At 59.1% G+C, this 56159-nt stretch carries 55 protein-coding genes and 7 pseudogenes (2 of these 62 cut by a window edge); 18 read left to right on the forward strand and 44 right to left on the reverse strand.

Translation table 11 applies throughout. From position 1 onward, the window contains the following. On the reverse strand, nucleotides 1-1219 hold the 5' portion of the coding sequence (locus CCGE531_RS30330; RefSeq protein WP_004112704.1) for an ROK family transcriptional regulator. Its footprint begins 35 nt before the window's first position; only the first 1219 of its 1254 coding nucleotides appear in the window; the start codon lies at nucleotides 1217-1219; its stop codon lies off the left edge, out of view. Nucleotides 1220-1490: 271 nt separating this feature from the next. On the opposite strand from CCGE531_RS30330, the gene CCGE531_RS30335 reads away from it, so the two are divergent. From CCGE531_RS30335 to CCGE531_RS30360, 7 genes are all read left to right on the forward strand, one after another. After that, a complete protein-coding gene (locus CCGE531_RS30335) occupies nucleotides 1491-2957 on the forward strand; it encodes an extracellular solute-binding protein (RefSeq protein WP_004112705.1) in 1467 nt (488 codons plus the stop codon). A 73-nt stretch (nucleotides 2958-3030) separates the two neighbouring features. Next, nucleotides 3031-3960: a sugar ABC transporter permease gene (locus CCGE531_RS30340; RefSeq protein ID WP_065091861.1), complete on the forward strand. Its 930-nt coding sequence runs from the start codon at nucleotides 3031-3033 to the stop codon at nucleotides 3958-3960. Nucleotide 3961: 1 nt separating this feature from the next. Next, on the forward strand, nucleotides 3962-4792 hold the full coding sequence (locus CCGE531_RS30345; RefSeq protein ID WP_004112708.1) for a carbohydrate ABC transporter permease: 831 nt from the start codon (nucleotides 3962-3964) through the stop codon (nucleotides 4790-4792). A gap of 30 nt (nucleotides 4793-4822) precedes the next feature. Beyond that, nucleotides 4823-5848, forward strand: coding sequence for a Gfo/Idh/MocA family oxidoreductase (locus CCGE531_RS30350; protein WP_004112709.1), 1026 nt, complete (start codon nucleotides 4823-4825; stop codon nucleotides 5846-5848). Nucleotides 5849-5925: 77 nt separating this feature from the next. Next, nucleotides 5926-7092, forward strand: a complete 1167-nt coding sequence (gene ugpC / locus CCGE531_RS30355) for a sn-glycerol-3-phosphate ABC transporter ATP-binding protein UgpC (RefSeq protein ID WP_004112713.1) — start codon at nucleotides 5926-5928, stop codon at nucleotides 7090-7092. Nucleotides 7093-7264: 172 nt separating this feature from the next. Further along, nucleotides 7265-7774, forward strand: a complete 510-nt coding sequence (locus CCGE531_RS35020; protein ID WP_240535384.1) for a hypothetical protein — start codon at nucleotides 7265-7267, stop codon at nucleotides 7772-7774. Beyond that, nucleotides 7756-9183, forward strand: a complete 1428-nt coding sequence (locus tag CCGE531_RS30360; RefSeq protein ID WP_240535385.1) for a methyl-accepting chemotaxis protein — start codon at nucleotides 7756-7758, stop codon at nucleotides 9181-9183. Before CCGE531_RS35020 ends, CCGE531_RS30360 begins: the two co-directional genes overlap by 19 nt. Before the next feature lie 413 nt (nucleotides 9184-9596). On the opposite strand, the gene CCGE531_RS30370 is transcribed toward CCGE531_RS30360, so the two are convergent. The 7 genes from CCGE531_RS30370 to CCGE531_RS30395 are packed head-to-tail and all read right to left on the reverse strand — an operon-like array spanning nucleotide 9597 to nucleotide 15650. Next, a complete protein-coding gene (locus tag CCGE531_RS30370) occupies nucleotides 9597-10643 on the reverse strand; it encodes a HoxN/HupN/NixA family nickel/cobalt transporter (protein WP_120670735.1) in 1047 nt (348 codons plus the stop codon). Next, nucleotides 10636-11334: a nickel pincer cofactor biosynthesis protein LarB gene (larB, locus tag CCGE531_RS30375; protein WP_004112720.1), complete on the reverse strand. Its 699-nt coding sequence runs from the start codon at nucleotides 11332-11334 to the stop codon at nucleotides 10636-10638. The genes CCGE531_RS30370 and larB overlap by 8 nt, the downstream gene beginning before the upstream one ends. Next, complete coding sequence (locus tag CCGE531_RS35325) at nucleotides 11331-11696, reverse strand: hypothetical protein (RefSeq protein ID WP_004112722.1); 366 nt, start codon at nucleotides 11694-11696, stop codon at nucleotides 11331-11333. The genes larB and CCGE531_RS35325 overlap by 4 nt, the downstream gene beginning before the upstream one ends. 36 nt (nucleotides 11697-11732) lie before the next feature. Further along, nucleotides 11733-12137 carry a hypothetical protein gene (locus tag CCGE531_RS35330; RefSeq protein WP_004112724.1) on the reverse strand — a complete coding sequence of 135 codons (405 nt, stop codon included), beginning with the start codon at nucleotides 12135-12137 and terminating at the stop codon, nucleotides 11733-11735. Then, nucleotides 12134-13438 carry a LarC family nickel insertion protein gene (locus tag CCGE531_RS30385; protein ID WP_120671007.1) on the reverse strand — a complete coding sequence of 435 codons (1305 nt, stop codon included), beginning with the start codon at nucleotides 13436-13438 and terminating at the stop codon, nucleotides 12134-12136. Before CCGE531_RS30385 ends, CCGE531_RS35330 begins: the two co-directional genes overlap by 4 nt. 14 nt (nucleotides 13439-13452) lie before the next feature. Continuing rightward, entirely contained in the window at nucleotides 13453-13983 is a 531-nt protein-coding gene (larC, locus tag CCGE531_RS30390; RefSeq protein WP_120670737.1) for a nickel insertion protein, read from the reverse strand. Beyond that, complete coding sequence (locus CCGE531_RS30395; protein WP_245459599.1) at nucleotides 13983-15650, reverse strand: hypothetical protein; 1668 nt, start codon at nucleotides 15648-15650, stop codon at nucleotides 13983-13985. The genes larC and CCGE531_RS30395 overlap by 1 nt, the downstream gene beginning before the upstream one ends. Before the next feature lie 53 nt (nucleotides 15651-15703). On the opposite strand from CCGE531_RS30395, the gene CCGE531_RS34550 reads away from it, so the two are divergent. After that, on the forward strand, nucleotides 15704-15895 hold the full coding sequence (locus CCGE531_RS34550; RefSeq protein WP_162944118.1) for a hypothetical protein: 192 nt from the start codon (nucleotides 15704-15706) through the stop codon (nucleotides 15893-15895). A gap of 365 nt (nucleotides 15896-16260) precedes the next feature. Then, nucleotides 16261-16599: pseudogene (locus CCGE531_RS30400) on the forward strand (carboxymuconolactone decarboxylase family protein). 63 nt (nucleotides 16600-16662) lie between these two features. Here the strand turns inward: CCGE531_RS30400 and CCGE531_RS30405 are convergent. Continuing rightward, on the reverse strand, nucleotides 16663-16983 hold the full coding sequence (locus tag CCGE531_RS30405) for a DsbA family protein (RefSeq protein WP_120670739.1): 321 nt from the start codon (nucleotides 16981-16983) through the stop codon (nucleotides 16663-16665). On the opposite strand from CCGE531_RS30405, the gene CCGE531_RS30410 reads away from it, so the two are divergent. After that, nucleotides 16982-18127, forward strand: coding sequence for an ISAs1 family transposase (locus CCGE531_RS30410; RefSeq protein ID WP_004112765.1), 1146 nt, complete (start codon nucleotides 16982-16984; stop codon nucleotides 18125-18127). The two genes, CCGE531_RS30405 and CCGE531_RS30410, sit on opposite strands and share 2 nt — an antisense overlap. Here CCGE531_RS30410 and CCGE531_RS30415 read toward each other — a convergent pair. From CCGE531_RS30415 to CCGE531_RS30445, 7 genes and pseudogenes are all read right to left on the reverse strand, one after another. Continuing rightward, complete coding sequence (locus CCGE531_RS30415) at nucleotides 18114-18428, reverse strand: thioredoxin domain-containing protein (protein WP_081598422.1); 315 nt, start codon at nucleotides 18426-18428, stop codon at nucleotides 18114-18116. The genes CCGE531_RS30410 and CCGE531_RS30415 overlap by 14 nt on opposite strands. A gap of 283 nt (nucleotides 18429-18711) precedes the next feature. Then, the gene (locus CCGE531_RS30420) at nucleotides 18712-19503 is read right to left on the reverse strand and encodes an amino acid ABC transporter ATP-binding protein (RefSeq protein WP_004112771.1); all 792 of its coding nucleotides are present in this window, start codon (nucleotides 19501-19503) and stop codon (nucleotides 18712-18714) included. A 12-nt stretch (nucleotides 19504-19515) separates the two neighbouring features. After that, complete coding sequence (locus CCGE531_RS30425) at nucleotides 19516-20805, reverse strand: amino acid ABC transporter permease (protein ID WP_120670741.1); 1290 nt, start codon at nucleotides 20803-20805, stop codon at nucleotides 19516-19518. A 1-nt stretch (nucleotide 20806) separates the two neighbouring features. After that, a pseudogene (locus CCGE531_RS30430) lies at nucleotides 20807-22061 on the reverse strand (ABC transporter permease subunit). Nucleotides 22062-22155: 94 nt separating this feature from the next. Then, on the reverse strand, nucleotides 22156-23172 hold the full coding sequence (locus tag CCGE531_RS30435) for an amino acid ABC transporter substrate-binding protein (protein WP_004112780.1): 1017 nt from the start codon (nucleotides 23170-23172) through the stop codon (nucleotides 22156-22158). A gap of 114 nt (nucleotides 23173-23286) precedes the next feature. After that, nucleotides 23287-23754: a RidA family protein gene (locus CCGE531_RS30440; protein ID WP_004112782.1), complete on the reverse strand. Its 468-nt coding sequence runs from the start codon at nucleotides 23752-23754 to the stop codon at nucleotides 23287-23289. Nucleotides 23755-23763: 9 nt separating this feature from the next. Then, the gene (locus tag CCGE531_RS30445) at nucleotides 23764-24957 is read right to left on the reverse strand and encodes a MalY/PatB family protein (RefSeq protein WP_244441505.1); all 1194 of its coding nucleotides are present in this window, start codon (nucleotides 24955-24957) and stop codon (nucleotides 23764-23766) included. 164 nt (nucleotides 24958-25121) lie between these two features. Here CCGE531_RS30445 and CCGE531_RS30450 point away from each other — a divergent pair, with 164 nt between their 5' ends. Then, on the forward strand, nucleotides 25122-26021 hold the full coding sequence (locus CCGE531_RS30450; protein WP_004112786.1) for a LysR family transcriptional regulator: 900 nt from the start codon (nucleotides 25122-25124) through the stop codon (nucleotides 26019-26021). A gap of 226 nt (nucleotides 26022-26247) precedes the next feature. Here CCGE531_RS30450 and CCGE531_RS30455 read toward each other — a convergent pair whose 3' ends face one another. The 6 genes and pseudogenes from CCGE531_RS30455 to gcvA all read right to left on the reverse strand — a co-directional run bounded on the left by CCGE531_RS30455 (nucleotide 26248) and on the right by gcvA (nucleotide 31042). Continuing rightward, on the reverse strand, nucleotides 26248-27480 hold the full coding sequence (locus CCGE531_RS30455; RefSeq protein WP_015341989.1) for an MFS transporter: 1233 nt from the start codon (nucleotides 27478-27480) through the stop codon (nucleotides 26248-26250). 13 nt (nucleotides 27481-27493) lie between these two features. Continuing rightward, nucleotides 27494-28200: pseudogene (locus CCGE531_RS30460) on the reverse strand (cupin domain-containing protein). After that, a complete protein-coding gene (locus CCGE531_RS30465) occupies nucleotides 28187-29221 on the reverse strand; it encodes an alcohol dehydrogenase (RefSeq protein ID WP_120670743.1) in 1035 nt (344 codons plus the stop codon). The pseudogene CCGE531_RS30460 and the gene CCGE531_RS30465 overlap by 14 nt, the downstream one beginning before the upstream one ends. A gap of 81 nt (nucleotides 29222-29302) precedes the next feature. Beyond that, nucleotides 29303-29650, reverse strand: a complete 348-nt coding sequence (locus CCGE531_RS35335; RefSeq protein ID WP_120670745.1) for an FAD-dependent oxidoreductase — start codon at nucleotides 29648-29650, stop codon at nucleotides 29303-29305. 34 nt (nucleotides 29651-29684) lie between these two features. Next, nucleotides 29685-29967: pseudogene (locus CCGE531_RS30475) on the reverse strand (hypothetical protein). Between the two features lie 151 nt (nucleotides 29968-30118). Continuing rightward, nucleotides 30119-31042, reverse strand: coding sequence for a transcriptional regulator GcvA (gcvA, locus tag CCGE531_RS30480; protein ID WP_004112795.1), 924 nt, complete (start codon nucleotides 31040-31042; stop codon nucleotides 30119-30121). 406 nt (nucleotides 31043-31448) lie between these two features. On the opposite strand from gcvA, the gene CCGE531_RS30485 reads away from it, so the two are divergent. Continuing rightward, nucleotides 31449-31712, forward strand: coding sequence for a helix-turn-helix domain-containing protein (locus CCGE531_RS30485; protein ID WP_004112797.1), 264 nt, complete (start codon nucleotides 31449-31451; stop codon nucleotides 31710-31712). 12 nt (nucleotides 31713-31724) lie between these two features. On the opposite strand, the gene CCGE531_RS30490 is transcribed toward CCGE531_RS30485, so the two are convergent. Continuing rightward, nucleotides 31725-32465, reverse strand: a complete 741-nt coding sequence (locus tag CCGE531_RS30490) for an AraC family transcriptional regulator (RefSeq protein WP_240535389.1) — start codon at nucleotides 32463-32465, stop codon at nucleotides 31725-31727. A gap of 274 nt (nucleotides 32466-32739) precedes the next feature. On the opposite strand from CCGE531_RS30490, the gene CCGE531_RS35340 reads away from it, so the two are divergent. Next, nucleotides 32740-33198, forward strand: a complete 459-nt coding sequence (locus CCGE531_RS35340) for an aldo/keto reductase (protein ID WP_348633858.1) — start codon at nucleotides 32740-32742, stop codon at nucleotides 33196-33198. A gap of 40 nt (nucleotides 33199-33238) precedes the next feature. After that, nucleotides 33239-33685 (forward strand): aldo/keto reductase, encoded by a 447-nt coding sequence (locus CCGE531_RS35345; protein WP_348633859.1) that lies wholly within the window; start codon nucleotides 33239-33241, stop codon nucleotides 33683-33685. Between the two features lie 84 nt (nucleotides 33686-33769). Here the strand turns inward: CCGE531_RS35345 and CCGE531_RS35030 are convergent. From CCGE531_RS35030 to CCGE531_RS30520, 5 genes and pseudogenes are all read right to left on the reverse strand, one after another. Further along, nucleotides 33770-33889 (reverse strand): annotated as a pseudogene (locus CCGE531_RS35030) (ATP-dependent DNA ligase); the annotation flags it as partial. 10 nt (nucleotides 33890-33899) lie between these two features. Next, nucleotides 33900-34616 (reverse strand): GntR family transcriptional regulator, encoded by a 717-nt coding sequence (locus CCGE531_RS30505; protein WP_120670749.1) that lies wholly within the window; start codon nucleotides 34614-34616, stop codon nucleotides 33900-33902. Nucleotides 34617-34890: 274 nt separating this feature from the next. Continuing rightward, nucleotides 34891-35394 carry a GNAT family N-acetyltransferase gene (locus CCGE531_RS30510; protein WP_004112810.1) on the reverse strand — a complete coding sequence of 168 codons (504 nt, stop codon included), beginning with the start codon at nucleotides 35392-35394 and terminating at the stop codon, nucleotides 34891-34893. Between the two features lie 201 nt (nucleotides 35395-35595). Continuing rightward, nucleotides 35596-36264: an HAD-IA family hydrolase gene (locus tag CCGE531_RS30515; protein ID WP_004112813.1), complete on the reverse strand. Its 669-nt coding sequence runs from the start codon at nucleotides 36262-36264 to the stop codon at nucleotides 35596-35598. 69 nt (nucleotides 36265-36333) lie between these two features. Then, complete coding sequence (locus tag CCGE531_RS30520; RefSeq protein WP_120670751.1) at nucleotides 36334-37629, reverse strand: DegT/DnrJ/EryC1/StrS family aminotransferase; 1296 nt, start codon at nucleotides 37627-37629, stop codon at nucleotides 36334-36336. A gap of 544 nt (nucleotides 37630-38173) precedes the next feature. Between CCGE531_RS30520 and CCGE531_RS30525 the strand changes: the two genes are divergently transcribed. Beyond that, nucleotides 38174-39298: an ROK family protein gene (locus CCGE531_RS30525; RefSeq protein WP_240535390.1), complete on the forward strand. Its 1125-nt coding sequence runs from the start codon at nucleotides 38174-38176 to the stop codon at nucleotides 39296-39298. A gap of 235 nt (nucleotides 39299-39533) precedes the next feature. On the opposite strand, the pseudogene CCGE531_RS35035 reads toward CCGE531_RS30525, so the two are convergent. Then, nucleotides 39534-39829: pseudogene (locus CCGE531_RS35035) on the reverse strand (hypothetical protein). A 393-nt stretch (nucleotides 39830-40222) separates the two neighbouring features. Here CCGE531_RS35035 and CCGE531_RS30535 point away from each other — a divergent pair. The 3 genes from CCGE531_RS30535 to CCGE531_RS30545 all read left to right on the forward strand — a co-directional run bounded on the left by CCGE531_RS30535 (nucleotide 40223) and on the right by CCGE531_RS30545 (nucleotide 42009). After that, nucleotides 40223-40660, forward strand: a complete 438-nt coding sequence (locus CCGE531_RS30535) for a hypothetical protein (protein ID WP_004112820.1) — start codon at nucleotides 40223-40225, stop codon at nucleotides 40658-40660. Nucleotides 40661-40802: 142 nt separating this feature from the next. Next, complete coding sequence (locus tag CCGE531_RS30540; protein WP_120670753.1) at nucleotides 40803-41396, forward strand: hypothetical protein; 594 nt, start codon at nucleotides 40803-40805, stop codon at nucleotides 41394-41396. Beyond that, the gene (locus tag CCGE531_RS30545; protein WP_244441506.1) at nucleotides 41374-42009 is read left to right on the forward strand and encodes a hypothetical protein; all 636 of its coding nucleotides are present in this window, start codon (nucleotides 41374-41376) and stop codon (nucleotides 42007-42009) included. Before CCGE531_RS30540 ends, CCGE531_RS30545 begins: the two co-directional genes overlap by 23 nt. A gap of 146 nt (nucleotides 42010-42155) precedes the next feature. On the opposite strand, the gene hypE is transcribed toward CCGE531_RS30545, so the two are convergent. The 15 genes and pseudogenes from hypE to CCGE531_RS30615 all read right to left on the reverse strand — a co-directional run. After that, nucleotides 42156-43202 (reverse strand): hydrogenase expression/formation protein HypE, encoded by a 1047-nt coding sequence (gene hypE, locus CCGE531_RS30550; protein ID WP_120670755.1) that lies wholly within the window; start codon nucleotides 43200-43202, stop codon nucleotides 42156-42158. Beyond that, a complete protein-coding gene (gene hypD, locus CCGE531_RS30555) occupies nucleotides 43199-44356 on the reverse strand; it encodes a hydrogenase formation protein HypD (protein ID WP_004112837.1) in 1158 nt (385 codons plus the stop codon). The genes hypE and hypD overlap by 4 nt, the downstream gene beginning before the upstream one ends. Continuing rightward, nucleotides 44353-44580 (reverse strand): HypC/HybG/HupF family hydrogenase formation chaperone, encoded by a 228-nt coding sequence (locus CCGE531_RS30560; RefSeq protein ID WP_004112840.1) that lies wholly within the window; start codon nucleotides 44578-44580, stop codon nucleotides 44353-44355. The genes hypD and CCGE531_RS30560 overlap by 4 nt, the downstream gene beginning before the upstream one ends. Further along, nucleotides 44571-46844, reverse strand: a complete 2274-nt coding sequence (hypF, locus tag CCGE531_RS30565) for a carbamoyltransferase HypF (RefSeq protein WP_120670757.1) — start codon at nucleotides 46842-46844, stop codon at nucleotides 44571-44573. The genes CCGE531_RS30560 and hypF overlap by 10 nt, the downstream gene beginning before the upstream one ends. A 2-nt stretch (nucleotides 46845-46846) precedes the next feature. After that, nucleotides 46847-47715 (reverse strand): annotated as a pseudogene (hypB, locus tag CCGE531_RS30570) (hydrogenase nickel incorporation protein HypB). Next, nucleotides 47715-48056 carry a hydrogenase maturation nickel metallochaperone HypA gene (gene hypA / locus CCGE531_RS30575; RefSeq protein WP_004112848.1) on the reverse strand — a complete coding sequence of 114 codons (342 nt, stop codon included), beginning with the start codon at nucleotides 48054-48056 and terminating at the stop codon, nucleotides 47715-47717. The pseudogene hypB and the gene hypA overlap by 1 nt, the downstream one beginning before the upstream one ends. Beyond that, on the reverse strand, nucleotides 48049-49113 hold the full coding sequence (locus tag CCGE531_RS30580) for a hydrogenase assembly protein HupF (RefSeq protein ID WP_240535391.1): 1065 nt from the start codon (nucleotides 49111-49113) through the stop codon (nucleotides 48049-48051). Before CCGE531_RS30580 ends, hypA begins: the two co-directional genes overlap by 8 nt. A 41-nt stretch (nucleotides 49114-49154) precedes the next feature. Then, nucleotides 49155-49589 carry a hypothetical protein gene (locus CCGE531_RS34560; protein WP_028754846.1) on the reverse strand — a complete coding sequence of 145 codons (435 nt, stop codon included), beginning with the start codon at nucleotides 49587-49589 and terminating at the stop codon, nucleotides 49155-49157. Beyond that, nucleotides 49586-50281 carry a hydrogenase expression/formation protein gene (locus CCGE531_RS30585; protein ID WP_004112855.1) on the reverse strand — a complete coding sequence of 232 codons (696 nt, stop codon included), beginning with the start codon at nucleotides 50279-50281 and terminating at the stop codon, nucleotides 49586-49588. The genes CCGE531_RS34560 and CCGE531_RS30585 overlap by 4 nt, the downstream gene beginning before the upstream one ends. A gap of 326 nt (nucleotides 50282-50607) precedes the next feature. Next, nucleotides 50608-50922: a HypC/HybG/HupF family hydrogenase formation chaperone gene (gene hypC, locus CCGE531_RS30590; RefSeq protein WP_004112857.1), complete on the reverse strand. Its 315-nt coding sequence runs from the start codon at nucleotides 50920-50922 to the stop codon at nucleotides 50608-50610. Between the two features lie 141 nt (nucleotides 50923-51063). After that, nucleotides 51064-51645 carry a HyaD/HybD family hydrogenase maturation endopeptidase gene (locus CCGE531_RS30595; RefSeq protein ID WP_004112860.1) on the reverse strand — a complete coding sequence of 194 codons (582 nt, stop codon included), beginning with the start codon at nucleotides 51643-51645 and terminating at the stop codon, nucleotides 51064-51066. 1 nt (nucleotide 51646) lies between these two features. After that, a complete protein-coding gene (gene cybH / locus CCGE531_RS30600; protein ID WP_240535392.1) occupies nucleotides 51647-52360 on the reverse strand; it encodes a Ni/Fe-hydrogenase, b-type cytochrome subunit in 714 nt (237 codons plus the stop codon). Nucleotides 52361-52371: 11 nt separating this feature from the next. After that, entirely contained in the window at nucleotides 52372-54162 is a 1791-nt protein-coding gene (locus CCGE531_RS30605) for a nickel-dependent hydrogenase large subunit (protein WP_004112865.1), read from the reverse strand. Beyond that, a complete protein-coding gene (locus tag CCGE531_RS30610) occupies nucleotides 54159-55271 on the reverse strand; it encodes a hydrogenase small subunit (RefSeq protein ID WP_004112868.1) in 1113 nt (370 codons plus the stop codon). The genes CCGE531_RS30605 and CCGE531_RS30610 overlap by 4 nt, the downstream gene beginning before the upstream one ends. A gap of 94 nt (nucleotides 55272-55365) precedes the next feature. Then, nucleotides 55366-56159, reverse strand: partial view of an NAD(P)/FAD-dependent oxidoreductase gene (locus tag CCGE531_RS30615; RefSeq protein WP_004112870.1) — the 3' end only. The gene runs 1150 nt beyond the window's last position; only the last 794 of its 1944 coding nucleotides appear in the window; its start codon lies beyond the right edge, outside the window; the stop codon is at nucleotides 55366-55368.

Consider the following 56159-nt stretch of genomic DNA (forward strand, 5'->3'; position numbering starts at 1 on the left):
AGCCAGCGGCCCCTCGCAATGCCGTATGACCTTCTCCGATGCCATTCAGCGTGATCGAAATCTCCTGGTTCGGTCGCTTCTTGACCAACCGTTCGACATGTTGCCTGACGCGTTCGGCCGCGTCCGCGCCGCCGCCTGCAATGTCCCCATGCAGCACATAGGAGTTGAGTGACAGGGTCTGCTGCAGGTTGAGGATCCCGAAGGCGACGTTTCTGGTATAGCGGTCCAGCAGACCATTCGCAGCTTCGGCGCCTTCTGCTGCCTCTTTGACGAGGCGAGCACAGGTGACGCTTTCAGGGTTTGCGAAGCCAAGTCGGGCCGCTTCACGCCGCAGCCAGGGTAGGGCGGCGACTGTTTCCCAGCATCCGTGCTTGCCGCAATTGCAGAGTTCCCCATCGATTTGCACGACGGTATGGCCTAGTTCGCCGCCGGAGCCGGCAAGGCCCCGGTAGACCCGTCCGTCGATGTAGAAAGCGCCGCCCAATACCTCACCGGTATAGATCGCCGCGAAGTTTTGTTGGCCCCGTCCCGGCCCGAACCACCGGTCGCCAACGAGAAGCGCGCGCGGATGATGGTCGATGACAACAGGCAATGAGAAATGCGCCTGCAGGATATCGACCAAGTGGAGGCCAGTCAGAACGGGCGCAAGATTGACGGCGAGGATCACCCCGTTGTCGCTGTCGATCATGCCCCCCGAGGCGATGCCGATCCCGAACGGTGCCTGGTGGGCTTGGGAAAGCGTCGCGGACAAGGTGTCCTTGATGATCGCCAGGAACGCACCCCTATCGCCATGCGGATCGAATTGCGCTTTGGTGAGGGCTTTGATATCGCCGCTGAGCGTCACAAGGCATGTCTGGATCCTGCCGGGCAAGAGAAGCACGGCGCCTAGCATTGGTGCTTCAGGATTGAAATAGATCGGACGCGCCGGCTTACCGCCCTTGAAGTCTGAGGGCACTGCGTCGCCTTCGACGAGCAGGCCCTCCTCGATCATCGGCTGGACGATTCCCGTGATCGTCGTGCGATTGACGCCCGCCAGACGGGCAAGCTCGGCGCGGCTTTTCGGACCGTTGTCGTACAACGCCTGCAGCACCCGACCGCGATTGATCTCGCCGAGGGTCGACTGCGAAACGAGCCTTACATTGCCACTTTCGCCAGCAAGCGTGTCCTTGTTGGGACCGCGCTGCCCCAGCGAATAGGATGGCTGATTCTCGAACTTCAACTTGCATCTCCGATTTGCCAGCCCCGTCGTTCTAGCTTGAGAGCGCTTGCTCGACCAGATGGCGCTTGATGGCTTACCGCAACAGATGCGGAGGCTTTAGCCGCGGGAACGCCCGAACGCACCTTCTTGACAGTACCATAAGTTTGTGCGAAGTACAAACAAACTGTTGGCAATGGCAGATGAGGGGTAACAATCGAACTCGAGCTCGGCGCCGTGAAGGTTTCCCGTGGTCGGATGAGGTTGGATTTAAGAACAACTGAGGAGGCACCACATGACATTCGATATTGGAAATATGTCGCGCCGGAACATGCTGAAGTCGGCATCTGTCGCCGCTCTCTTGGCATCGAGCGCGGGCGCGCTTGTCGCGCCACGGCGTGCGTCTGCCCAAGACGCGAAGACCATACGCGTTCTGTCGGTCGAAGATCCATTCTTCTTCTCGATGAAAGCCATGATCCCGGAATTCGAAAAGGAAACGGGCATCAAGGTCGAGCTCGAAAGCCTCTCTTACGACGCGTTGCAGACCCGCCTTGTCTCGGCCTTCGTCGCCAAGACGTCGGACGCGGACGTCATCGCGGTCGACCAGATGTGGCTCGGGCAGTATCTCGACAACGGCTGGATCATCTCGCTCAACGACTACATCGCCAAGGATAGCGATATCGATCTCGCCGACTTCATTCCCGAGGTCCTCTATTCGTCGAACATGTGGCGCGGGCAGATCGCCACACTGCCGGTTGCGGCCTATGCGCAAGGGGTGATGTACCGCAAGGACATCTTCGACAGCTTCGGCATCGCCGCGCCACCGACAAAGGCCTCTGAAGACTGGACATGGACGAAGTACATCGAGACGCTGAAGTCGCTCGAAGGCAAGTCCTTCGGTGGCAAGCCGCTCTTCCCGACGGTGATCTGCGGATCGCAGCCGTCCCCGATCACCCATATGTTCACCCAGCTTTCCGCCAGTCACGGCGCGAACTGGTTCAAATCCTTCCCCGGCGCACCGTGGGACTTCTCGCCGCAGCTCACAGGTCCTGCCTGGTCAAAGTCGCTCGAGGTCTACCGGCAGCTTTACAAGCTCTCGCCGCCCGAGGCGATCAATTACGTCTGGTTCGATGCCGGCACCCGTTTCGCCAAGGGCGATATCGGCATGTTCTACTGGTGGACGCCGTATTTCTACCTGGTCAAGAACTCCGGCTACATGACCGGCAAGAAGTCCGATGTCATGGACAAGTATGCGACCGCAGCCCTGCCGAAGGCAGATGGCGTGGCGCAGACAGTCAGCCTCGGCGGCTGGAGCCTTGGCGTCCCGTCGAGTTCCGACCGGCAGGACAACGGTTACGCCTTCATAAAGTGGGCGACGTCAAAGGCGACCCAGAAGAAGATGGCTGAGTGGCCGGACCTCAATTTCCAGTTCTCGGATTTTGCCCGCAAGTCGCTCTACGAAGACGCGGACGTCAAGAAGATCTATTCATACCTCGATGTCCAGTACGACATGATGAAGCAGGGCAACGGCAAGATAACGCGTCCGCCGGTTCCGGGTTATACCGCGGTCGAAAGTGTGCTCGGCCTGACGCTCAACCAGCTTCTGACCGGCAGCGAAGATCCGAAGACCGCGCTGGAGCGCGCCAACAGCCTCTTCGAAAGCATCCTCAAGGGCAATCTGATGATCCCCTACCAGAAGGAAAGCTACGCTGACACGCTCGACGGCGCCAAGGCGCTGATCGGCAAGCTCGGCAAGGCGTAATGGAATTCTTCTCGGGCCGGCGCGGAAACGCTCGCGCCGGCGGTCATCCGCCAAGAAGAACTGGACTTCGACGATGCACACGACAGCCATTCGCTCCTTGCCAACGCTTACGCCCGTCCGGCGCGGCTTCGTCCGCCGCAACCTGCCTTACCTGTTGATCGCGCCTTCCGTGATTATGCTGTTGGCGCTGATCGCCTACCCGCTGCTCTTCGCTCTCAAATCCAGCTTTTACTTCTGGAACTTGCAGGTCGGGCCGCAGCCTTTGGCTTTCGTCGGCATCGACAATTACGTCCAGGCGCTCAATGCGTTCGATTTTCGCGCCGCACTTACCAACACGCTGATCCTTTCGGTGCTCGGCACGGCGATTGAGTTTTCGCTCGGCCTGGCGATCGCACTGGTGCTGCTCAAGGCGCTGCCCGGCATGAATGTCGTACGCGCGCTGCTGATCCTGCCAACCACGATCGCGCCGATCGTCGTCGGCTTCCTGTTTCGCTATCTTTATGATCCGGGCGGCGGTCTCGTGACCTGGGTGCTGCAGTCGCTCTGGCTACCGGTGCCGGCGGAGGGCATCCTCGGGTCACCGACGACTGCGCTTGCCGCCATACTCTTCGTCGACATCTGGCAGTGGACGCCGTTCTTCGCCATCGTCCTCTATGCGAGCCTGCTTTCCGTTCCCGACGAGATCATCGAGGCGGCGCGTCTCGATCGCGCATCGGCCTGGACGATCCTGATGCGCATCAAGCTGCCTCTCATCCGGCGCACCGCGACCATCATCGTCATGCTGCGCTTCATGCAGATCTTCAACACCTTCGACACGGTGCTGGTGCTGACCCGCGGCGGGCCGGGGACCTCGACACGCACACTCGGCTATTCGCTCTACGAACAGGGTCTGGTGAACTTCAATGTCGGGTTGGTGAGTGCCCAGACGTGGATCACGGTGCTGATCGTCAACGTCATCATCGCCCTCTACGTGTTCTTCGCCTTCCGCAATGAGGAGTGGTGACATGGCCAGCCGCAAGACCTTCTATACTGCGCTCACCTATGCCGCCGGCCTCTTGTTCCTGGCGGTCTTCATCGGCCCGATCCTCTGGTTTCTGGCGCTCGCTATCCGGCCGGCAGAAACAGCGTTCGCGATGCCCCCGCAAGTGACCTTCGAACCGACGCTGGATGCCTTCCGCCACATCCTCGTCGATCCTGGCACGAACGCGCCGCAACTCGTGAACTCGCTCATCGTGGCGATCGGCGCGGTGTTGCTTAATCTGCCGTTCTCGGTGCCTGCCGCTTACGCGCTCTCGCGCTTTAAGATGCGGGGCAAGAAGAACATCATGCTCTGGTATCTCGGCCTGTTGATGGCGCCGCCGATTGCCTTCCTGATTCCGTATTTCGTGTTGATCACGCGGGTCGGCCTGCAAGGTTCGTATTTGTCGATGGTGCTGGTGCTGCAGACGTTGACGATCCCGTTTTCGGTCTGGCTGATGAAGAGCTTTATCGACGAGGTGCCGGCGGAGCTGGAGGAGGCGGCCCGCGTCGACGGCGCCCGCTGGCACACGATCATGTGGCGCATCACGCTGCCGATCGTCCGCCCCGGGATCATTGTCACCTCGATGTTCGCTTTCGTCTTTGCCTGGAACAACGCGGCCTTCCCACTGGTGCTGAGCTCGCGTTCAACCGCCACCCTTCCGATCGGAACGCTCGGATATTTCGCCACCAGCGGCGTGACCTGGAACTACATCGCAGCCGCCGCCGTGCTCGCGATGATCCCGCCGATGATCATCTTCCTGGTCTTCGACCGTTACGTCGTGCGCGGTCTCACCTTCGGCTCGGTGAAGGGCTGATCTTTTACGGTTTGAATGGAGTCATATAAAATGAGCAAACTTCGCATCGGCGTCATCGGCGCCGGCCTTTGGGGCAATAACCACGCCCACACCTTCAACGTGCTGCCGGAGACCGAACTGGTTGGCGTCTGCGACCTCGACGAGGGCAGGGCGCTGAAGATGAAGGAGAGTTTTGGCGCAATCGAAGCGTTCACCGACTATCAGAAGCTCATCGCCAGCGACCGGATCGACGCGGTGTCCGTCGCCACACCCGACTTTACCCACACACCGATCATCCTTGCAGCGCTCAAGGCCGGCAAACATGTCTTGAGCGAAAAGCCCCTCGCGACCACCGTCAAGGAAGCAGAAGAGATCGCCGAGGCTGCCGCAAAGTCCAAGGGCAAGTTGATGATCGACTTCCACAATCGTGTGAACCCGATCCTGGCGCAGGTTCGCGACATGATCCAGGAGGGCCAAATCGGGCTTGCCAAGCACGGCACGGCGCGCCTTTCCAACACGACCTTCGTTCCCTTCGAAATGCTGAGCTGGGCCGCGAAATCCTCCGCACTCTGGTTCCTGGGCAGCCATCTGGTCGATGTATTGCGCTTCATCCTCGAAGACGAGGTGACCCGCGTCTACGCCGTGGCCCGTTCCGGGACGCTTGCCGCCGGCGGCGTCGACACCAAGGATTTCCATGCCTCGATCCTCGAATTTTCCAGAGGCACTGTCGTGACCATGGAAAACAGCTGGATCCTGTCGCGCGACAACCCTTCGCTTGTCGATTTCAAGGTGGAAGTCGTCGGCGAAAAGGGTCAGATCCAGGCTGATCCCACCCATAGCGGCGGCCTGCGCCGTATCGTCGATGGTGGCATGCGGTTCAACGACTACATCGGCATGACGCCGACGGGTGCAACCCGCATCGGCGGCTTCGTGCAGGAATCCATCGCGCGCTTCGTCGATAGCGTCGTGCGTGGCGTGCCCCTGCTTGCCGACGCCAATGATGGGCTTGCCAACACCAAGGTACTGGCTGCGATTGAGGAGTCCGTCGCCAGCGGCAAGCCCGTGACCATCGGCTGATGGCGTGACCAATCTTACGAGGCACGCCATCCGACCCGATGACTTGCCTCGCCACGTGATACTGGGAGAAGAACTATATGGCGTCCATGACCTTTGACGGGATTGGAAAAACCTATCCGGACGGGACCGTCGCCGTCGCCAATGTGAGCTTCACGGTCGGCGACGGTGAATTCGTCGTGCTGGTCGGACCGTCGGGCTGCGGCAAATCTACGCTTCTGCGGATGGCGGCCGGGCTCGAGCAGCTCAATAGCGGCCGGCTGCTTATGGACGATCAGGATGTCACCAACACCGAGCCGCAGGACCGCGACATCGCGATGGTATTCCAGAACTATGCGCTGTATCCGCACATGACGGTCTACGAGAACATGGCCTTCGGCCTGCAGCAGCGCAAAATGCCGAAGGACAAGATCGAGAAGCTTGTGCGCGACGCAGCCGAGATGCTCGACCTTACGAAATACCTGAACCGCAAGCCGGGCGCGCTCTCCGGCGGTCAGCGACAGCGCGTCGCGATGGGTCGGGCGATCGTCCGTCATCCGATGGCATTCCTGATGGACGAACCGCTGTCCAATCTCGACGCCAAGCTGCGCGTCCAGATGCGGGCCGAGCTCAAGCTTTTAAACCAGCGTCTTGGCGTTACTACGCTCTACGTCACCCATGACCAGGTCGAAGCGATGACGATGGGTGACAGGGTTGCTGTGCTGAAGCCTGTCGCTGATGCCGGCGAGAGCAACCTGCAGCAGATCGACACGCCGCAGCGGCTTTACGACCGGCCGGCGAATTTGTTCGTTGCCGGTTTTATCGGTTCGCCTGCGATGAATTTCGTCCGGGCCGACCTTGAGGCGGACGGGGCAAGCCTGCGCGCGACGATCGCGGGAACCGGGATTGCGTTTCCGGTTCCCGCGAGTGCCGCATTGTCTGCCTATGCCGGACGGCAGGTGATCGCCGGGATACGCCCGGAAATGTTTCTGGTGTGCAAAGAGCATGAAGCGCTGTTCAACGAGCCGATCCCGGTTGCCGAAGCGCTCGGCCCCGACACCTTCGTCTTTTTCGACATTGCCTCTCCGCCCGTCGACATCAGCGACGTGGAGGATCCGCCAGAGTTCAAACGAAAGGGCACGAACCGGCTGGTGGCGCGTATCCCGCCAGTATCGACGCCCGCGCCCAACAAGCGCCTGCCGCTGACCGTCCATCTGGAAAAGCTGCACTGGTTCGATCCGCAAACAGGAGCTGCCATTCGCGACTGACCGGATGAAACGAGCAAGCGCTCGGATTTCCGGTCGTCTTGCCTGCCTCCCAGGGCGACTGGGGCTGTCGTCGTTCAGGTCTCGGCGGCAGCCCCTTTTTTTAGTGGCTGGCTTTTTGGAACCCCGTGTTTGCGAACGCGGATATCAACATCATCTCAAAGGGGAGTGGCGTGTGAAACACGTTCCAATCGTTGGCAAGTTCTTCGTCGTTGTCGGCATGTTCGGGCTGGTGGCCCTCGGCCTCTCCCTCTACGAGACCCGGGAGTTGTTCAGGATCGACGCAGCCTACACCGACCTCCTGACAAAGAACGCAGCCGCCGCCCTTCACCTGGCCCAATCCAACCGAAGCCTCCAGACAGCCCGCGCCAATATCGGCGACATGATCATGGCGCGCTCCAAAGACGGCAGGGTGCGTGCTGAAGAAAGCCTCAAGGAGGCGCAGGAAAGCTTCGTCGCCTCCATGGATCTGGCGATCGCCGCGTTACCGGCGCAAGCCGACTTGCCGCCGTTGAAGACGGATGGGTTCGCAATCTTGACGACGACATGCGGTGCGGCAATCGCTGTTGGCCGAACGGCAGACAGCGAGGCCAGCATCGCCATGGTCCAGCAGCTCTTTCTGAGCATGTGCCAACCGGCATTCGCGGCAATATCGCCGAGATTTCAGTGGCGGCAGCCAAGATGATCGAGGATGCCGACCAAAAGCGCAGCGACGTTTCCGCCTTGGCCTCCGATACGTCGAAAAGGGCAATGGGCGGCGCCGTGATCGCTTTGGCAGCGGTGCTGGTTCTGGGCGTGCTTGCCGTTCGCGCCTGGATCGTCAAGCCGATCCGGCGGATCGCCGACACGATGACGACGCTGGCGGGCGGCAATCTCTCGGCAATTGTCGAAGGAACCGATCGTCGCGACGAGCTGGGCATGATGGCGAAATCGGTGCAGATATTCAAAGACAATGGGTTGCGAGCACGCGAGATGGAAAGAGACGTCGAAGCTGGCCGCGAGGCGCGCGAGCGCGAACGTGTGCGTGCGGAAGAGTTAGAGCGGGAGCGGGTAAGCAAGATGACGGAGGCCACCTCCAGCCTTGCTGAAGGTTTGAAGCATCTTGCCAGTGGCGACCTCACGTTCCGACTGGAACAACCGTTTGCCAGCGAATTCGAGCAACTGCGCGCCGACTTCAACGCTGCGCGCGAGCAATTGGCAACCGGCCTCCGGACGGTGGCAGTCGCCACTGCGGCGATCGATGGCGGTACATCGGAAATAAGCCAAAGTGCCCTCGAGCTTTCCAAGCGGACCGAGCAGCAGGCGGTCTCTCTTGAGGAAACCGCCGCCGCCCTTGATCAGGTTACACAAGGAGTTTCGAATTCCTCCAGGCGCACCGAGGAGGCCCGCCGCGCGGCAGCGGACGCGAATACGTCGGCACGCAATTCTGCGGCCGTGATGGCAAAGGCGATCTCGGCTATGCAGGGCATCGAACATTCGTCCAACGAGATCGCGAATATCATCGGTGTCATCGACGAGATAGCGTTTCAGACGAACCTGCTTGCCTTGAATGCTGGCGTCGAGGCATCCCGGGCCGGCGAAGCCGGCAAAGGTTTTGCGGTTGTCGCCCAGGAAGTCCGAGAACTTGCTCAACGATCTGCCCAGGCGGCCAAGGGGATCAAGGAACTGATCCGCAATTCGACGGGCGAAGTGAGTTCCGGGGTAAAGCTGGTGCAGGAAACGGGACGAACGCTCGAAAAGATTGAGGAGGAGGTAGGCCTGATCAGCAGCCAGCTTTCTGCCATTGCGACGTCTGCAAACGAGCAGTCCGCTGCCCTTACGGAGATCAACAGCGCTGTGAACCGGATGGACCATGTCACCCAGCAAAACGCTTCCATGGCCGAGGAATATACTTCGGCAAGCACATCGCTGGCAGGGGAGGTCCGGCGTCTGCAGGATATCGTCACCGAGTTTCGGCTCGACGCCTCTGAGGACCTTTTGCAAGCTTTTGAGCGGTCAGGCGACCTTCCGATGTCGGCAGGTTCGCCCGCGCTACGTCTCGTCGCTGATGTCAAGGGTGCTTTGGAGGGCTCACGCAAGGTTGCCGAGCATTGATACGACGGCCCGCTCCTAAGCGGTCGCGCCCTAGGCATCGGTGCGTTTCTGAATGGTTATGGCCTGGGCGGACAGGTCGTAAGTTGCAAGCGGCCTTCGAACAGGTTGGCGAGCCAGGATTCCACGGACGAGGTGATCAGTTCGCAAAAGGTGTTTGATGCCCAAATGGATACTCTCACCGATTGAAAGGTCTTGCCTGCTGTGGATAGCGCTCGGCAGAAGCATCGCAGAAATCGCGTTGTTGGAAGGAAAGAGCGAGGCAGACATCCGATCCTATCTTGAGCAGGCGGTCACCTCGGTCGGCGCGAGCTCTATAGAGGACGCGCTGAGGAAGATGAACTTCCATCGACCGTTACATTGATCTCACGGCAAATATGGCGGCGTGCTTCGCTTGGGTCGAGTACGTTCCCTTCTCAAGATACGTTCGCGTGAATGCGGTCATAGCCTTTCATGCGATAGATCATTGCCGAAACGACCCAACTCGCGATGAAGATGCCCACGACACCAAAGCCGAGATTTTCAAGGCTGTCGTTAAAGGTGGCGATTGCCTCCCACAAAGTGCCCCGCAAGCCGAGCTTGTCGGAAATCAGGCCGAGCGCTTCTGCGCCTCCGATTAAGATCGCGACAATCACCGAGGCGGCGGTGACCGTCAGATTGTACCAGAGCTTGCGGGCGGGGTTCATAAGGGCCCAGCCGTAGGCGCCCGTCATCAGAGCGCTGTCCGTCGTATCCATCAGCGACATGCCGGCTGTGAAGAGGGCCGGGAACACAAGGATCGTCCAGAACGACAAGCCTTGCGCGGCCTGCGAAGCTGAAACGCCCAGCAAAGCGATTTCCGTGGCGGTGTCGAAGCCGAGGCCTAAGAGAAAGCCGATCGGATACATATGCCAGGAGCGTGTGACCACCTTGAAGGTGCGGCGAAAAACGCGGGCCAGCAAGCCTCGTCCAGCCAGCAGCGCATCAAGGTCCTCATCGACAATTTCCTCGCCACGCCGCGCTCGCGAAAAGGCGTCCCAGATAGGTTTCAGGATAACGAGATTGGCAATTCCGATCACCAGCAGGAACAGTGCTGAGACGGATGTGCCGATTACGCCGCCAATGTCGTGGAAACCCTCAGTCTGGCTCTGCATTGCATAGGCGGTGATGGCAACGGCAAGCGACGCCAGAACGACGATGCTGGAATGGCCGAGCGAAAAGAAGAATCCAACCGAAAACGGCTGCCGACCCTCGTGCATAAGCTTGCGCACGACATTGTCGATCGCGGCGATATGGTCTGCATCAAACGCGTGACGGACACCGAGCATATAGGCGACAAGGGCCATGCCAAGCAGTGCCGGTCGATCGGAGAACGAAGTCCAAGCCCAGATCCAAGCCAGGACGTTGGCTGCGACCAGCAAGGCATAAACGATGGCAATTTTTGTTTTGGCGTAAAGCGGTTCGTCATCGAAAGGGCTACGCATTCGGACGTCCCTTGCCATCTTGAACAGACACCCGCCGGACCATGCTGAGCGCTCGGAACGCCGCACAGGCGGCGCCGTAGCCATTGTCGATGTTTACGACGGTCAGTCCGGGCGCGCATGAGGCGAGTGCCGCGTGCAGGGCGGTTTCTCCTCCGTTCGACACGCCGTACCCGGTCGATGTCGGAAGACAGATGATCACGCCGGGAACGAGCCCGCCGAGCACGCTGGGAAGAGCGCCGTCCATGCCTGCAACCGCGACGATAACGGGAAAAGTCCGCAATTCCTCGACCCGCTCCAGTAACCGCCATAGGCCTGCGACGCCGATGTCGATGAACTGTCTGGTCGGGGCGCCGAGATAAGCCAGCGTTCGCAAGACCTCGGCGGCCTGGGGCATGTCCGAACTTCCGGCCGACACGACGGCGATATCGGGTGCTTGCTGTTCGGCAGGCGGGGTCCAATTCAGGAATGCTGTCCGCGAGATGGGGTCGTAGTCCAATCGTTCAAGATAGGCCGGCGCGAGGCGACCAAAGACCTCCGCCTCGAGGCGCGTCAACAGACAGCGTGTGCCGCGCTCTAAAACGCGGTCCATGATCGTGGCAAGCTGCGCATCGGATTTCCGGGCGCAGAGTACTGCCTCATCGAATCCCACGCGCTCTGTGCGCTGGAAATCCAGCCGGACTTCTTCGTTCATGAATTTCGCTCCCGCAAAAAGGCGCTGCCTCGGGCGTATGCCTGGAAATCGATCGGCCGTCGACTACCGAACGCCTCTGAAATCTGCCCCACGAGGCGCGCGCGACTATCGCCAGAGAGTTTCGACAGCGTCGGTTCATCGAGTTCGACAACCACCCCGGTTTGCCGCACCCTGCAGCGCACCGTTCCCGGCGAGAGCTCGCGCCGCAGCAGCATCTCGACCCGATCGATGGCTTGCAGGATCTCGGGTTCGATCCTGAGAGCCGTCTCAACGCGGCTCGACAGGCAGGGCGCTGAAGGCAGTTCGGCGAGGTCAGCAAGATCATAGGCGGACGCCATGGCACGGACATCTGCCTTGGACATGCCGGCCTCGACAAAGGGATGACGTACACCATTGGCTTAGGCCGCCTTGAGGCCAGGGCGCCAATCGCCAAGATCGTCCGTGTTCGTGCCGGAAAAGAGCTGCGCTGCCGAAAGCGAAGACAGGGTGCCGTAGAGATTGGACTTGCAGAAGAAGCAGCGGTTCGAGGGATTGGCGAGATAACGTTCGTCGGCAAATTCCCCCGCATCGATGATCCGTAGGTCCCAGCCATGACGGGCTGCATAGTCTTTGACCCGTTCGGTGGCGCTCAGGGGAACGGCGGCCGAGGCGGCGTGGAACATGATCACGTCAGCTCCCATCCGACGATGCGCCACAAACGCGAGCGTCATACTGTCGACGCCGCCGGAGACAGCCACGGCCGCGTGCCGGGCGCTGTCGAACACGGCATTGAGACGGGCGAGAGAGGTTTCCTTCGCGATCATGACTTTTGCTCCAGCGCCTCAGCTTCGGCCCGGCGGCGCAATTCGGCGCGGGCTTTGTGGCTCCGATCAACGCCTTGGGCGTCGTCCATTTCCGCCTTGGCCGTCATCCCACCGGGCCGGTCGGCGAGCTTCACCCTTATCCCGTCCTCGGTTGTCACCGACTGTCGCGGCAGGACCGTGCGCGCTTCGATCCGGCTGCGCAGGCCAAGCGTCGTGGTCTGCCGCAGGCAGAGCGCTCCGATTGCGTCGATCGCATCCACGCGCGCGAGAACCTGAACCGAGGCCATCATGCGGCCCTTCTTGCCGAAGGTCGGCGTCTGGGTCACGTCGATCACACCTTCGGCCGCGCGAACAAGGTCGAGGGCGACGGCCAGTTCCTCGCCGGTCTGGTCGTCGATGTCGAACTGGATGACGCCGACCCGATCCTGTGCTGCACCCTCCTCGGTGAACGCCAGGATGCGAAGCACGTTGCTCATGCCGGGCAGGCGTCTTGTGCCGAAGCCGATACCGGTGCGTTCGAGCAGTCGAGGCGACGACCCGAGGCTTGTCGCGGGCGAGAGATGGGACAGGATCGCCGCTCCCGTCGGCGTGATGCGCTCACCGTGGCGACCGTCATCATGAAAGGCAAACCCGCGCAACAAAAGAGTCGTGGCGGGAGCGGGAACGGGCAGTCGCCCGTGATCGGTCTCGACCCAGCCTCGCCCGATCGGCAACGAACCCACCGACCAGCTTTTGGCCCCAACAGCGTCGATCAACCTAGCTGCCGCCACGATATCGGCAATCGAATCCCAGTTGCCGACTTCATGGAAAGCTACGTCACCGACGTTTCTGCCGTGTACTGCGGCTTCGGCCACGGCGAGTTCGTGGAAGATGGCTATGGCCGCGCGCTTGACGCCCTCCGGCAAACGGCTGCCGTCGAGCATGGCGCGAAGGTCGCGCCAATGGGTGTGGTGATGGTGGTGGCTGTGGCTGTGGTCGCCATTATGGACATGCTCCTCATGAGGATGAGCATGTCCATGTTCGTCATGGTGATGATGATGCGCATGGCCATGTCCTTGAGAATGGCGATGAGGATCAGGACCGGAAGCTTCCTGTTCGGAGCCGGTCTTCGTGACGTCAAAGCGGCTGCCGGTCAGCACGCCATCATTGTGTGCCCGAAAGACCGCCTGCACGTCTTCGTCCAGACCTGCCAGACGAAGATTTCTCTCTACCGTTCCAACCAGCTCGGGCCATGCGTCCAACATCGCGGCGACGAACATGTCGCCGGCGATGCCACCCAGAACATCAAGATGGATATGCATGAGGCCCACCTCCTTCATCGTTCCGAATGCTGCCAACCGGACAGGTCGACGTGCAGGGTCTCGCCAGGTTCTGCCGATCCGACGCTGGTCTCGATCGCCGCCTTCAGCACTGCGACCGGTATAGGCAGACGATCTTTCATCTGCTCCGCAATCGCCACGAGGTCGTCATGTTCGGCCTTGGCCCGCATGAACACGCCCTCGCTCAGGATGCGTTTGAGGCGCAGCGGAAAGCTTTGTTCACCGCCGTTCCACGTTAGCCGAAGTTGCGTCCGATAACGCCTGATGTCGAAATGCTTGTACTGGGATTCGAGAGCCCGATAGCCCCAGATTCCGAGGTCACCGACCAGCAGGCCGGCGAAGTCCGGCTCGTCTTCGGCGTTTATGTCAACCAGCAGGACATAGGACGGGCGGCCCTTCTTGCCCAGACTCGGAAGGAGCTGGACATTCTTGGCGCCCATCTCGCCCATCTTCTCGATGACGTGCCCGAGCAACTCGCCCGGCGCGTCATCGATCTGGGCCATCAGGAGGATGACGCCGCCCGCCATCAGAACGCCATGGATTCGACGGCGACCAGGGCGGCTGCCTCTGCCTTGGTCTTGGTGCCGGGAATGCCGGCGGAAATCAGGCCTGCCGACTGGGCTTCGCCCGTCGCATCCGACGCACTCATCTTGCCCATGGCGGCGGCGACGACGGCCGGGATGGTGACGTTGATAATTACATTGCCGGCGAGCAGCAGTTCGCTGGCGATCGGCGCAAGTGCGGTGAGGAACGGCGCGCGTTCCTTGCCGATGCCCTGCGCGACTTCGGGGATCACGGCGTTGATGATGCCTTCCATATGGATCGTCTCGTCGCCGACGGTGACTTCGGCGTCGAGCGCCGGATCGAAGGCAAGCCAGCGCGCCGCCATCTTGCTCGATCGCCGCGCACCCTTGCTGATCCTGGTGAAATGAACCTTGATATTGGTACCCTTCACCTTGCTCAGGAATTCCGACCCGCGTGTCTCCACCAGTAGCTGGCGCTCCTCGTCCATCGCGCGGACGATCTCGCCGACGCTCCTGCCCGCCATGAGATCGTCATAGCTGCGCGCCGCACGGGCATGCAGCGCCTTGGTGACCATGGGGGTGGAGGACATGATCATTGCATCGGTGACCGGCCCGTTGCAGATCTGCGTCGCCTTGCGGGCAACGATGTTCATCGCCACCATCGCAGTTTCCGGATCGAAGCTGAAGCCAAGGCGACGGGCACGTAGCGCGCGCGCCACGCTCTGTTCCGTCGAACCATCCTGCAACAGACACATCAGCGCAATGACCGCATCGCCGCAGATATGGCCGAGCGGCGGATTGACGGGACCCGCGCCCGCGCCGCAGATCCCTTCTTCGAAGACCGAGACGATTTCATCAAGCGCCATGATGCCGATCACGGTCGGCCCGCCGATATCCTTGAGGATCAGGCCGAGATCGCCGATCAGCCGTGCGGTCTCGACTTCCTTGCCGGTGATGCGGACATGTATTTTCTCGGGCAGGCCGGCGGTGCGAACGGCGGATCGCCCCGCGACGAAAGCACTGGTGACCTTGCCGTAGGGGCCATATTCCTCGGCCACGTCGGCATCCGAATGGATGATTTCCAGGATCGCCGCCGCGCCAAAAAGGGCTGAGAGGAACTTCTGGCTGGGCATGCCGGCGCCGGACATAGCGTCCATCATCGCCTTGGTCCCGATGGCAGCCCCTCGTTCGGCCATGCCGGGAAAAATCAAATCCTCGCCCAGCGCGCCGTGGCCGACCATCACGCCGCCGCCCACGCCTTCCGGAATGTCACGGCCCTGGACCGGCGAGAGCTCCCCCTTCATCATGGCTTCGTAGACGGCCGCAACGGCGGCGAAACCCGAGATCTTGTTGTTCATCTTCGCCGTCGGCACGGCGGCAAGGCCGGAGCGGCTGACGCCAGCGATCATGCGCGCCGAAGAGCCGAGCTTGCGGTTACCGGCAGGAATGCCGACCTGGGCGTTGGCGCCGCAGAGATAGAGCAGCGTTGCCGCGATCAGCGCCGCATTGGCGCCGTCGGCGCCGGCTGCCGTGGCGACAGCAATGCTCTTGGTCAGAAGGTCATCGATCGGCTGGCGCACGGCATCGGCGAACTTGACTTCCGGGCTTATGCCACGACGCAGTTCGGCCGCGATGACGTTGCAGACTGCAACGACCGGGATGTTGAGCATGCCATGGCCGCCGGTCAGGGCCTCGACGCGTGGTCAACCAGCCGGGATTGGCATTGGCCGCCATGACCGAAGCCAGAATCACCTTCTCGCGTTCGGCCGAAAATCTCGACATTGGTCCTCTCCCTTTATTTCCGGCGGGCAGCGATCATGATCCGCAACAGCCGAGCGTCGAAATCAGCCAGTGGCTTTTCTCGCAACGAGCGCGCACCGTCCGTCGATCTGCCGTATGCGCGGCGCGCAGGTAACGTCAGGGAATATCACAGGGTCATTATTGCGATAAGTGGCACTATCTCATGTCTCCATGAGCAACATTCATAATGGCGCGCTGCCCTGTTAATATTTCTGAAGCCCCCGCAGACAATGCGGGCCCATTCGGCTTCGCGTATTTGGGCCGCCGCTCAAGGTCGTCTCTCCAACTCGCGGTCTCTCTGTCCAAGGGTTGTCCGGCAACAAGCATGATTGGTGCTCATGGGTTCGTGAAATCATACCATTTCAGTTGATGAAGTTTTCTCCATACTCCTTTCCGAGATGTGGTCGCGGCCTGACCAAAGATGAAGGCTGCGGCTCTTACATCGCGTTGCATCAGCCCAAATTCACGGAGAACTTTCGAATGCTCGACTGGGAAAAATACCGGCAGGAACTGTCCTCACGCGTAACCGAACTTGGCCGGCTTTCGCCGGCGACACTTGAGGGCGTTCGTACCCTCGGTGGCGCAGGTCAGAAGAGCGGTCGGTTGGACGCCAAAACCCGGGAACTGATCGCCCTTGCCGTTGCGGTGACCACGCGTTGTGACGGCTGCATCGCCAGCCATACGTCCGAAGCAGCGAAAGTCGGCGCCACGCGGGAGTAAATTGCCGAGGCACTTGGGGTCGCGATTGCGCTCAACGCCGGTGCAGCTTTGGTTTATTCGTCGCGCGTGCTGGATGCCTTCGATACCGTCGCCGGCTGAGCACGATACGAAGGAAGTGCGGAGAAGGAATGGGCCTTCTCCGCCAGTCAACCAAATGGGAGGTCAATGCCCATTCAGAGCAGCGGCAATTGCGCTGCGCATCTCCTCAAGGCTCGGCGCCCCAGTGATTTTCTTGCCGTTGACGAAGAAGGGAGGCGTTCCCTCTACCTCGAATTCGTCAGTCGCCTGGTCGGTGAGCTTGTTCAGACGCTCAAGGATGGCCTGGTCCGCCACTGCCCTGTTGAACACGTCTTTGTCGATCCCAACGGAGCGTCCGATTTCACGCAGTGTCTGTTCGATGCACGGCTCTGAACTCGGGTTAACGTTTCTTCCCTGAACGGTTTGGGTGTGATTCGAGAGTGTCGGTGATTTGGAGGCCGACATGTTTGAAGACGATCGCCCGCGGCTGCGGGTTTTGCTGGACCATTTTAGTCTCGTTGAGGATGAGCGGGAGCAATGGCGGGTCGCCCATCCGTTACCCGAGGTGCTTCTTCTGGTCGTTTGCGGGACGATCGGCGCATGCGACGATTTTGACGAGATCGTCGAATGGGGAGAGGATAACCTGGCGTTTTTACGTCGGTTTCTTCCCTATCACCATGGCATACCGGGTTCGCGCTGGCTGCGCATTCTGCTCAACCGGATCGATCCGGACCTGTTTTCGAACTGCTTCATATCCTGGGCGGCGACGCTTCGACCCGATGCTCCGGCGCTGGTGGCGATTGACGGAAAGACCTCGCGCGGCAGTCATGACCGGGCCAACGGCCGGGCGGCGCTGCATCTCGTCTCGGCTTTCGCCACCCGTGAACGGCTGGTTCTCGGACAAGAGGCAGTGGCAACGACAAGCTGTGAGCAGGACACCATCCCCTTGCTGCTGGAACGGTTGGCCGAAAAGGATCGCCTGAAAGGCGCGCTCGTGACCATCGACGCCATTGCCTGCAATGCCAAAACCGCCCAGGCGGTGCTCGATGCAGGCGCTGATTACCTCCTGGCGGCCAAGGCCAATCAGCCCGGCCTGATGGGTGAGATCGAGCGCTTCTTTGCCGACGCTCCGGCAAACCTCACCTCAACCGTGACCGAAGTCGACAAGGGCCATGGCCGGGTCGAAGAGCGGCGGGTCACCGTCTCCACTCAAATCGACTGGCTCTCCGGCGACAGGCGCTTTCCCGGCGAATACCGCTTCCCGTCCATCGCCACCATCGTCAAGGTGCAAGCACAAGTCTATGAAAAGTCCAGGCAAAGCAGCCAGGTCCGCTTCTATATCTCCTCACGGTCGATGACCGCGCTCCAGTTCGCCGAGGCCATACGTGGCCATTGGGCCATCGAGAACTCCCTCCATTGGGTACTCGACGTCACCTTCAACGAGGATGCCGCCCGATCTCGAACCGGGCATGGACCAGCCAACATGGCCGTCGTCCGACACTTCGCCATCAACATGGTTCGAAGCCATAACGACAAGCGCAGTATCAAACTCAGACGAAACAAAGCAGGCAGAAACCCACAATACATGGCCGAAATCATCCGAGCATGACTGTTAACCCGGATTCAGCGCCGTGCTGTTCGATGTTGCTCGATTGCACGATCTCGTCATGCCTTGCATAATAGGCATCCAGGATTTGCTGGGACTTCGGTGCGGGCTGCCGTTCGGCAAGCATCAAGATGACCATGTCCACATTGTTGCGCACAATTAGTCGGAAGACAATCCTGACCTTACCGGTGCGGACGAATTCCTCTTCGATCTGCAGTGCGACATGCGTTCGGTATTCGACGCGATGGGGGCAGGTCGGCGACGAGTATTCGATCACGGTGACGGGTGCTGAGGCGGAGCCAATCGGCGGTCCGCACGCCCTACGGGTGCATCATGTCCCCCGCGTTAGATGCGGTTGGAAGGTTGCCAATCCAAACACTGAGAATTCCCGCGGCGAGGCGCGAGAATAGAAACTTGGCCAAGATATGAATGTCTCCGGATGATTGCCGGTAAGTTCAGGGCGTCAGTGCTTGGATTTAGACCGCCTCAAACAGATGTCCGTGCAGTCCCGAGTCGGTTCGTCACTGACACTGCTGTGTCATCAAATGCTATACGGCCAGTGCCCAAACTTCAACGGTAGCTATTGCCTAGTGACCCAAGATCTGACTGAGGAATGCGCGCGTGCGTTCCGATTGCGGCGCGCCGAAAAATGCCTTGGGTTCGTTCTGTTCTACGATTTGACCCCGATCCATGAAGATCACCCTGTTGGCCACCGCTTGGGCAAAACCCATTTCATGGGTGACGCAGAGCATGGTCATGCCTTCTTCGGCAAGCGCGATCATCGTATCGAGCACTTCCTTGATCATCTCTGGATCAAGCGCGGAGGTCGGCTCATCGAACAACATCAGCCGCGGCTTCATGCAGAGAGCTCGCGCGATCGCCACGCGCTGCTGCTGCCCGCCGGAGAGCTGACCCGGATATTTATGCGCCTGATCCGGTATTTTCACTTTCTCAAGAAAGTGCATGGCGAGTTCCCTGGCTTCCTTTTGCGGCATCTTGCGGACCCAGATCGGTGCGAGGGTGCAGTTCTGAAGGATCGTCAAATGCGGAAAGAGATTGAAATGCTGGAACACCATTCCGACTTCGCGGCGGACTTCCTCGATCTTCTTCAGGTCGTTGGTCAGTTCGATACCGTCGACGACGATCTTGCCGGCCTGATGTTCCTCAAGCCGATTGATGCAGCGGATCATGGTTGATTTTCCGGAGCCGGACGGTCCGCAAATGACGATCCGCTCGCCCCGCTGCACGGTGAGATTGATGTCGCGCAGGACGTGGAACTCGCCATACCACTTGTTCATGGCGCTAATCTCGACGGCGATATCTGCAAGACTTGGCCGGTCGTCCTGTAACGACGCCGTTTTCATCATGATGTTGGTCATTATGATATCCTCCTACCGGTGGTCGGTCTTCAGCCGACGCTCCAAATATTGCGAGTAGCGCGACATGCTGAAGCAGAAGACGAAAAACACGGCGCCGATGAAGATGAAGAGCTCCCAGTATATGCCCTGCCAGTTGGTGTTGGCACGAATGGCGGCGGCAAGGGCGATCGGGTCAAGCAATCCGATGAACATGACGAGCGTCGTGTCCTTGAACAGCCCGATGAAGGAATTGACGATGCCGGGGATTGAGATCTTGAGGGCCTGCGGCAGGATGACGAGCTGCTGGGACTTCCAGTAGTCAAGGCCGAGCGCTTCCGCCGCCTCATACTGTCCTTTCGGTAGAGCGGCCAGACCGCCACGAATGACCTCGGCCATATAGGCGCTGGCAAAGAGCGTCACCATGATCACAACGCGCAGGATGAGGTCAAAGTTCGTGCCGGGCGGCAGGAAGTAGTTGAGCAGCAGCGAAGCCGTGAAAAGGAGCGTGATCAGCGGCACGCCGCGGATGAATTCAATGAACACGACGCTCAGCATATGGATGAGCGGCAGGTTGGAACGGCGGCCAAGTGCAAGCAGGATCCCGAGCGGCAGCGACATAGCTATCCCTGTTACGCCAATGATGATCGATAGCAGGAAGCCGCCGACATCGCGCGAGGCGATGCTATCGAGAGCGATTGGAGCCATGCCGTCTGCGAGGGACGAGATCGGCTGGGCCGCATAAACCCACCAGACGCTCGCGCCGATGACAGCAATGCCGACGCTCGGCCCTTTTCCGGCCCGTGCTGCCAACATGAACAGTCCAGCGCCGACAGCGAAGCCGAAATAGACCGAGATCGGAAACCAGAGGCTGCCACCCCAGATCAGGAAATAGGCTATGCCGGGGTAGACGATGCTGAACCAGAGAGCCCGTCGCGGCAAAGCGCGGAGCAGAACTGGCGCCAAAGCGGCGAAGAGCAGCGCGAATGCCAGCACCGGCCGCCAGTAGAGATGCGCAGGGTAGAAACCGAAGAGAAGCTGCGGCCAGCGGTCGCGGATCACGCCCCAACACGCGCCCGGCGCATCGCCCAGGACTTGCCGACACTCGACAAGTGAGTTGGCCCGCCAGACTGAATTGCCGAGCCATGGTGCGACGGCCACGATGAGCCATGCGACCGTAAGTACGGACCCGACTGTTAGAAGCGTGCTGAGCCAGCTGTTGAAAAGATTTTTTCTCGTCCATTCGAGCGTCCCCCCTCGCCCCGAAGGCCTTGGCGATGCGGCGACCATGTCCTGGCGCACAAAGGAGAGGTTTTGCATGTTCATCTCAACGCTCCTTCAGGCTGACGCGATTGTTGTAGATGTTCATGGCAGCCGAGATGCTGAGGCTGATCGCGACATAAGTCAGCATCAGCATCAGCATGCCTTCGAGCTCGCGCCCGGTCTGGTTGATCGTGATGCCCCCGAGCGTCGAACGGAGATCCATGTAGCCGACGGCTAGGCCCAGCGACGTATTTTTCGTGATGTTGAGATATTGCGAGATCAGCGGCGGCACGATGACCCGCAGGGCCTGCGGCAAGATTACCAGACGCATCGTGCGTCCTGAGGAGAGCCCAAGCGCATGCGCCGCTTCAGACTGGCCCTTCGAAATGGCAAGAATGCCGGAACGAACGATTTCCGCAATGAAGGCGCCGGTATAGAGGCTCAGCCCTATCCAGAGCGCGATGAAGGCATTGCGCAACTGCAGACCGCCGGTGAAGTTCAAGCCCTTCAAGGCCGGACAGTCTAAGTGGAAGCCGAGTACGTAAAGGAGGATTATCATCGGCAACGCAAAGACGCCCAGGCTCTTCCACCACGTGGCCGGGCGCTGACCGGTTTTGCCTTGGACCTGCGCGGCGTGCTTTTACCAATCCCCGATGCCCGATGAGTGAAAGCGCCACAATAGTCAGAATCGCTACGTAATTGAGATCAAATGCTCCAAGCACATCAGGAGCCGGCCCCAGGCTTTGCGAGAAGGCGGGCGTGGGTAGGTAGATGCCGCGGTTCGTAACCGCGATGCTGTCCCAGAGCATTATCGCTGCTGTGGGATGCTCGCCGCGAAATGCGTTCGGTGTCGGCATCGCCTGCGACATCACCGCAGCTACGACGATGATCCAGAGCAGAGCCGGAATGTTGCGGAAGCTCTCGACATAAACCGTCATCAAGCGGGCGACGATCCAGTTGTCTGAAAGCCTCAGCACCCCTGCCAAAACGCCAAGAATTGATGCGGTCAAGCACGCCATTGCGGCGACAATCAGCGTGTTGAGCAGGCCGACGACGGCGGCACGGGCGTGTGTGCTTGTGCTGGAGTAGTCGATGGCATGCGGAGAAATGTCGTAACCGGCCGTGCTCCATAGAAAACCGAAGGAGAAGTCTTTTCCAAGTGCGGCGAGATTGCGAATCGTGTTGTCGACCAGCCACGCTGCCGCAAGCAGGAGCAGGATGAACGCCAGGATCTGGATCGTCCGTGCTCGATAACGGGTGTCGTTAAACAGCATGCCCAGGTGAAACGGCTGGCGCGGAGCACCGGTTTTCATTGTCATGCGAGATATCTCCCTGAAGGTCTGCGCGGCCTTCGGTGCGGGCAGACGAGGCGAAAGCGAAAGGCGCGGGGGCAAGCCCGCACCTTGAAGGCTCTCAGCGGAACGGCAGCGGGTACATAAGACCGCCCTGGTTCCACAAGGCGTTTTGTCCGCGGGCCAATCCGATCGGCGTTTTCTCGCCGATGTTCTTGGCGAAGATTTCCCCGTAATTGCCCTCGGCGGCAATCACACGTTTGGCCCAGGCGGCATCGAGGCCGAGCTGTTCGCCGAGATTGCCTTCCTTGCCCAACAGGCGGTTTATTTCGGGGTTGTCGGTGCCGGCGGAAAGCTTTTCGACATTCTCTGCGGTGACGTCGAGCTCTTCGGCAGCAATCAGCGCCTGCAACGTCCATCGCGCCACATCAGCCCATTGGTCGTCGCCCTGACGCACAAGCGGACCCAATGGCTCTTTCGAGATGACATCCGGAAGAATGACGTGGTCCTGCGGAGTCTTGAAGCTGGAGCGCGTAGAGGCGAGGTCCGATCCGTCGCTGGTATAAACGTCGCAGGCGCCAGCCAAGTACTTCTGGGCGATGTCGGCATTGTTCTCGACCGGTACCGGCTCGTAGGTCATGCTGTTCTTGCGAAAATATTCCGCAAGGTTCAGCTCGGTGGTGGTGCCTGTCTGGATGCAGATCGTCGCGCCGTTCAGGTCCTTGGCGCTCTTTGCGCCGAGCGCCTTTGGCACCATGAAGGCTTGCCCGTCATAGAAATTCACGCCGGCAAAGGTGAACTTGAGGTCGACGTCGCGCGAAAACGTCCAGGTCGTAGTGCGCGACAGGATGTCGATTTCGCCCGATGCGAGCGCCGTAAAGCGCGTCTGGCCGGTCGTCGGCACGAAGTTCACCGCATTGGGGTCCTTCAGGACCGCGGCGGCGATCGCCCGACAATAGGCGACGTCCATGCCTTGCCAAACGCCGGACGCATCCGGCGCGGAGAAACCAGCCTGACCACCGGTCACGCCGCAGTTGAGCTTGCCACGCGCCTGGACGTCGGCCATCGTGCCGGCCGACGCTATGCCCGCCGTCAGCGTCGCCGCGGCCACTGTGGCCAACAACAAAGTCTTCTTCATTGACATTCTCCCGGTTTGTGATCCGAAAGCAGCGGCTTCCTGCCGGTTCTCCGCTTTGGGATCGGTTGAGTTCCCGATTGTTCGTCGTTCCGCAGAGCCTGGTGACACGTATTGTTATTGGTCGATTTCGAGCATCGCCTCTATCTCGACGGGTGCATTCATCGGCAAAGCGGCGACGCCGACGGCGGAGCGCGCGTGCTTGCCTTTGTCGCCGCAGACAGCGAGGAGGACATCAGACGCCCCGTTTGCAACGAGATGTTGCTCGGTGAAGTCCTCAGCCGAAGCCACGAAGACCGTGATCTTGATGATCCGTGCAATCCGATCGAGGCTGCCGAGATGTGCCTGCGCCTGGGCGAGGATGTTCAAGGCGCATTGTCTGGCAGCCAGCGCTGCGGCCGTGACGTCAAGCTCGCGGCCGACGAGACCTGTGGCAATCAACTTGCCGTTCGACAGTGGCAGCTGACCCGACGTGAGAATGAGATTGCCGCTTGCGACGATGGGGAGATAGTTCGCTACCGACTTCGCCGCTTCAGGCAGTTCTAGCCCGAGTTCGGCCATGCGTTTTTCAATCGTTTGAGACATCGGCGCGCCTCACAGTTTAGAGATGGCGGCGTTGATGCGGGTGATCGCATCATCGACAGTCGAGCGAGGACAGCCGAGATTGACGCGCATATAGCCGCGGCCCTCAATCCCAAACTTCTGGCCCTTGTCGAGCCAGACGCGCGCCTTGGTCAGCATGAATTTTTCGAGTGTTGCGGCATCCATGCCGAGCCCACGGCAATCCATCCAGGCGAGATAGAGCGAGTCTGCCGGAAGCACGCGGACCTTGTCGGTCGCATTATTGATCCGATCCGCGAAATAGAGGTGATTGCCGCGCACATAGGCGAGCATCTCCTCCAGCCAGGGTTCGCCATGGGCATAGGCCGCTTCGCAAGCGACCATGCCCAGTACGTTGACCAGCGGGAACATGTTGCGGTCGTATTGGCGCAGCAGTTCACCACGCAGCCGCGGATTCGGCACGAAGATATTTGCGCATTGCAGACCCGGCAGATTGAAGGTCTTGCTCGGCGCGGTGCACGTGATGCTCATTTGCGCGAATTTTTCGCCCAGCGATGCGAAGGCGATGTGTTTCTTCGCCGGGTTGAGGATCAGGTCCTGGTGAATTTCGTCGGAAATCACCAGAATGTCGTGCCGGGCGCAGATCTCTCCCATGGTCCGCAGTTCTTCTTCCGACCAGACATTTCCGGTCGGATTGTGCGGATTGCTGAGGATGAAGATCTTCGTGTTGGGCCGTATGGCCGCCTCGAAAATGGCGGCATCGAACCGGTAGCCGTCCTCGGTGCGAACGAGCGGGGCGAAGGCCAGATGACGGCCATTCATCAGCATGTCGTTGTGGAAATGGGCATAGACGGGCGGCTGGATGAGAATGGAGTCGCCAGGCGCGGAAAACGCCTGTGCGGCGACCTTCAGGATGGTAATGATGCCGGCCGAGGCAACAACCCATTCCGGCGCCACGTCAAAACCGAAGCGCTTTGCCTGCCATCCGGTCACGGCCTCAAGGTAATTTTTGGTCATGCCGCCGGGATAGCCGAAGACGCCGTGCTGGACAGCCTCGGCAAGCGCATCGATGACCGGTCGCGGGGCTTTGAAATCGGTATCGGCAACCCACATGGGAAGAGGATCGGCGGCCGCTTCGTCTGCGGACAGCAGGCGCTCGGCGAAAGCCCATTTCATCGAGTTGCTGTTCTTGCGATCGATGACCTCGTCAAAAATAGATGACGGCATGGCGTGATCCCCACGCGGATGCGGCGCAGTTGCAAGCTTCGTCAATACATTTCCTTTCGTCCGTCGCGGCTGCCTCGGCAGGATCATGGTTGACGAAAAGGTTAATCGCAGTTCATTATGAATGGAAATGGTATGAATTCATGTGGTGATGAGCGGAGGTCATAATGATAGATCGGCAGCATCTTGCGATCCTGAGGGAAGTCAACCGTCACGGCAGCGTCACCGCGGCGGCCGAGAAGATGAACGTCACACAGTCGGCGCTCAGCCACACGATCGCGAAGTTCGAGGATCGGCATGGCATCAAGATCTGGATGAAAACCGGTCGGGGTTTGCGCCTAACGCAAACGGGCGAATACCTGCTCACCGTGGCCGAGCGGGTTCTGCCGCAACTGGAGCACGCGGAACGGGTCCTCATAGACTTCTCATTGGGGCGAAGAGGAATGCTCCGAGTTGGCATGGAATGCCATCCCTGCCAGCGCTGGCTCTCGAGAATGGCGACACCCTATCTGGCTCAGTGGCTCGACGTGGATTTCGACGTGCGCACCGCCTTTCGCTTCGACGGGGTCGAGGCGCTGCTCGGTTATGAAATCGACCTCTTGATAACGCCGGACCCGGTAGAGGCGCCGGAGCTGCTGTTCACGCCCGTGTTCGATTACGAGCTGGTCCTTATGGTGCACGAGTCCCATCCTCTTGCCGGCAGGACATGCGTGCAACCGCACGATCTGATGGACGAAGAGCTAATCACTGTTCCCGTCACCCTAGAGCGATTGGACATTTACACCAAGTTTCTCGTTCCCGCCCATTATCGGCCCCGTCAGCACCGCACGGCCGAAACCGTAGACCTGATGTTGCAACTCGTCTGCGCGGGCAGGGGGGTCACCGTCCTTCCGGACTGGTTGCTGCACGAGGATGGGGCAGGAATGCCGATACGGGCGCTCAGCCTCGGAGAAGCCGGCATCCGGAAGAGCATCAATCTGGGCGTCAGGCGCGGCGAGGAGACCATCTCCTATATCGATGGCTTCCTGACGCTTGCCCGAGAGATGGGCCGCACACCCCTCGCGTGATTGCGGGATGCGTGGTGAGGCAGTTTCGTTCGCCGCGCAAGTTGCGTGTCCTGCCGCATTAGCCGTCCGAGACAAAACCGATTGCCATGCCAAGGCGTCCTGGGTGACGGTTGCGCGCGCCACGCCGGAAGCCAAGCGCTCGTAGAAACGCGCTGCGGCCTCAAGACATGAAGCGCGAGTACAATCTGATCGAGCGACGCGCGGAAACCGACACTAGAGTCCTTCCTCATCTGTTGCGGGGTAAGCTGGCGGCGCGCGATACCAACGGAACGAGCATAAAAGCTACGGCCGGCAGCACAAGCCAGTTGACCGTGCTCCAGCCTGAGCTGTGCAGCAGCGAACCGGCGAAAAAGGAGGCGCAGGCAACTGTCCCGAACACCATAAATGCATTAGCGCCCTGCGCCTTGCCGCGTTCGGATGGCGAATGACACTCGGCAACCATCGCCGTGGCGCCAATGAAGCCGCAATTCCAGCCCAGCCCCAAGAGGATAAGCGATCCCCAGAAGTGCGCGATATCGACACCGCTGAGCGCAATAAGCGCCGACCCGCCGATCAGGAGAAGTCCCACCGCCGCCACGCGCTCCTTGCCGAAGCGTGCCATGAGGCGGCCGGTAATGAAGCTTGGCCCGAACATGGCGAGAACGTGCCACTGAATACCAAGCGCTGCGGAATCGACGGAATGGCCGTGTCCGACCATGGCCATAGGTGCCGCCGTCATGACGAAGGTCATCAGGCCGTAGGAGACGACGCCGGTCGCAACGGCCAGCAGATAGCCTGGCGAGGTCAGTATCTGTGCAAGCGGGCGGGCGCTGATGGCGGTGGCATGCACGGCGGCGGAACCCGCCGGGCGGCGCAGTGGCAAAAGGATCGGCACCGCGAGCAGGGCGAGCATCGCCTGGCTGAGGAAACTGCCGGCAAAGGCATGTCCCGGCAGAGCGTTACGCGTCCATATGACGAGTTGCGGCCCGATGATGGCAGCAATCAGCCCGCCGACCATCACGCGCGATATTGCGCGGTCACGCCCGGCGCCAGTCAGGCCGTCGGTCGCCGCAAAGCGGTAGCTCTGGACATAGGCCGAGTAAAAACCGGCGATCAGCGTGCCCATGCAGAAGACAATGAAGCTTGATTGGACGATGCCCATCGTGGCAACGATCCCCGCGATCGTACCGAGCGCTGCACCTATTATATATCCGGCGCGCCGTCCGAACCGGCGCATAACGGCCGCAGCCGGCAGCGTTCCCAGAGCAAGCCCCAGGTTGAGCATGCTGACCGGCAAAGTTGCTGCGGCCGGATCAGATGCCAGATGCTGGCCGACGAGCCCGCCGAGCGAAATGACGATGGGAGAATTGGCGCCCCCGAGCGACTGTGCCGCCGTCAGAACCCAGACGTTTCTTGACGCAATTTTTTCCTGTTTCGCGACATCGTCCTTGTCGCGGAACGTCGCCTCGGCGATCCCCATTTGCGTGACCTGCTCAATATCTTGGTTTGTGGTGCGTGGCCGAGGAGGGCATCGGCAGCACATCGGCGTGCTGAAGAGGGGCGTCCTTGATCCAGATTTCGGCGCCCTCTGGGCCTGTCGCCACCTCAAATGATCTGCCTGCCGGCAACCGTCCCCAGCATTGCGGCTCCAGCGTCTCGCCCTGCAATATCAGGCTGCCGGACAGCACCAGAAATTCGAGGCCACGGCGATTTTCGATGGCAATGGCTGAGCCGGACTGCCAGGTCTCGATCGAAACGCGTTCCGCGATATCCTCGAAGAGAACACGCGCCGCACGGGCGCCGGCGCGCAATGGGGCCGCTTGGCCTTCGCCTGGCTGCCGGACAATCTGCATGCTGTCGCCCTGACGAAACTGCCAAAGGCGCACGAAAATCATGCAGCCCTCCTCCGGCGCCGGTACGTGCGAGGTGCCGGGGGGTTGCGGAAATAGCTTCCGGCCGGATAGTCGCCATGCTCATCTTGGAACGTCCCCTGAAGCACAAGAATTTCTTCGCCGCCGCTATGGACATGGCGGGGAAAGGCGCTTGCCGGCGCGTAGCGCACGATCGAGGTCGCACGCGCGACTTCACCGCCGACGCGGTAGAGCATCCGTCGGTCGACGCCGGCGGCGGGGCTCGGCACCCAGTCGAGCTTGGCCGCATGGGCGATGACCGGCTTTGTCAGGTCTTCATTGATCCGCATTGGTCTGGTCTCCCATCGTCAGAACGATCCGGAATTTCGCCTCACCGGAACGCATTCTTCGGACCGCTTCGGCGGCCTGCTCCAGCGGCATGGTTTCGATCATCGGCCGCACGCCGGCCAGGACGCTGAAGTCCAATGTCTTCTCGTTCTCGAACGGCGACCCCGTAATTGAGCCGATCACGCCTCGCTCAGCGCCCACCAGATATCCAGTCGATACCGGCAGGGGATCCTTGCCGACGCCGAGCACGACCAGGCGGCCTTCCGGTGTAAGTGCAGGCATCAAAACCAAGACGGCGTCCGGATTGCCGATCGTGGTCAGGATCGCTTTGGCGCCGCCCATCTTATTCAAAGCCTCGGCGGCATTTTCCTTGTTCGTGTCAATGTAACGATGGGCGCCGAGCTTCACAGCATCTTCGGCAATATTGTCGCCCCGACCCACCGCGACCACGCGGAAGCCCATCTTGCGGGCATATTGCAGCGCCATGTGCCCGAGCCCGCCTATTCCGAGAATAGCAACCGTATCGCCTGCCTCAGCGCCCGATTTCTTCAAGGCATTGAATGTGGCGATGCCGGCGCAAAGGATCGGTGCTGCCTCTTCCGATGAAAGCTTGTCCGGAATGGAAACGAGTCCGGTCGCGCGCGCAATCATCATTTCCGCGTAACCGCCATCGCAGGAAGAACCGAGAACGGGCTGGTTGCGGCATAGATTGAAACGGCCACGGCGGCATTCATTGCATTCGTTGCAATGCCCGCCGAGCCGGCCAACGCCGACGCGCTGGCCGAGCTTCCAAGCCGAGGGCGTGTTTGATCCAAGCGCGATGATCCGGCCGACCACTTCGTGGCCGGGAACGCGCGGCGGCTGTAGTCTCCGGTCCGCCTTGTCGATGTCGCTTAAATCCGCGCCGCAGATGCCGCAGGCTTCAACCGCAATCAGCACTTCTTCGTCGCCCGGCGTCGGTCGGTCCACAAGCTCAAGGCCGCCGGACGTGGATATCTGCATCGCCCGATAGGTTGTTTTCATGACCTGCTCCTTTCCTCGCATTTCAAGATAGGGGATGAACGATCTCCGTCTCGCCTGGTGATCAGGGGCGTGGCCACACGCTCACCGGCTTCGATGGCCCCAGCCAGATAACCGGGATCGTTGAGTGCTGTTCGCTGCCTGCCAAACTGATCCAGCTCTGCCAGGTCTGATCGACCCCCCAACTCGCGTGCAAATTCCTGAACCGACGGATGCATGTCGGGCCAGCCAGGAAGGGCCGAGATCGAAACCGTCGTGCGAGACATCGGTTTGCGGGTCAGCCGTGAGAATGCGGCCGCCCAGCCGTTCCCGTGCCTCGACCAGGGTAAAGTCGAGCCCGTTGCGATGAAGGTGATAGGCTGCCGTAAGTCCGGCAAGGCCGCCGCCGACGATGACAATGGCCTTAGTCGATATTGTTGTCGTTGAAGCCATTAGCGGGTTATCTGGATGTTATGCTCGCTGCAGTTCAGGCGATGGCGTAAATCCGAATGTCCGGCGCTGCCGCCAGCAGCGGCTTCAATCGGTGACGTCGTCGTCGTTGAAGAGTTCGCTTTCGAGATAGGCCCTGCGTCCTCAACGCTGTTGAACCCATGGAGAACCTGCACGTCATCGTCGCGGATCAGAAGCTCCTTGGAGGTCGCTCCGATGTCTGTGAGGAACGTTTCCTTGTATTTCTGATAGATGCCGATGGCAGCGCGACGGTTCGCGGCGGCGATCTGAAGGGTGATTTGGAGATAAGCCACGGTCATACTTTCGGGTTTCGCTTGGCCGCACGCGGCGAGGGATGTTCCTCGCCAAAAATGCATATGCGCCGTTTGATGCGCCCGCATGGCCGGCTTGACAAATGAGAGTTTCTTGGGCGCGGCAAAGAAAATCTTGGCGCGCTGCGCTGCGGCCGAGTTAGGGCCGTGCCGTGCCGGCTTCTTCAAGCAGCCAGTTGCGAAAGGCCTGCAGTTTCGGCAGCGACGCATACTGCGACCGGTAGACGATGTAGTAGGCAAGCGTCGATGGCACGGTCACATCGGGGAAGAGCCGCTTGAGCCTTCCCGCAGTCAGATCGTCATGGGCGAGGATGCTGCGGGCCAGCGCTACGCCCCGACCCTCGATCGCAGCCTGCAGGACGGCAGCGGAATTATTGATACTCATGCCCCTTTGCGGCTGGGAATCTGATACGCCGCCGGCGCGCAGCCAGCGGTCCCAGGTGACAAAACCGAGTGCCGGGTCCACGGAGAGATCGTGTATGAGCGTCTGGCGCGTCAGATCGGCTGGGACGTTTAGACTTCCAATTTCTGAAAACCTGGGCGAACAGACAGGAAAGACTTCCTCGTCCATCAGCTTTTCGGCGATCAGGTCCGGCCAGCTTCCATCTCCGTAGCGCACGCCAATGTCTATTCCATGTGCCTTGTAATCGACCAGCTTCAGGCTCGTCTCGAGCCGAATGTCGGTCTCCGGACATCTGGCCTGGAAGCGGTCGATGCGGGGCAATAGCCATTTGGCGGCGAAAGCAGGACTGACGGTTACGTTGAGGATTCCGCTCGTTGCGGACGCGCGAAGACGCTCCAGCCCAATGACTAGCTGATCGAGCCCTGCCCTGATATCGGGAAGGGCATGTTCGGCCCGTTCGGTCGGGGTAAGCCTCGCCTTTCCGGTGGTGGTACGATGAAAGAGCGGCATTCCCAGCCAATCCTCCAACCCCCGCACCATCTGTCCTACCGCAGCTGAGGTGACTTTGAGTTCCTCGGCAGCCCCGGAGAAGCTGCCGTGACGTGCACTGGCTTCAAAGGCACGCAGCGCGTTCAGATAGACCGGTGACTTTCTGTTCAAAGTGACTTTCTCCTACGCGAAGAAGGGAGAATTGAGCGGCAAAGCCACGAAGCGACATCTCCATTATGGGCCACACCCCGTCAAGTCCTGTGAGGCAAAGAACGACGTTGTTTGAGTTCCGACGCGCCGCCGATCACGACTCATCGCCGGAACCAGCTTAGGGTTTGCGCGAGACCCAATCAGACTGTCGTGTGCTCTCTCGTTCCACCACTTCAAATCCCACGTCGATGATCTGGCAGGAACGGTCGTTACTGACTGCCGATGCCGCAACAACGCATATTTTCGAGGCGTAGTCACATGCATATGCCTGTCCCGCCAAATCAGCCTTATACCAAACCCCAACTGTCGCAGGGTCAACGCGATTCTCGGCCGCATCCGCGACAAATGGACCATCCTGAAGATCACGATGCTTGCCGACCGGCCGCGGCGCTTCAATGAGTTGAAACGCGTGATAGGCGAGATTTCCCAACAAATGCTCACCCGCAACCTGAAGTCTCTGGAAGCGGACGGGATGGTGACCCGCAAGGTCTATGCGACCGTGCCGCCTCAGGTCGAGTATGGCGTGACAGATCTCGGCAGGTCTCTTGCCGCACCGATCATGCAACTGGCGACCTGGGTGCTGGATCATCTGGGCGAAATTGAAGCCTGTCGCGCGCTGGTTCGTGCATGAGCTCTAAGAAGACTAGGCTACCGATTCAACGATGTTCTGCAGTTTTCCGGCGTCCTGCCGGGGTGGTGCGCCGAACAGCCGTTTGTATTCGCGACTGAACTGCGAAACGCTCTCGTAGCCGACAGCGTAGGCGACGCTTGCTGCTTCTGAGCGCTCCGCGATCAGGCGCCGACGCGCCTCGTGCAGGCGGATTTGCTTCTGGTACTGGAGCGGGCTCAAGCCGCTAATCGCCTTGAAGCGGCGATGGAACACCGACACGCTCATGCCGGCCACAGTGGCCATGGCTGCGATGCTGAGATGCTCCGTGTAATGCTCGCGAATCCATGCCATTGCCCGCCGGACATGGGACAGGCGGCTACCGTTGCCGGCAATCTGCCGGAGCAACGCCCCTTGAGGTCCCATGAGCAAGCGAAACATGAGTTCGTGCTCCCTGTGACGCGCCATGATCGGGATTTCATCCTGGCGGTCGAGAAGTTCAACGAGGCGCCGCCAGGCGTCGATCAATGCCGGCCCTGCGGGGCTGAAGCCGAATCCTTTATTCATTGGGGGTTCCGGCATGCTGCCCATCTCCAGGAGCAGTGCGGATATTACCTCCGGATCGATGTAGAGGTTGAGAGCGACATAGGGCTCCTCGGGTGACGCTTCGCTGATCTGTCCCATGGCGGCGAGTTCGGCCGCCACGACCATGCAGTGGCCGGCGCCATACTCAAGCACCTGGTCGCCGATGAAGACCTGCTTGGATCCTTGCAGCACGAAGCAGACAACCGGGTTGTAGACCGCCAGCCCGGCTCCGACGGTCGATCGAAGGTGCTGACGCTGACCCGCGGCATCTTCGGTTGGGGCTTGCCTGCATGGCGCAAGACAATGGCTTTGAGCTGGGCAAGATCGGTCATGGGGCCATCTGCCCTCGTTAGCCTGCAAACGTCAAGCGATCAGCAGGATCAGGCAATGAAACGGTAGGATCGGACATCGTCAATCGAAGTGTCAAACTCAAAATGGGCGCATCGGATAAGAAAGGACATTCACGATGCAGCAACGCAAGCTTGGCCGACACGGCCTTACGGTCGGCGCCATTGGTTACGGTGCCACGGGCACCGCCATCGGTTACGGCCCCAGCGACGATCAGGAATCGATCACGGCCATCCGCCGCGCCCATGAGCTCGGCGTCACCCACTTCGACACCGCACGCATGTACGGCTGGGGTGAAGGTGAGAAGCTGCTCGGCATTGCGCTGCGGCCAATTCGTGATCAGGTGACGATCGCAACGAAATTCGGCTTGACGGAAAGCTACTCCCCTGACTCCCGGCCGGAGACCATCCGTGACGTTGTGGACTCCAGACTCAAGAATCTGAACATCGACACCATCGATCTGCTTTACCAGCACATTCCCGACCCCAACGTCCCGATCGAAGAAGTGGTCGGCGTGATGCAGGAGTTTGTCCACGCGGGTAAGGTGAAATGCCTCGGTCCTCTCCAACTCGGATGAGGACACCATCCGTCGCGCCAGTGCCGTTGCCCCTATCTCGATTCAGCAATACCAGTATTCCATCCTCGCCAGGGACGTGGAGCCGCTGCTGCCGGTCCTTGAAGAATTAGGCATCGGACTGGTTGCCTATTTCCCGTTGGCGCGTGGTTTCCTGACTGGCCACGTAGCATCTCGCGATCAATACGCCGCCGACGATTTCCGGCAGAACCTCGGGTGGTGGGCGCCGGCGAATTTCGCCAAGAACGTCGAGATTGCAAAAGAGCTCACCTCGCTCGCCGCGGCGAAAGGCGTCAGCCTCTCCCAGCTTGCGTTGGCTTGGCTGCTCACGCGAAAGGACTACATCGTGCCGATCCCAGGTGCTCGCAATCAGCAACGTGTGTCGGAGAACATTTCCGCCGCGGAACTGGTACTGACGGACGCGGACCTCAAGCGTATCGACGAGATCGCTCCAAATGGGGGCATCGGCGGACGAATTTGGGGTGAGTAATGTCAGCAGGTGATTTGCTCGGCCCGCCGCGCGCGATCGTCCAGGTTCGATAGGGCGCTCCTCGAAAGGGTCGAGCGCCCTCGCAGGCCGCTCGGCGATGTCGAAGACAGCGGCATTATCCTGGTTTTCGCGCAAACCCTTGTAGGAGGCATGACGAAGGTTGCCGTCATGTGTCCAGCCGCGGAGCTCGATTTCGGCAATCACAACTGCATATTTACGAACTTCTCACCAGCCGAGGAAAACTTGTCGACCGCCGCCTGTTTACCTCTTGTACGACGCGTGGGAGCGCGTTCTGTTCGAGATCAAGGTGACTCATCAATGCTGATTCCACCGCGCCCGTTGCCTTGCTCAATAACCGCATCGCGTCGATCAGCCTTGCAAGGCTTTGTTCGTAGGAAGGGCCAAGCTCCGAGATAATTATTTCCATCCGGACGGGATGTGAGCAAAAACAGAATTTGTCGACAATTCGGCAGATTTCGCAGTTTGCCGACAGCTGGGCAATTTGGGCAAAGACGGCTTCGGCATGTATCGCGAGCTGGTCGCGGGGCGGGTTGTCACGCTCGCCGTCAGTATCCGGCACATGCGGCCGCATACGCCAGACCGCGTAGGTGAGGGTTTGACGTGCGATACCATACAAGTCCAACAATGCTCCCTCCACGAGCGGCCTGGTGAAATAGCCTTTCTGAGGGATCGAAACGATCTTGCCCTCTGCGGCAAGTCGGATGAGTGCTTCACGTATCGGTGTCCGCCCAAGGTCCAGTTCGCAGGCAAGCTCCTGATCACTAAGATGTTGCACCGGCACGCGAGCATAGCGGTAAAGCAATTGAAGTACCGCATTATAGGCCGCGTCAGCCTTTGCGGGGACCTGTTCACCAGCGGAAGTTGGAACGGCTATTCCGCGACATTGGAGAGCATTCTCGCAAAGCCACATTTTTCAGTTTCCTCTGTCGATGCAATTGAAGACCGCGTGACGCCGGGAAATTCAAACGCCACAACGCTTTGGGCTGCTTAAGGATTCGTGGGGACGTGATTTTTGAAGTCCACTATAGATGACAGTCTGGCTGAGGTCACGCCTTCCATGATCTGATGGTCCGAAACACGATTCATGGCAGTCTACGATATGTTCACACGGTCAGATCAGTTGGAGTCCCGGAGGAGGTTTGAGTACACGCAGACCAACACAGGCGCCCCTTGGCCCGTCTGACCTAGGCCGTACTTGCGACCAGCAACATCTTTGTCATTAAAGTCGCATCACCATAAGGTGTCTGTACGTGGTCCATTTCCGACCAGCCATTCTTTGTATAGAGGAGCTTTGCGCTCTCCGTGGTAAGATAAAGCCTTTCGTAGCCGAGGCGCAAAGCTTCGTGTTCCAGCCTCTTAACCAGCAATGAAGCTGTACCCTTATTGCGATGAAATGGATGGACGTACAGCGACTTTAGCCAGGGCGAAAGATCAGGCCTTCCTTTAAAATCACAATTGGAAAGGCTGATCATCCCTGTGGGTCTGCTGTCTTCGCTAGCAACCAAAGTTAGCGGCATAGAACTTCTTGAGGAGGCTTGGAACTCACGCTGTGTCTGCTCGAATGAGCCATTGGCCTGACAACCCCATTGCCCAAAGGACCAGCTTGCACAAACCGGAACCAGATCGCGACAATTCTCCAGATACTCAATCACTATTGGAGCTTGAATGTGTATTTGCTTTTCAGCCATCGTCTCTTCCTATTTGCCGAGTGTCGGGTTGCTTTAGATTGAAGCTCTTCCTAAAGAGCATTGCAGCGGGATAATCTGACGCTGATCAGTAGCCGCGGACAAAAGGGGTCCTCACCTGGGTAACCCTCCAACGCAAACGCATTTGCGCGTTTGGTTCGCTCGCTACGGCTCCAGCCTGCCTGGCACACCATCGCCCAACCATCAACTTGATAGAATTTCTGGCAAAGCCGCCATCTGGCTGAATGTTCTCATGGCGCCGGCTTCCAGCAATTTTTCAGCATGTCCAAGAGGACAATGAGAACCACCGACGAAACCAATTACCCGCATTTTAGCCGCCACAGCCGCCTGGACCCCGGCAACGCTATCTTCGATGACCAAGCAATTATCCGCCGACGTGTTCATTCTCTCAGACGCAAATAGAAAAAGATCCGGGGCGGGCTTGCCACGTGAGACTTGGGAAGCACTGAATACATTCGGCGAAAAATAATCGTAGAGGTCTGTTAGCTTGAGCGCGAAATGCAGTTCCTTCAGATTGCTGCTCGATGCCACGCAACGCGCCACATCAATGGCATCCAGAACTTCGTTGACGCCTGAGATGGCTTTGAGATCGCTGGCATACCGTCTACCAATTTCTGCCATAGCATATTCATGATGCCCCGCCGGCAAGCGCAAGCCAGACTCAGCTTCGATGGTTGAATAGGTTTGCCGATCAGTCATGCCTGTGAAGCGACGATTGTAAGTCTCCGCAGCTATATTATATCCGTGCGCTGCCAACACTTCGATATGAACCGCTGTCGCAATGATTTCGCTGTCGATTAGGACTCCATCACAATCGAAAATCAGAAGTTTTGGCGTTTTGTACGAGGTCATGGGATCACTCCGTTGTCGCTGGAAAACGGCGTTGCAAGAGAGCAAGCGCGAAGGTGACTTTGCTTGGATTCAGCTTGTCCAGACGGTTGTCATGATATCGGAAATCTTTGGGCCAAACTTGGAAAGAGCCGTCCAGACCCGATGAAATGCTTCTGCGTAAAGTTCCATTACCCCGGCTTCGTTGGGTGGCGCGATTTCCGATACGCAAAACATGGTATCTAAAAGTTTTACCGTGTTTGGAAAATCGGCGGCTTTCCAATCCTTGGCAATATTCGGCAGATATTCGAACACTGGCTTCCTGAGCCAGATCAAAACGGGCACGCCCTCCGCCTGCAGCAGTTTGACGATGGTATCCCTTGCCGTCGGACCCGGACCAAAACCGAGAGCTTCCGGCTCGATGCGAAGTGGGAAGCTGAGCATGGACTGATTGCAGTCAGATGGGTCGAAGAGGGGAAATATACCGGAGAGATCTCGGATCATTTCCCATAGAATTTTCCCATTATTCCTTCGAATCTGAAGTTGTGTCTCGAGGTTGCTCAATCGCATTTTTGCTATGGAGGAGGAGAAGACGTTCGGACGGTAGTTATATCCTGCTGAAGACGGCGAAAAAGTCCGATCTCCGTTTCGAGATGAACTCGTCAGTGAAACGCAGTCCACATGTTCAATTAGATCTTTGTCCTCCGTAATCACGAATCCGAGCTCGCCGGCTCCAAGATGCTTGGCGCCGTTGCCAGACAAAGCGAGGGCGTCTGTATCAATGTATGCCCCATTTGCGATCGCTTTTATGGCGCCGATCGATTGGCAGACGTCATCAATCACGGCAATCCCTTCGGCGCGCGCGGCAGATCTTGCATCAGGAACACGAATGTTATTCCCGAAGAGATGGGTAATGAGAACCGCTCCGACACCGGGTCCGAATCGGTCGGCTGCCGCGTCTTGATCGATCCCGGCGAGGTTCATGTCGACATCAACGAAATCGGGCTGAAGGCCACTAATCGCAATTGGCCCCACCGCGCCCGGCCAATTTAGCGCCGCAGTCACCACCTGCTCGCCTCGACCTTTAAAATAATCAAGCTCGATATGGATTGCCGCCGTACCACTGCCGACGGCGCGCACCTTCCACTTCCCCGTCCAAGTAGCGAGATCCTGCTCCAAATCGGCCACGATAGGGTGATTGACCCGATGATACTTTCCACTGTCTACAACTTCGCGGAGTGCATCCAAATGCTCCGTCTGTGTGGCTGGCCAAGGCGTGATCCGCCCGGAAGGAACGGTGGGCTCCCCACCAAGGAGAGCGAGATCCCTTTCTCGCTGGTGCCCTCCGGACTCACAGAGGTCCAGATTATTGCTGGCAAATTCGTTCATTTATTCCTCCGGCGATTGGTTACGTCGATGTCTGTCGATTTGCTGAAGAGTTCTAATGTTTTAGGAGGTCAGATCAACAGTAGTTCTGAAATATATTTAAAAGTATATTTTGCGTTTGTGGGACTTTCTGTTGTAGTGCTCCGGTTTTTGGAAATTTTAATCCCGAATATAAATATATACTCGAAGGATAATTCTTCGTTTTCGAAATGAACATTCAAACGGCGGTGGAGAAAAGCAGGTGTGTGATGATTGCTATATCGGTTCGGGGGTTCGGGAGCGTTCGGCAACGACTGCAGGCACTCAGGCGGGAGTGGCGTAAAGACGATCGAGTTTCCACAACAAGAGAAAGTCGGATCAGACGGAGTCCATGATAAAAAGAACGGAAAAACCATCAATTGCGTGTGCGAGCAACGCGAACACTCACGAAGGATCTGGCAAGCGCCTCATCAGGCCGGCCGAGGGGGACCAGAGCGACAGTAAAGGATTTAGGCCAGCTCATCCCCTAATCGCCGCGCGGACGCTAGGGATTGCAAATCGAGGACGCTTGCTGCAGGCCCTTTACGATATGGGTCCGTCCAGCAGGGTCGAGCTTGCGCGCGTCACCGGTGCCAGCCGCGCAACCATCGGCGGCATAGTCCAACCACTGATCAATCAGAGTATTCTTGAAGAAGGCGACCTGGTACCCCCCGATCGGTCCGGCGGAAAACCCGCTACAAAGCTGTGGTTCTCGAAAGGGGCCAAGCCGATCTGCGCAGTTCGGCTGATGCACGACCGTGTCCACACATGCTTGGTCTCTCTGGAGGGCGAGCTCTATGCTCAACACGAGGTGGATTTGGCGAAAGATCTGACAGATGCTGCCGATGCATTTCAGATCGTCAGTGCCTGCATTGAGAAGTCAGTCGCATCTGCCGACCAAGAGGTTCTAGGCATCGGCATGGCAGTTGCAGGAGAGCTCAACCCGCAAACGGGCTCGATCGCGGCTATGGATTTCGCGCCGTACCTTCATGGCTTTCCGATAAAAGCGGAGTTAGCAAAGCGTTTCGGGGTTCCGGCTTGCGTCGACCAAGATGCCAGAGCCTTGCTGGTTGGCGACCGTTGGTTCGGGCAAGGACGTGGACAGAGAAATTTTGCGGTCGTTTACATCGGTCAGTCGTTGGGCGCGGCCCTCTATGTCGATGGACATCCTTATAGGGCCGCCGGGGGTAAACACTGCCAGATCGGCCATACCATCGTGCAACTCAATGGCCAAATGTGCAGATGCGGACGACGCGGATGTTGGGAAACGATCGCGACACTGCCATGGCTGAGAGGCGAAGCAAGGGCCAGGGGCCTGCCGCAGGCTGGCTTGTTGGATGCGAGCCGCTTGGTGTGGCTCGCCGAAACTGGCGCTAAAGGGGCAAAAGAACTGCTTGAAGACTACGCGTCCAATATTTCTGTCGGGTTAGTGAACCTTCAACAGCTGATGGCACCCAGCTGCATCACTTTGCATGGCGACATCGTGCATGGCGGAAAATTGATGTTAGATCTTATTCGAAAGAGCGTCAGGCAACTGATGTTCAATCCCGGAGATAACGAGATCGCCCTTGCCCTCGGCGATCGTGAAGATGTCGCCGGCCTGCGCGGCGCGGCGGGTCTCGTCGTCTGCGAATTGCTGAATTTCATAATCTAAGCAGAGAACGGCCCCAGTCCTTAGAGACCGCATCTGGTCAAATCCTTTGCAATCATCCACATTTCAAATGAAAACCGCCATCTTTCTCGAAAACCGAATTGCAACAAATTGCTGGTGGATTTGGGGGTTCCTGGGCAGCTGAAGCTGTTGGCGCATGGAGTTGCGTACTGGATGTGCTCGATCCAGCCAAGGAACTGCACAGACCCTGCAATCCCAGTCTGGTGCGGACTGAGGCTTAAGAAAAAAACGACACGAGAACGGACAACCAGATCAATGCGACGCCCAGCAACAGCGCTCGCCTGGCGGCTACGATCTTTTCCTGGCCTTCCTCCGCGACAGGGGTCGTTACGATCCAAGGAACTGAGCCAAGCGCCGCAAAACCGATTAGCGCCAAGACACGACGATCAAATCGGACCGATGCCAGCCGCCTGGCTCATACACTCCCCAATAGCCAAGGAACGCCATTCCGACAGCGAACATGGTGGCGGAGGCAGAGCAAAGTCCGGGAACAGAACCTGATGGTGCACGCATTTCGTATCCTCTTTGTCGGTCAAACCAAGGGCCAATTTCCATGACGGTGCAAACGGGCTTTGCACATATCTGTCAAGAATCGGGTGCCAGCTGAAGCATCGATCTATTGCAAATGATTTAGGAAAATCCGAACATTGAATGACGTGAGCGATCGCAGAAGCTGGTAGGGGGAGCTCCCTTTCCTGGCAGATGTGGTCGCTAACTCGTCGTTCGAGAGACGGTTCGACCTCGCAAGCTCTGCATTTTTTCATTGCCAAAGTCCGCAGGCCAGCCGCTCGCCTTTAGGCACGAGTTTTGAGAGGTGCTGTCCAAAAAGTAGGCCACAAAATCACCAATGTTGACTCTGTCTTTCACTCAGCCGAAAAGAACTCCTGCCGACAGAGGGAGATACTCATGGCTGACGAGAATAATACTGGCACAAGCACTGAGATGGCAGACACGAATATACCGGTAAAAACGCCGGCGCCTAAAAAACAGCGCGCTCCGCGACGCCCGAAAGCAACTGCCGAGGCAGCGGGTACTACGCAGGTTGGGAAACCCGCGAAGGCGCCGCGAGGTCGCAGGAAGCGTAGCGACCAAGCCGCAGACACAAAGTCCCAGCCTGTCGAAATGCAGGTGGCCGACATCTCCGTCAAGGAACCCATAAAGGACACTGCAGCCAAGAGGCCGGCACAGCAGTCCGTGCAAAAAGGTACGACGGCCATTTCGGCAAGGGACGAGATGGCGGATCTTCTTCAGCTGGAAGAAGAGAATAAGAGGCTGCGTAACCTCTTGGCAGAGAAATTGCGTGCCGAAAATGCCGATCTGCGCAAGCGGCTCGGGCTAGATTGATCGCCGATCAACAGCGGGATGGTGGCGAAATCGACCTGAGCTATCCTTCTCGGCAGAAGATGCGTTCGCCGGGCTCGCCTTCCGAGCCCGGTGTCAAGCTGCGGCGCCACTATGGATACGGACTGGTCGAGGTTGAGGCACTATGAAATTACCCTGGAAATTCCTTGCTCGATTAACGTCGCGGCGACAGTCCGCACCCGAAAGTTCGATTGGGCATGGTGTCGATACCGACGCAAGCCAAAGCAAAACTCAAGACGTACCGCAGCTTGCGCTAAACCCACCAGAGCCCTCCAGTAGCTCCGAGCCCGATGAAAGCCGATCTATTGAGATCATAAGGACTGATTCAAAAGAATTCGAAGGTGAGGTCGAAATTGGAGGTGCGGCACCGGTTGAAGGTGACGAGGTTCAAGAACTGTCGCCTCCGGAGGTCGGGCAGCCGAGCGCTGAAGCTTCCGCGGTGCCGCTTGAAAGCAATACGCGCAGTCGGGTCCCTGGCATACCGCGGACGAAAAAGCCGGCACATGCGAAAGGAGTTCACATTGACGTCACTGCGCAGAGCACAGCTGTCTCAAGCAATGCTCAAGATGAGACATCCTCATCGTCTGAGGACGGCTTTTTCGAAGAGGTGACAAACCTGGACGAGGAAATCACGCAACTGAGGGTTAAATTGGCTCAAAAGCTGCTTTTGCAGAATGATCAGCTTAAAAAGATGCTTGAGCGATTTGACCGATCGTAATCCTCCTTACGATCTCAAAGATGGGACATACATGAAAACACAGCAGCGAAAATTCGTTGTCGAGCTCAAATCGGCCCGGCGCAGATCAACGATCCAGCCAGCTTCTATCTGGGGTGATACCGACCTCAAGACGCTGGCGCGCGAGGCGGAGGCAGACGCACCACATCTCTTCGAGCCTGACACCGTCTCAGATGTTCCGAAGCGAGAAAGCGAGCTGTGGTCGGATCCAATACCAGAGACTCATCTCAACGACGAGGTTGAAACCGGCGATGATAAACGGATTGCGGCGTCCTCTCTCGAAACCGAACAAACGTGCCCGTCTCAGAAGGACGATGGGGCGATCTTCGCCTCTGTTTCACAACCGAAAGAGGGCTCTTCCAGCCGGTCTCGAAAGAACATAAAGCGTCGACGTGAAGCGAATATCGATAATGCCGACGAAATGACAAGCGGCCAATCAAACGCCAGCCACGACGATATCTCAGGCGAGGAGCTAATCGCACTTGAAGAAGAGAATCGACGGCTTAAGGCTTTGCTGATGAAATATCTTCGTCAAGAAAATATGCAGATTCGACAGATGCTCGCGCGATTCAGCGATCAGCGCGAGATCTTGTGAACCAATCATGTTTGTGTGCCCGCACTTAGATCTCTTCATGGCCACAGGAGGGAGTGCGTATGGAAAGTACGCATTAAAGCTGCTCACCAAGCTCGTTGCTGGCTCCGGGCACGCCGTCTTGCGTGAAGCGATATGCACAGCCGTGCTCAGCAGATCCGCGGCAACTGTTCGCCCCATAGCCAATCGACAATGCGACTGCCACCAAACGACGTCGCCATCTGGACGAAGCAATGGTCGTCATCCTCGGCATGGCCGATCAATGCGGCCTGCGCACCCAACGGATGCGCGCGCATGACGGCGAGCAGCGCATTCGCAAACTCTGGCGCCACCAATACGACGAGCTTGCCCTCGTTGGCGACGTTGAGCGGGTCGAGGCCGAGCAATTCGCAGGCCGCGGCTACTTCCGGTTTGATCGGAATGGTCTCCTCGTCGATGCGGAGGCCGACATTTGAGGCATTGGCGATTTCGTTGAGTGTCGCCGCAAGTCCACCGCGCGTTGGATCTCGCATCAGCCTGATTGACGATCCGGCGACCTCGACCATTGCCGCTACTAACCCGTGCAGCGCAGCGCAATCCGATATGATGTCCGTATCGAAATCCAGGTTCTCGCGCTTCGACATCACGGCGACGCCGTGATCGCCTATCGAACCAGAGATGATGACCGCATCGCCTGGCCGCGCGGCATCGGAGCGTAGGTCGAGACCGGCTCGAATCATGCCGATGCCGGAGGTGGATATGAACACGCCGTCGGCTTTGCCGCGCTCAACCACTTTCGTATCGCCAGTGATGATTGGCACACCTGCCGCGCGGGAGGCCGCTCCCATGGCGTCGGCAATTCGATTAAGATCTGCGAGCGGAAACCCCTCTTCAATAATGAAACCTGCCGAAAGATAGAGCGGGCATGCGCCGGCCATGGCAATGTCGTTAATCGTCCCATGCACCGCAAGCGAGCCAATATTGCCCCCCGGAAAGAACAGCGGCGAGACAACATAGCTGTCGGTGGTCATCACCATGCGCCCTGCCGGAACCGCAAATGCCGACTGATCGTTGCCAGCCCGGAGCCAGTCATTGTCGAAGGCCCTGTGGAAAATGCCCTTGACCAACTGGTCCGTGGCGCACCCCCCCGCCCCATGCGAGAGATCGATGCGTCCGTTCCTGAGGTCGAGCCGCGACCTTTTGGCTTTCGTGGTCATGCGATCGTCCTGCTGCTTTCGTCCGCCTTTCCCTGCCTGCCGAAACGGCCGTAGAGCCAATACGCGGCGCAGGCGCCTTCCGACGACACCATGCAGGAACCCATCGGCGAATCGGGCGTGCAAACCTTACCAAACAGCTTACAGTCGGACGGCTTCTTCACACCGCGCAGGATGGCGCCGCATTCGCAGGCCGGATTGTCTTTTGCCGCCGGCGTCACGACGTCGAAACGTTTCTCGGCATCGTATTTGGCATATCCAGGCCTGAGGCCAAGCCCACTTTGGGGAATCGCGCCCAGTCCCCGCCATTCGAAGCTTTCCCGCAATTCGAAGACATTGGCGATCTCGCGCCTCGCCTTCTCGTTGCCAAGGGTGGTCACGGCTCGGATATACTGGTTCTCGACTTTATGGACGCCCTCATTGACCTGGCGGACGAGCATCAGGATTGAATAGATGACATCGAGCGGCTCGAAGCCTGCCACCACGATCGGCTTGTTATATTCTTCGGCAAGGACTTCAAATGGCTGCGTACCAATGACGGTGCTGACATGTGCAGGGCCGAGCAATCCGTCGATCTTGATAGTGCCGAGCGTGCGAGCATCGGAGTTTTCAAGGATAGTCTGGATCGCAGCCGGTGTTAGCACGTGGTTTGAGAAGATCGAAAAGTTTGCGAGGTCCTTAGCGATCGCGAACCGCAGCGACAGCGCCGTCGGCGGCGTCGTGGTCTCGAAACCGATGGCAAAGAAGACGACTTGCCTGTTCGGTTCGGCTTCGGAGATGTTTAGCGAATCGAGTGTCGAATAGACCATGCGAATATCGGCGCCGGTCGCCCTGGCCTTGAGCAGACTCGAGCCGTTTGAGGATGGTACACGCATCAAGTCACCATAGGTGCAAAGTGTGATTTCTGGGCACATGGCAAGCGCGATCGCTGCGTCGATGCGGCCGATCGGCAGCACACAGACTGGACATCCCGGTCCATGAATCATCTGCACATTGGACGGCAGCAGGTCTTCAAGGCCATAGCGCGAAATTGCATGGGTATGGCCGCCGCAGAATTCCATGAAATGATAGCTGCGCGCCGGATCTACCGCCGCTGCGATTTGGCGAGCAATATCTTTGGCGAGCTTGGCATCGCGGTATTCGTCTATATATTTCACGCCGGACCTCCCAGGGCAGCTTCGCGGATCAAGGCAAGCGTCCTTTCTGCTTCTTCAGTTTCGATCTTTGCAAGCGCGTAGCCGACGTGGAGGATGAGATAGTCACCGGGCGTCACATCCTCCACGAGTGCAATCGATATGACCTTTAAGACGCCGTCCAGCGTTACCTTGGCCATATTGTCTGGCAGCAATTCCACCACCTGGACCGGTAGGGCTAGGCACATGTCCGGTGCTCCCAGTTCTGGGCGCAGTCGTGTTTGATGACGTGCCGTGCAAAGGCGGCCTGACCGAGCGCTATACCCCCGTCATTGGGCGGGATCTGGTGCGGCAGGTAGGGCTCGAGGCCATGGTCGCGCAAGGCGCTGGAAAGACCTTCGGCCAGAATGCGGTTTGTGATGCAGCCGCCGCCGAGCATGATCGCTCGCGTGCCAGCCTGCGATGCACCAAGGGAAGCCCAATCGGCGAGGCCGCTGATCAGCGTGCCGTGGAATAGGTCTGCGGCCTTTCGGCGGCCAAGCTGCCGCTCCGCCAGATGGATGATGAGGGGTCGGAAATCAAGCAGGCCATCGGCGAGACTGTAGCCCCCGGCAAGACATTGGGGATCATCGACGAGTGCTTCGAGTTCCATTGCTGCCTGCCCCTCGTAGCTCTGGACGAGGCGGACGCCCGCTATCGCAGCCACTGCATCGAATAGCCGCCCCAAGCTGGACGTATCGGCTGATTGCAAGCCGCGGGAAAACATCGCATCAAGTTGCGCGACACCAGGATGTCCGGGCCAAAGCGTGGCCGCAAGGTCGCGCCGGCGGGCGGCCTGAAGAGCGGCAATTCCCATGCGCCAGGGCTCCCGCGCGACCCGGCCGGCGCCTGGCGCCGGCAAGGGCAGAAGCGAAGAGAGCCGTCGCCAGCGAGGACCGTTGACGACCAGCATTTCGCCTCCCCAACTACTGCCATCGACGCCATAGCCGTGGCCGTCGAGTGCAAGCCCGAGGACCGGCCCGCCGGCATGATGTTCCGCCGCCACGGCCGCGACATGGGCGAGGTGATGTTGCACCGGCAGAAGCGGCAAATCCAAATGTTCCGCGATCCGCGCTGAACGAAAATCCGGATGCAGATCGCAGGCAGCAAATTCGGGCCTGACATCAAGGATAGAGCAGAGATGCTCGAGGGCTTCCCGCTGGAATCTGATCGCTTTGACATTGTCGAGACCGCCGATGTGCTGCGACAGGAACGCTTCCCGGCCCCGTGTCACGCAGATCGCGTTTTTGAAGTCCGCGCCGGTGGCAATCACGCATGGGCCGTCCTCGCCAAGATCGACCGGCTCCGGCACAAAACCCCGGGCGCGCCTCAGAAAGCTCGGCGCGCCGTCAATTACCTGCATGACGGAATCGTCAGCGCGAATGGCAATGTCACGGTCATGTGTGACGATCAGGTCGGCAACCCCGGGAAGCCGATGCATGGCATCGTCATTATCTGATACGAGCGGTTCACCCTCCGGATTGGCGCTGGTCGCAATCAGAGCGGCGGGAGCGCCGGCCGCTTCTGCTGCAAACGCGGCAAACAACAGGTGGTGCACCGGCGCATGGGCGAGCAGCAGGCCGATCCGACTGAGGCCGGGAGCGATGAGCTTGGAAAGGTGATCACGCGCCTCGATAAGGACGATCGGGGCGGCGGTCGAGGCGAGCAAATCCTCTTGCGCCCGCGAGGGCCTGGCAAGTATTCGGGCTGTCTCAATGTCCGGCACCATGATCGCGAACGGCTTCTCGTCGCGCATTTTGCGTCGTCGGAGACGATCAATCGCCGTATCATTGCGTGCGTCGCAGAAGAGCTGGAAGCCGCCGACGCCCTTGATCGCAATGATCTGGCCATTCATGAGCCGCGCGGAGACCTCCGCGATAGGATGGCTAAGCTGTGGGCCGCAAGCCGGGCAGGCGAGGGGCTCACTATGGAACCGCCGGCTTTCGGGGTTGGCATAGTCTGCGCCGCAGGCGCTGCACATCGGGAACGCAGCCATCGAGGTCCGGCCGCGATCATAGGGGAGCGCACGGGTGATGGTGAAGCGCGGGCCACAATGAGTGCAGTTGACAAAAGGATAACCGAAAAAGCGGTTGTCCGGATCATTCAGTTCGTGCCGGCATTCGACGCAGGTGGCAGCGTCGGCGCCAATGCGCGTGGCGCCACGGCCGCCGACGCTTTCGAGGATTTCGAACGTTTCGTCGCCGGCCGGCTCCAGTTCCAGCTTATCGACGGTATCGACGCGGGCAAGCGGCGGCGCCTCCTTCCAGACGCGTTCCGCAAAGCAGTCGACAGCGGTGCCCTCGACCTCGATCAGCACGCCGGCGCTGTCGTTGAGCACGAAGCCGGTAAGCTGCATCATTCTCGCAAGCCTATAGACGAACGGCCGGAATCCCACCCCTTGCACGGCACCGCGCACACGCACTCGCAACCGCCGGACACGATCTTCCGCCATGGATGCCAAGGTGCTCACCATCGTCAGACTACCTGCGAAGCTTTCGCGATCCGGGCCGCCTCAGCCTCCAGCCAGAAATAGAACGCTTCCATGCCGTCGCCGCTGCGCGCAGAAACCGTGAGAGTGCGAAGGCGTGGATTGACGCGCAGCGCATTAGCGATGCAGCGCCCGACATCGAAGTCGAGATGCGGTAGCAGGTCGGACTTGTTGAGAATCATCAGGTCGGCGGCCGCGAACATGTCGGGATATTTGAGCGGCTTGTCCTCGCCCTCGGTAACCGAAAGCACCACGACCTTATGGGCCTCGCCGAGATCGAAAGCGGAGGGACAGACAAGATTGCCGACATTTTCGATGAACAAGACTGAACCGGGCTCGGGCGCCAGGTCCTCGACCGCGTGGCCGACCATGTGGGCGTCGAGGTGACAGCCCTTGCCGGTGTTGATCTGGATTGCGGAAACACCGGTCTTGCGGATGCGTGCGGCATCGTTGGAGGTCTCCTGGTCGCCTTCAATCACGCTGATCGACATTCGGTCCTTGAGGTCGTGATGGCGCGCACCAGAAAGCTGGTCTTTCCCGACCCGGGGCTTGAAACGAAATTCAGCGCAAAGATGCTGTCACGAACGAACCGAGCCCGGTTTTCGGCAGCATAGGCATTGTTTTTGGACAGGATGTCCTTTTCGATCTGGACGATGCGCTCCGGGTTCATGCCCGGGACATGCACGCCGGCAATCCGTTGATGATGTTGGAGCGCACCGTGTTCCGCGTAGTGACGATCATGAGGATGTCCATGATCGTGCAGGTGACCGCGATGATGATCATGGTCGCCTTGCGCGCCTGTCTTGCTCTTGCCATCTTCCAATGTTGCCATCTCGCAGCCGCATACCGTGCACATCAGATCACCTCCATGTCCTTGATCCTCAATTCATCGCCCGCCGTCGCCTGCACCTGATACCGCCCACAATCCGGGCAGGCGCCAAATCGCTCATCGAGGGGCACCGTCTTCCCACAATCGAGGCACCAGCCCTCGCCGGCGATGCGGTTGATTTCGAGTGCGGCATGTTCGGCAATCGTCCCACGCCGCACAGCTTCGTAGCAGAACAGGAGCGAATCCGGATTGATATGGCTCAAGACACCGACATCGAGGCGGATCGATTTGACTGCGCTCGCACCATTTAGCTGCGCCATCTCGCAGACGATGGCGATCACACTCTCCATCAACGACATTTCATGCATGCGCGGCATCGCGAACGTTAAGCTTGAACTCGACGCAGGGATCGAACAGAGCCGCGAGGCGATAAACTGACCGGGCTGCTGATTCATGAGCACCGATCCGCGATGACAGTAGGGTTTTGACAAATGGACCGGCCGGATGAAAATTCCATTCGGTCGGGGCCAGTATCCGGTAGGCGCAAAGTTTCCCGTTCGCGTCGATCTCGGCCTGATGATAAAGTCTGCCACGCCCACATTCCACCACGCCAAAGCCGCCGTCGCCGGGCACCGAACCACCGGCCATCAGTTCGGAAGGATCATTCTGGCCCTTGGCAAGATGCGCGAGTTGCTTCAAGCAAAGGCCAACGTCGCCTATGCGTGCCATGAAGCGTTGCCTAAGGTGCGGATCGTCTGGCCTGCTGGTGTCGCAATGCCGGGCATAAGCACCGGTTTCGACGACCCGACCGGCAAGATGCGGCAAGGCGCAGTAGTGCGCATCTTTGCAAAGATGGGCAATAACTTCGGCATCATCGGCGGCACTCAGCGGATCAGGGCGCCGGCCTGAAAAAGTTCGGTCGTCCTTGATATCTCGAAAAATCGCCGCGCAAGCCGTGCCATCCGGCGACAATCCGTCGTCTTTCGAGATGCCGAGCCCCTCTGCTGCATCGGCAAGCCGCCGCGCGTTGGCAGCCAGGGCACTATGGTTCACTTTTTTCTCTCGCGATTGGCCGATGATTGCCTGCGACGCGGCCAGGGCGCCGCGCAGATATTGGCCCGCGTCAGCCACCAGACGTAACGATATTGATGAGGGCCAGTGCAAAATCAGCGCCCTCAAAGTTTCGAATATCCGTTCGGCAAGCAATCCGGCCACCGCCGCGAGCTGCTCCTCGATGGGCATCGGTAGGCCGGCTGCATTCAGGATGGCAAGGCGCGCCGCCACCGATTGCGAATAGCCACAGAGCGAAAAAACCCATCCGACAAGCATGGGCGCCTCTTCCGGTCGATGGCCAATGAACATGCGTGCCAATTCTTGCGGGCGGTTGACCCTCACGTCCACGAAACAGGCAAGCGCTTGCGACACCGTCACATCGATCCGGATCGAGCCGGCGCTAAGGAGATAGGTCATGCAACAAGCTCCCGAAGCGCTCGGAAAACCCTCCAACGCAGATCACGGCGCATGGGGCTGGCGGTTGGATGGGATGGCGGCGCGAGCGCAACGATGTTGAAAAATGCGCGCATCGCCTTCAACACCGTCCCCATCGTTTCAAACTCAAAGGCCATGAAAAACAGCAAGCAGGAATCAAAACCGCCAGTCGTCTCGGATTTTTGCCGGCGATGAATTCGATCACGCCTGCCCGCACATTCCGAGTCGTGCCTACAGCAGCCAAAATCATGAACCGTGGCGTCGCGACGATGCGGTCGTTCGCCCGCCGAATGCCAGCAAGCTCGTTTCCGAAGCGCCTTTCGCGGGCGCATAGACGTCCAGCATGTGCCGCCTTTCACCCTATCCTTATCCGAAACGGTCACATGCGTGACGAGATTCTCGAAGCTGATCATTTGAAATAAGCCTCCTCGACATCACGCAGGCGCGCGGCGGAGTCGCGGAAATCCTCTTCAGTCGCGAGGGCGAGGGATGGGATGTCGACGATTTGCAGCATGTCGAGGACGATCTCATCCATGTTGTCGTAAAACTGTACGGACCAAACGTTTCGGGCCCCTGCTGCCGTCACGCGACAGGTGCGGTAGCCGCGTGATGTCAGTTGTACGGGACCGGCTCCGAGCGTGACCTGCAGGAAATTCACATCCTCGATGCTCATCGGAAACAACGACAAAATGATAGCGTGCGCAGGATCGCCATCCCGGTACTGGACAATGCGGTCACCGATCTCGGTCAGCACCGGCATGACGTTCATAGCGCCAGGCGGCGCAGGTCCATGTGAGACCAAGGCCGGCAGCGCCGTGCAGGCCCTCCGCACCGTCATAGGAATCGGGCCGACCTCGATATATTCCGCAATGAGGTCGCCGGCGGGGTCGGTAAAGCGCATATGCCAGACGCCGGCCATAACCGCTTCCTTGAACTGCGCCAGGACCCCGGAGGGCAGCGCCGCTACCCCGCAAACCTCGCCCTTGCCGAGCGTCTGCGTGACCAATTTCTTGTCATCGTCGTCGAATTCGAAAATGTCGAATAGCTGCCCCGGCTGGCCGGCTTTTTGCACCGCAAGCGTTGCAGCAATGTCGGATATGAGCATTGCGGCTCGGCAGCTTCGGCCGTTTAGGGAGCCAACTGGGTAGGCTGGCATTGTCTGCTCCAAATCAGCGTGTAATTCATTCTCGCACTTGGGATCTGCAAGCGGCGTACCAGTTGCTGAGAAAGATGGGTCGTATTGATCTGAAGGAAAATTCCGGTCGCGGTCTTATGCGGATGCGCACACGCGGCCCCGATGCTGAGGCAGCGCGTTACGCTTCGCAATATTCAGCAATCCGCCCGCAGCCAGCAGGATCGATCTCGTCCGTCTCCGGCTGCCCTTGGACAGTCCACATGAACATGTGGCCGACAAGGAAGAGGAGATTGCGTTCAGTTGAGAAATACGAACTGCCAGTTTTCCCGCAAATGCAACGGTAATTCCGGCTCGCGGGAGATAAGATCGGCAAATAGCGTTTCGAATGACCGTCCTTCGACCGCTTCAGCAAGACCGGCCAACGCATCGTCGATCTTGTGTGCTTCGTCGGCATCGAGCACCCGGATCGCAGATCCTAGATGAGTAAGAACGTACGTCCCAACCGGTTGCGGGCCGACCAGCACCATCGAAATCGCAAAAACCGATCCGTGGCGCTCGCACTCCGCTGTAAATTCGCCACCAGTCACCTGCATCGGAATTCCTATGCACACAATCAGCCCCTCGATCTGCCTGGGTTCATGATATTGGGAACCGGAAGGGTTCTCGCGCGGGTCCTTGGGTTTTGGATGCAGCCGGCGAACAGGAACGCAACCGACGACTGCCTCGGTTGCATCGGAACCCCCCTGAACCACTCAATTCGCCCGGTCCGCTCGCCGCTCGTAATGTGCAAAATCGATGTCGTTGGCGAGGAGAGCGGGCGCGGCGGTGCGGCGCGAACTGATGGCGACGCCCCATCGCTCCAGGATGCCGGCGGCTACCATTACGGCGGCCGGGATTACGGATTTGACGGGCTCAGTCACCGGTCCGCCCCAGCTATCGAGGTCCACCGGTTGGCAGCCGATCAGTGCGAGTCTTGCGGGATAGCGATCGAGAAGGTCGGCAGCGCTCAGAACTTCCTGGAAGCCTGTCTGGTGCAGGCTCATCTTTTTGGCGCCGGTGAATTTCGGCACGTCGTCATTCTCGACGATCTTCAGCGTGCCGGGCGCGAGACCGAAGTCGACCGCGTCGAATACAATCAGATGATCGGCTTCGGTGACATATTGCACGAGATAAAGGCCCTGGGTGCCGCCGTCGAGCACGGTGACGTTGGTCGGCACCGCATAGGCCTGGTGGAAGGCTTCGACAGCGCGGACGCCAAAACCCTCGTCCGCCCAGAGAATATTGCCAATGCCGAGCACCAAAACGTTCGGTTTGCGAGAGTTCGCTTCGTCCATCCTAGTCCTCGTTGTGCTTGGACAGCCGCTCGCCCGAAATCATCGACGAAACGATGCTCTGGCGGCTGACGATGTCCTCGCGTACCGCGATATAGATATGGATCATCACGAAGATCAGGATCACCCACATTCCCAGATGATGAAGGGTATGAACGGACTGGCTGTTCGGCCAGATGAAGAATACCCGACCAAACAGCCTGTATGCCCAGCTGTCGTGGCCGACGCTTTCGCCATAGAGCGCAAATCCGGTGATCACCATGAATGTCAGCGGCAGCGTGAACGTCACGAACATGACGAATTGCGACAGCGGATTGTGGCCAGCATATTTCAACGCGCGTCCAGTAAGGAATGTGTAAACGCGCACCTCGTGCAGCCATTCGCTCCAGAACCGTCCGCTCCAGAAGGGAACGTAGAAGATTTGGCGTGCATGCACGTTGCCGACGAAGACCCAGTAGATTCTGAGGATCAGGGCCACGGCCAGGATCTGCCCGGCGGCGAAATGGACAAAACGGATATAGCCCATCAGGAAATTGGCGCTCGCCTCGCCGGGTGCCGCCGCCAATGGGCTGCCGATGAAATAACCCGTCAGCGCCAGCGCCAGGATGGAGAAAGCGTTTATCCAGTGCCAGAGGCGAACGGGCGCCTCGTAGGCATACACGTTTTCGCGCTCGCTGGCGCGTTCGTCATCGGCGTTTGAGATAGCAGAGATGCTCATGATCGTCCTCCTCATCTGACTTGGACCTTGGCCATTTCCTGTCCGTCCGGGCTCATGATATGGGTGGAGCATGCAAGGCACGGATCGAAGGAATGGAGGGTTCGGAGGATTTCGAGCGGCTGCGACGGATCCGACATAGGCGTGTCAATCAGTGAGGCCTCGAACGCGCCGATATTGCCGTGCGGATCGCGCGGACTGCCGTTCCAGGTGGTCGGCACCACACATTGATAATTGTCGATCTTGCCCCCCTTGATCTTGATCCAGTGTGCGAGGGCGCCGCGCGGGGCCTCGGTGAAGCCGACGCCCTTGACCTCGCAAGGCCAAGTCTCCGGCTTCCATTTGTCGATGAAGGCGGTGGCGCTGTCGCCGGCCTTGATATTGGCGACCAGCTTGTTGTGGAAATAGCGCATCTGCCGGCCTGCCCAGACGGATTCGAGCGCGCGAGCGGCGGTACGCCCTAGTGTCGAAAATAACGCCGCGGTCGGCAGGCCGAGGTCCTTCAGGACCTTGTCGACGGGATCCTTGAATTCTGCCTTGCCCTGGGCGTAGCCCAAGACCCAACGGGAAAGCGGGCCGACTTCCATGGCGTGGCCGCGCCAGCGCGGCGCCTTGATCCAAGAATATTTTCCGCCTTCGTCCAGCTCTTGAATGTTGGTCTTGGTGCCCTTGGCATTCGGCCCAAGCTCGTAATGCGGCACGGTGACACCGTCCCAGGGATGCAAGCCCTTGGCCTCGTCCGGATATTCGTACCAGGAGTGACTGACGAATTCCTGGATCTGCTCTGGATCGGAATGGTCGACTGGCAGGACTTCGTTGAAATTGCCATTAATGATCGCACCGCGCGGAAGCTTCAGGCTCGCCTCCGTGTAGTCATTTGCGTGTTCCGGCACGTCGCCATAGGCAAGCACGTTCTTGCCCGACAACCCGCCGCCGAACAGCCAATCCTTGTAGAAGGAACCGATCGCCATGATGTCCGGTAGGTATACCTTCTCGTTGAACTCGATCAGCTGGTCGATCACCGACGAAATTTGGTTTAACCGTTCCATTGTAATCGCGCCGACGGCTCCCGTGCCGTCGAGGTTGATCGGACAGGGCACTCCGCCGACCAGCCAATTCGGATGCGGATTTTTCCCGCCGAAGATCGTGTGGATCTTGACGATCTCCCTCTGGAAATCGAGGGCTTCGAGATAGTGTGCTACGGCCATCAGGTTCGCTTCAGGCGGCAGCTTATAGGATAGATTGCCCCAGTAGCCGTTCTTGAATGGACCAAGCTGGCCGGATTGGACGAACTTTCTCAGCCGTGTCTGGATGTCTTTGAAGTAGCCCGGCGAAGACAATGGCCAATCGGACACCGATTGGGCAAGCGCCGAGGTGGCCTTCACATCGGCCGTGAGGGCAGATATGACATCCACCCAGTCGAGCGCATGCAGGTGATAGAAATGCACGACGTGGTCATGAACCTGCAATGCCAGCTGCATGAGATTGCGGATCGAATTGGCGTTTTCCGGAATGGTTATGCCGAGCGCATTTTCAACCGCCCGCACCGATGTGAGCGCATGGGTTCCGGTGCAGACGCCGCAGATCCGTTCCGTGAAAGCCCAGGCATCGCGTGGATCGCGATTTTTGAGGATGACTTCAATGCCTCGCCACATTGTGCCGGTGGAAACGGCATTGCGGATGATATTGTCCTCGTCGACATTGACCTCGACCCGCATGTGGCCTTCGATGCGGGTTACAGGATCGACCACAAGACGCTTGCCGGAATTGTCGAGCGTGAAGCCATCTGGCGTTTGGATGGTCATCGTGATCTTTCCTGTCCATTGCCGTTTTTAGGACCGGTTTTCCCGCGCTTGGCGGTGACCTGCTTGACGGCGCTGATTGCAGCATGGGCAGCAATCGCCCCACCGACAACACCAGCTGCGGTCATGCCCACCTGGTCTGCAGTGGCTTCCACGCCGAATGGGCTGACCTCGGTCAGTCGGGAGTAAAAGCTTCCTGCGTCCCAGAAATTTTGTTCCGAGCAGCCGATGCAGCCATGACCCGACTGGATCGGGAAAGAGACGCCGCCATTCCAGCGAACGGTCGAGCAGGCGTTATAGGTGGTCGGGCCTTTGCAGCCCATCTTGTAGAGGCAGTAGCCCTTGCGCGCGCCTTCGTCGTCCCACTCCTCGACGAACTGGCCGGCGTCGAAATGAGCGCGCCGATAGCACTTGTCGTGGATGCGCTGCGAATAAAACATCTTAGGCCGACCCTGATGATCGAGTTCGGGGAGCTTGCCGAACGTGGTGATGAAGGTGACGACGCCGGTCATCACCTCTGCGATCGGCGGACAGCCAGGCACTTTGATGATCGGCTTGTCGCGGATCACTTTGTCGATCGGCGTCGCCTCGGTGGGGTTGGGCGTTGCGGCCTGAACGCAGCCCGAAGAGGCACAGGTTCCCCAGGCGATGACAGCCAGGGCGCCTTCGGCCATCCATTTGAGTTTCTCGACGAAGGGTCGCCCGCCATCGATGCAGAACATCCCGCCTTCGTTGAGCGGCGGATTGCCTTCGACGGCAAGAATGTACTTGCCCTTGTGCTTCTCCTTGGTCTCTTTGAGGATCGCCTCGGCCTGGTAGCCGGCCGCCGCCATGATTGTATCGTCGTAATCGAGTGAAATCATCGACAGGACTACATCCTTGGCCAGCGGATAGGCGGAGCGGATGAAGCTTTCCGAGCAGCAGGTGCATTCGAGCCCATGCATCCAGATCACCGGCACACGCTCTTTGGTTTCAAGTGCCTCGGCCATCGCTGCGGCCGTATCGGAGCCAAGGCCGAGGCAGGCCGCCGTGAGGCTGCAGAACTTCATGAAACTGCGCCGGGTTATGCCCTGGCGACGGATAACATCGTAAAACGTTTCGGTCGCGGCCATCCTGCTCCTCCACCTTCCCACCCCTGAGGCCTTTTTATTCAGTGAGCGATTTTAATCCTCGATCTCAACTCGACCCCTGAGTGGCGACCGCTTTTCAAACCGCTTCAGCCGAGGCCTTTGACTGGTAGCCGACGTTCCCCATGATGTGGTAGTCACTGAGGTCTGCCTCCTTCGTTAGGTTCCAATAGTCGATAAGGCGCCAAGGGCTGTTTGTTACGATTCGCCCCCGGGCGTTGCGGAAATAGGTGGACATGCCGGGATGGCTCCAGATCATCTTCTGGTGCATTTCCTGGATCGTCCGGTTGTAGTGTTGATAAACGTCTTGCCGGCATTCCACCTCGGATAACTTCTTTTCTCCCATCTGGCGCAGAACGCTCAGCACGTAGTCCAGCTGGCTTTCGATCGTGAAGATGAAGTTCCCGCGATGACCGAGGGCTGTATTGGGGCCGTAGAGCATGAAGAAGTTCGGGAAACCCGGCATGACGCTACCAAGATACGCCTGACAGTCGTCATCGTCCCAAGCCTCACGTACTGTCACGCCATCGCGTCCGAATATCTGAACTGGAAGCAAGAAGCGTGTGATATCGTAGCCCGAGGCGACGATGAGAACATCTGCCTCATGGCTGTCGCCATTTATCGCTCGGATCGACTTGCCTTCGACCTGTGCAGCAGCGCTGTCCACCAGACTGACCTGCGGCTTCAGAAGGGTTCTGTACCAGCCATTGTCCAGGAGCATTCGCTTGCCGAACGGCGGGTAGGGGGGAATGACCTTCGCCAGTAGCTCGGGCCGCCCGGCGAGCTGTTCTTCGATATATCGTGTACACGTCTCGCGGTGGCCGTCGTTCAGCGCATTCACAGAGCGATCGGGATGCGGCCATGCCGGATCCT

Origin of the sequence: Rhizobium sp. CCGE531 (assembly GCF_003627795.1) — a bacterium.
GTDB lineage: Bacteria > Pseudomonadota > Alphaproteobacteria > Rhizobiales > Rhizobiaceae > Rhizobium.

Bases quoted from the DNA above. Each gene is read 5' to 3' on its own strand.
- CCGE531_RS30395 (WP_245459599.1), bottom strand. From the start codon at position 15,650: ATGCTCAACATCCCGGTCGTTGCAGTCTGCAACGTCATCGCGGCCGAA.
- CCGE531_RS30345 (WP_004112708.1), top strand. From the start codon at position 3,962: ATGGCCAGCCGCAAGACCTTCTATACTGCGCTCACCTATGCCGCCGGC.
- CCGE531_RS30455 (WP_015341989.1), bottom strand. From the start codon at position 27,480: ATGGGGATCGCCGAGGCGACGTTCCGCGACAAGGACGATGTCGCGAAA.
- hypF (WP_120670757.1), bottom strand. From the start codon at position 46,844: ATGGTGAGCACCTTGGCATCCATGGCGGAAGATCGTGTCCGGCGGTTG.
- CCGE531_RS30610 (WP_004112868.1), bottom strand. From the start codon at position 55,271: ATGGCCGCGACCGAAACGTTTTACGATGTTATCCGTCGCCAGGGCATA.
- CCGE531_RS35330 (WP_004112724.1), bottom strand. From the start codon at position 12,137: ATGATCGCGAAGGAAACCTCTCTCGCCCGTCTCAATGCCGTGTTCGAC.
- larC (WP_120670737.1), bottom strand. From the start codon at position 13,983: ATGGCGGGCGGCGTCATCCTCCTGATGGCCCAGATCGATGACGCGCCG.
- CCGE531_RS30340 (WP_065091861.1), top strand. From the start codon at position 3,031: ATGCACACGACAGCCATTCGCTCCTTGCCAACGCTTACGCCCGTCCGG.
- CCGE531_RS30510 (WP_004112810.1), bottom strand. From the start codon at position 35,394: ATGGCTGAAAAGCAAATACACATTCAAGCTCCAATAGTGATTGAGTAT.
- CCGE531_RS35335 (WP_120670745.1), bottom strand. From the start codon at position 29,650: ATGGCTTCAACGACAACAATATCGACTAAGGCCATTGTCATCGTCGGC.
- CCGE531_RS30420 (WP_004112771.1), bottom strand. From the start codon at position 19,503: ATGACCAACATCATGATGAAAACGGCGTCGTTACAGGACGACCGGCCA.
- CCGE531_RS30595 (WP_004112860.1), bottom strand. From the start codon at position 51,645: ATGGACGAAGCGAACTCTCGCAAACCGAACGTTTTGGTGCTCGGCATT.
- CCGE531_RS30410 (WP_004112765.1), top strand. From the start codon at position 16,982: ATGTTTGAAGACGATCGCCCGCGGCTGCGGGTTTTGCTGGACCATTTT.
- CCGE531_RS30585 (WP_004112855.1), bottom strand. From the start codon at position 50,281: ATGCTCATATCCGACATTGCTGCAACGCTTGCGGTGCAAAAAGCCGGC.
- CCGE531_RS30505 (WP_120670749.1), bottom strand. From the start codon at position 34,616: ATGTGGCTTTGCGAGAATGCTCTCCAATGTCGCGGAATAGCCGTTCCA.
- cybH (WP_240535392.1), bottom strand. From the start codon at position 52,360: ATGAGCATCTCTGCTATCTCAAACGCCGATGACGAACGCGCCAGCGAG.
- CCGE531_RS30370 (WP_120670735.1), bottom strand. From the start codon at position 10,643: ATGCGTAGCCCTTTCGATGACGAACCGCTTTACGCCAAAACAAAAATT.
- CCGE531_RS30440 (WP_004112782.1), bottom strand. From the start codon at position 23,754: ATGTCTCAAACGATTGAAAAACGCATGGCCGAACTCGGGCTAGAACTG.
- CCGE531_RS30515 (WP_004112813.1), bottom strand. From the start codon at position 36,264: ATGACCTCGTACAAAACGCCAAAACTTCTGATTTTCGATTGTGATGGA.
- CCGE531_RS30450 (WP_004112786.1), top strand. From the start codon at position 25,122: ATGATAGATCGGCAGCATCTTGCGATCCTGAGGGAAGTCAACCGTCAC.
- CCGE531_RS30540 (WP_120670753.1), top strand. From the start codon at position 40,803: ATGAAATTACCCTGGAAATTCCTTGCTCGATTAACGTCGCGGCGACAG.
- larB (WP_004112720.1), bottom strand. From the start codon at position 11,334: ATGAACGAAGAAGTCCGGCTGGATTTCCAGCGCACAGAGCGCGTGGGA.
- CCGE531_RS30350 (WP_004112709.1), top strand. From the start codon at position 4,823: ATGAGCAAACTTCGCATCGGCGTCATCGGCGCCGGCCTTTGGGGCAAT.
- hypA (WP_004112848.1), bottom strand. From the start codon at position 48,056: ATGCATGAAATGTCGTTGATGGAGAGTGTGATCGCCATCGTCTGCGAG.
- ugpC (WP_004112713.1), top strand. From the start codon at position 5,926: ATGGCGTCCATGACCTTTGACGGGATTGGAAAAACCTATCCGGACGGG.
- CCGE531_RS30425 (WP_120670741.1), bottom strand. From the start codon at position 20,805: ATGAACATGCAAAACCTCTCCTTTGTGCGCCAGGACATGGTCGCCGCA.
- CCGE531_RS35325 (WP_004112722.1), bottom strand. From the start codon at position 11,696: ATGTCCAAGGCAGATGTCCGTGCCATGGCGTCCGCCTATGATCTTGCT.
- CCGE531_RS34560 (WP_028754846.1), bottom strand. From the start codon at position 49,589: ATGATCAGCTTCGAGAATCTCGTCACGCATGTGACCGTTTCGGATAAG.
- CCGE531_RS30485 (WP_004112797.1), top strand. From the start codon at position 31,449: ATGCTTGCCGACCGGCCGCGGCGCTTCAATGAGTTGAAACGCGTGATA.
- CCGE531_RS30560 (WP_004112840.1), bottom strand. From the start codon at position 44,580: ATGTGCCTAGCCCTACCGGTCCAGGTGGTGGAATTGCTGCCAGACAAT.
- CCGE531_RS35340 (WP_348633858.1), top strand. From the start codon at position 32,740: ATGCAGCAACGCAAGCTTGGCCGACACGGCCTTACGGTCGGCGCCATT.
- CCGE531_RS30445 (WP_244441505.1), bottom strand. From the start codon at position 24,957: ATGCCGTCATCTATTTTTGACGAGGTCATCGATCGCAAGAACAGCAAC.
- CCGE531_RS30465 (WP_120670743.1), bottom strand. From the start codon at position 29,221: ATGAAAACAACCTATCGGGCGATGCAGATATCCACGTCCGGCGGCCTT.
- CCGE531_RS30535 (WP_004112820.1), top strand. From the start codon at position 40,223: ATGGCTGACGAGAATAATACTGGCACAAGCACTGAGATGGCAGACACG.
- CCGE531_RS30435 (WP_004112780.1), bottom strand. From the start codon at position 23,172: ATGAAGAAGACTTTGTTGTTGGCCACAGTGGCCGCGGCGACGCTGACG.
- CCGE531_RS30335 (WP_004112705.1), top strand. From the start codon at position 1,491: ATGACATTCGATATTGGAAATATGTCGCGCCGGAACATGCTGAAGTCG.
- CCGE531_RS30405 (WP_120670739.1), bottom strand. From the start codon at position 16,983: ATGTCGGCCTCCAAATCACCGACACTCTCGAATCACACCCAAACCGTT.
- hypE (WP_120670755.1), bottom strand. From the start codon at position 43,202: ATGACCACGAAAGCCAAAAGGTCGCGGCTCGACCTCAGGAACGGACGC.
- CCGE531_RS30605 (WP_004112865.1), bottom strand. From the start codon at position 54,162: ATGACCATCCAAACGCCAGATGGCTTCACGCTCGACAATTCCGGCAAG.
- CCGE531_RS30385 (WP_120671007.1), bottom strand. From the start codon at position 13,438: ATGCATATCCATCTTGATGTTCTGGGTGGCATCGCCGGCGACATGTTC.
- CCGE531_RS30520 (WP_120670751.1), bottom strand. From the start codon at position 37,629: ATGAACGAATTTGCCAGCAATAATCTGGACCTCTGTGAGTCCGGAGGG.